This is a genomic window from Nitrospirota bacterium, assembly GCA_040752355.1.
Taxonomy (GTDB): Bacteria; Nitrospirota; Thermodesulfovibrionia; order Thermodesulfovibrionales; family Dissulfurispiraceae; genus JBFMCP01.
The window spans coordinates 1-54,891 of the sequence record JBFMHE010000020.1; the positions used below are offsets into that span (position 1 = coordinate 1).

At 57.9% G+C, this 54,891-nt stretch carries 59 protein-coding genes and 2 pseudogenes; 29 read left to right on the plus strand and 32 right to left on the minus strand.

Annotated features, from left to right (window positions below):
• The 6 genes from AB1805_13435 to gyrA all read right to left on the minus strand — a co-directional run.
• Positions 1-1,153 (minus strand): Hpt domain-containing protein (locus AB1805_13435; protein MEW5746428.1); only part of this gene is annotated, 1,153 nt, incomplete at its 3' end.
• 152 nt (positions 1,154-1,305) lie between these two features.
• Positions 1,306-2,697, minus strand: a complete 1,392-nt coding sequence (locus AB1805_13440; GenBank protein ID MEW5746429.1) for a sigma-54 dependent transcriptional regulator — start codon at positions 2,695-2,697, stop codon at positions 1,306-1,308.
• 111 nt (positions 2,698-2,808) lie between these two features.
• A complete protein-coding gene (locus AB1805_13445) occupies positions 2,809-4,158 on the minus strand; it encodes a sigma-54 dependent transcriptional regulator (protein MEW5746430.1) in 1,350 nt (449 codons plus the stop codon).
• 1 nt (position 4,159) lies between these two features.
• Complete coding sequence (locus tag AB1805_13450) at positions 4,160-7,111, minus strand: ATP-binding protein (protein ID MEW5746431.1); 2,952 nt, start codon at positions 7,109-7,111, stop codon at positions 4,160-4,162.
• 36 nt (positions 7,112-7,147) lie between these two features.
• Positions 7,148-7,405 (minus strand): hypothetical protein, encoded by a 258-nt coding sequence (locus AB1805_13455; protein ID MEW5746432.1) that lies wholly within the window; start codon positions 7,403-7,405, stop codon positions 7,148-7,150.
• Positions 7,402-9,828, minus strand: coding sequence for a DNA gyrase subunit A (gyrA, locus tag AB1805_13460; protein ID MEW5746433.1), 2,427 nt, complete (start codon positions 9,826-9,828; stop codon positions 7,402-7,404). The genes AB1805_13455 and gyrA overlap by 4 nt, the downstream gene beginning before the upstream one ends.
• Positions 9,829-10,031: 203 nt before the next feature.
• Between gyrA and AB1805_13465 the strand changes: the two genes are divergently transcribed.
• Both AB1805_13465 and AB1805_13470 read left to right on the plus strand, forming a co-directional pair.
• A complete protein-coding gene (locus tag AB1805_13465) occupies positions 10,032-10,784 on the plus strand; it encodes an ABC transporter ATP-binding protein (GenBank protein MEW5746434.1) in 753 nt (250 codons plus the stop codon).
• Complete coding sequence (locus tag AB1805_13470; protein MEW5746435.1) at positions 10,781-11,536, plus strand: ABC transporter permease; 756 nt, start codon at positions 10,781-10,783, stop codon at positions 11,534-11,536. Before AB1805_13465 ends, AB1805_13470 begins: the two co-directional genes overlap by 4 nt.
• Before the next feature lie 112 nt (positions 11,537-11,648).
• Here the strand turns inward: AB1805_13470 and AB1805_13475 are convergent, their stop codons facing one another.
• Entirely contained in the window at positions 11,649-12,182 is a 534-nt protein-coding gene (locus tag AB1805_13475) for a hypothetical protein (protein ID MEW5746436.1), read from the minus strand.
• An 85-nt stretch (positions 12,183-12,267) separates the two neighbouring features.
• Here AB1805_13475 and AB1805_13480 point away from each other — a divergent pair, with 85 nt between their 5' ends.
• Together AB1805_13480 and AB1805_13485 are read left to right on the plus strand one after the other, a co-directional pair.
• Positions 12,268-12,837, plus strand: coding sequence for a Slp family lipoprotein (locus tag AB1805_13480; protein MEW5746437.1), 570 nt, complete (start codon positions 12,268-12,270; stop codon positions 12,835-12,837).
• Positions 12,838-12,897: 60 nt separating this feature from the next.
• On the plus strand, positions 12,898-15,204 hold the full coding sequence (locus AB1805_13485) for a fused MFS/spermidine synthase (GenBank protein MEW5746438.1): 2,307 nt from the start codon (positions 12,898-12,900) through the stop codon (positions 15,202-15,204).
• 259 nt (positions 15,205-15,463) lie between these two features.
• Here AB1805_13485 and AB1805_13490 read toward each other — a convergent pair whose 3' ends face one another.
• A complete protein-coding gene (locus AB1805_13490; protein MEW5746439.1) occupies positions 15,464-15,820 on the minus strand; it encodes a hypothetical protein in 357 nt (118 codons plus the stop codon).
• Between the two features lie 145 nt (positions 15,821-15,965).
• On the opposite strand from AB1805_13490, the gene AB1805_13495 reads away from it, so the two are divergent.
• Complete coding sequence (locus AB1805_13495; protein MEW5746440.1) at positions 15,966-16,877, plus strand: RluA family pseudouridine synthase; 912 nt, start codon at positions 15,966-15,968, stop codon at positions 16,875-16,877.
• Here the strand turns inward: AB1805_13495 and AB1805_13500 are convergent.
• Positions 16,869-17,162, minus strand: a complete 294-nt coding sequence (locus tag AB1805_13500) for a hypothetical protein (protein MEW5746441.1) — start codon at positions 17,160-17,162, stop codon at positions 16,869-16,871. The two genes, AB1805_13495 and AB1805_13500, sit on opposite strands and share 9 nt — an antisense overlap.
• Before the next feature lie 178 nt (positions 17,163-17,340).
• On the opposite strand from AB1805_13500, the gene AB1805_13505 reads away from it, so the two are divergent.
• The 5 genes from AB1805_13505 (at position 17,341) to AB1805_13525 (ending at position 20,141) form a co-directional block, all read left to right on the plus strand.
• Positions 17,341-17,724 carry a cereblon family protein gene (locus AB1805_13505; protein MEW5746442.1) on the plus strand — a complete coding sequence of 128 codons (384 nt, stop codon included), beginning with the start codon at positions 17,341-17,343 and terminating at the stop codon, positions 17,722-17,724.
• A gap of 301 nt (positions 17,725-18,025) precedes the next feature.
• Positions 18,026-18,478 carry a hypothetical protein gene (locus tag AB1805_13510; GenBank protein ID MEW5746443.1) on the plus strand — a complete coding sequence of 151 codons (453 nt, stop codon included), beginning with the start codon at positions 18,026-18,028 and terminating at the stop codon, positions 18,476-18,478.
• 112 nt (positions 18,479-18,590) lie between these two features.
• Entirely contained in the window at positions 18,591-18,923 is a 333-nt protein-coding gene (locus AB1805_13515) for a YkgJ family cysteine cluster protein (GenBank protein MEW5746444.1), read from the plus strand.
• Between the two features lie 78 nt (positions 18,924-19,001).
• Positions 19,002-19,502: an NAD(P)H-dependent oxidoreductase gene (locus AB1805_13520; GenBank protein MEW5746445.1), complete on the plus strand. Its 501-nt coding sequence runs from the start codon at positions 19,002-19,004 to the stop codon at positions 19,500-19,502.
• 297 nt (positions 19,503-19,799) lie between these two features.
• Entirely contained in the window at positions 19,800-20,141 is a 342-nt protein-coding gene (locus AB1805_13525; protein ID MEW5746446.1) for a hypothetical protein, read from the plus strand.
• A gap of 162 nt (positions 20,142-20,303) precedes the next feature.
• On the opposite strand, the gene AB1805_13530 is transcribed toward AB1805_13525, so the two are convergent.
• The 3 genes from AB1805_13530 to AB1805_13540 all read right to left on the minus strand — a co-directional run bounded on the left by AB1805_13530 (position 20,304) and on the right by AB1805_13540 (position 23,948).
• Positions 20,304-20,507 (minus strand): cold-shock protein, encoded by a 204-nt coding sequence (locus tag AB1805_13530; protein MEW5746447.1) that lies wholly within the window; start codon positions 20,505-20,507, stop codon positions 20,304-20,306.
• 92 nt (positions 20,508-20,599) lie between these two features.
• On the minus strand, positions 20,600-23,284 hold the full coding sequence (locus tag AB1805_13535) for a UPF0182 family protein (protein ID MEW5746448.1): 2,685 nt from the start codon (positions 23,282-23,284) through the stop codon (positions 20,600-20,602).
• 325 nt (positions 23,285-23,609) lie between these two features.
• On the minus strand, positions 23,610-23,948 hold the full coding sequence (locus AB1805_13540) for a hypothetical protein (GenBank protein ID MEW5746449.1): 339 nt from the start codon (positions 23,946-23,948) through the stop codon (positions 23,610-23,612).
• A 171-nt stretch (positions 23,949-24,119) separates the two neighbouring features.
• Here AB1805_13540 and AB1805_13545 point away from each other — a divergent pair, with 171 nt between their 5' ends.
• Positions 24,120-24,527 (plus strand): DUF2267 domain-containing protein, encoded by a 408-nt coding sequence (locus AB1805_13545; protein ID MEW5746450.1) that lies wholly within the window; start codon positions 24,120-24,122, stop codon positions 24,525-24,527.
• A gap of 33 nt (positions 24,528-24,560) precedes the next feature.
• A complete protein-coding gene (locus tag AB1805_13550; protein MEW5746451.1) occupies positions 24,561-25,088 on the plus strand; it encodes a hypothetical protein in 528 nt (175 codons plus the stop codon).
• A 41-nt stretch (positions 25,089-25,129) separates the two neighbouring features.
• Here AB1805_13550 and AB1805_13555 read toward each other — a convergent pair whose 3' ends face one another.
• Positions 25,130-25,468 (minus strand): MTH938/NDUFAF3 family protein, encoded by a 339-nt coding sequence (locus AB1805_13555; GenBank protein MEW5746452.1) that lies wholly within the window; start codon positions 25,466-25,468, stop codon positions 25,130-25,132.
• Between the two features lie 391 nt (positions 25,469-25,859).
• Here AB1805_13555 and AB1805_13560 point away from each other — a divergent pair, with 391 nt between their 5' ends.
• The gene (locus AB1805_13560; GenBank protein ID MEW5746453.1) at positions 25,860-26,306 is read left to right on the plus strand and encodes a DUF488 domain-containing protein; all 447 of its coding nucleotides are present in this window, start codon (positions 25,860-25,862) and stop codon (positions 26,304-26,306) included.
• A 21-nt stretch (positions 26,307-26,327) separates the two neighbouring features.
• The gene (locus AB1805_13565; protein ID MEW5746454.1) at positions 26,328-27,110 is read left to right on the plus strand and encodes a hypothetical protein; all 783 of its coding nucleotides are present in this window, start codon (positions 26,328-26,330) and stop codon (positions 27,108-27,110) included.
• A gap of 252 nt (positions 27,111-27,362) precedes the next feature.
• On the opposite strand, the gene AB1805_13570 is transcribed toward AB1805_13565, so the two are convergent.
• From AB1805_13570 to AB1805_13585, 4 genes are all read right to left on the minus strand, one after another.
• A complete protein-coding gene (locus tag AB1805_13570) occupies positions 27,363-27,752 on the minus strand; it encodes a HEPN domain-containing protein (protein ID MEW5746455.1) in 390 nt (129 codons plus the stop codon).
• Complete coding sequence (locus AB1805_13575; protein ID MEW5746456.1) at positions 27,749-28,066, minus strand: nucleotidyltransferase domain-containing protein; 318 nt, start codon at positions 28,064-28,066, stop codon at positions 27,749-27,751. The genes AB1805_13570 and AB1805_13575 overlap by 4 nt, the downstream gene beginning before the upstream one ends.
• 142 nt (positions 28,067-28,208) lie before the next feature.
• Positions 28,209-29,033 (minus strand): metallophosphoesterase, encoded by an 825-nt coding sequence (locus AB1805_13580; protein ID MEW5746457.1) that lies wholly within the window; start codon positions 29,031-29,033, stop codon positions 28,209-28,211.
• Positions 29,034-29,036: 3 nt separating this feature from the next.
• Positions 29,037-29,942, minus strand: a complete 906-nt coding sequence (locus AB1805_13585; protein MEW5746458.1) for a diacylglycerol kinase family protein — start codon at positions 29,940-29,942, stop codon at positions 29,037-29,039.
• Positions 29,943-30,137: 195 nt separating this feature from the next.
• Here AB1805_13585 and AB1805_13590 point away from each other — a divergent pair, with 195 nt between their 5' ends.
• Entirely contained in the window at positions 30,138-30,467 is a 330-nt protein-coding gene (locus AB1805_13590; GenBank protein MEW5746459.1) for a nitrous oxide-stimulated promoter family protein, read from the plus strand.
• 69 nt (positions 30,468-30,536) lie between these two features.
• Here the strand turns inward: AB1805_13590 and mug are convergent, their stop codons facing one another.
• The 5 genes and pseudogenes from mug to AB1805_13615 form a co-directional block, all read right to left on the minus strand.
• Complete coding sequence (gene mug / locus AB1805_13595) at positions 30,537-31,103, minus strand: G/U mismatch-specific DNA glycosylase (protein MEW5746460.1); 567 nt, start codon at positions 31,101-31,103, stop codon at positions 30,537-30,539.
• Positions 31,104-31,147: 44 nt separating this feature from the next.
• Entirely contained in the window at positions 31,148-31,351 is a 204-nt protein-coding gene (locus AB1805_13600) for a DUF6765 family protein (protein ID MEW5746461.1), read from the minus strand.
• 108 nt (positions 31,352-31,459) lie between these two features.
• Positions 31,460-31,879: pseudogene (locus AB1805_13605) on the minus strand (type I restriction enzyme endonuclease domain-containing protein).
• Between the two features lie 139 nt (positions 31,880-32,018).
• Positions 32,019-33,041, minus strand: a complete 1,023-nt coding sequence (locus AB1805_13610; GenBank protein ID MEW5746462.1) for a PDDEXK nuclease domain-containing protein — start codon at positions 33,039-33,041, stop codon at positions 32,019-32,021.
• Entirely contained in the window at positions 33,038-35,110 is a 2,073-nt protein-coding gene (locus AB1805_13615) for a class I SAM-dependent DNA methyltransferase (GenBank protein MEW5746463.1), read from the minus strand. The genes AB1805_13610 and AB1805_13615 overlap by 4 nt, the downstream gene beginning before the upstream one ends.
• A gap of 487 nt (positions 35,111-35,597) precedes the next feature.
• Here AB1805_13615 and AB1805_13620 point away from each other — a divergent pair, with 487 nt between their 5' ends.
• Positions 35,598-36,332, plus strand: coding sequence for a class I SAM-dependent methyltransferase (locus tag AB1805_13620; GenBank protein ID MEW5746464.1), 735 nt, complete (start codon positions 35,598-35,600; stop codon positions 36,330-36,332).
• Between the two features lie 31 nt (positions 36,333-36,363).
• Here the strand turns inward: AB1805_13620 and AB1805_13625 are convergent, their stop codons facing one another.
• On the minus strand, positions 36,364-36,663 hold the full coding sequence (locus tag AB1805_13625; GenBank protein ID MEW5746465.1) for a hypothetical protein: 300 nt from the start codon (positions 36,661-36,663) through the stop codon (positions 36,364-36,366).
• A gap of 226 nt (positions 36,664-36,889) precedes the next feature.
• On the opposite strand from AB1805_13625, the gene AB1805_13630 reads away from it, so the two are divergent.
• From AB1805_13630 to AB1805_13650, 5 genes are all read left to right on the plus strand, one after another.
• Entirely contained in the window at positions 36,890-37,222 is a 333-nt protein-coding gene (locus AB1805_13630) for a hypothetical protein (protein MEW5746466.1), read from the plus strand.
• A gap of 34 nt (positions 37,223-37,256) precedes the next feature.
• The gene (locus AB1805_13635) at positions 37,257-38,009 is read left to right on the plus strand and encodes a UPF0149 family protein (protein MEW5746467.1); all 753 of its coding nucleotides are present in this window, start codon (positions 37,257-37,259) and stop codon (positions 38,007-38,009) included.
• Positions 38,010-38,043: 34 nt separating this feature from the next.
• Positions 38,044-38,394: a translation initiation factor gene (locus AB1805_13640; GenBank protein ID MEW5746468.1), complete on the plus strand. Its 351-nt coding sequence runs from the start codon at positions 38,044-38,046 to the stop codon at positions 38,392-38,394.
• A 164-nt stretch (positions 38,395-38,558) separates the two neighbouring features.
• A complete protein-coding gene (locus tag AB1805_13645; GenBank protein ID MEW5746469.1) occupies positions 38,559-38,876 on the plus strand; it encodes a hypothetical protein in 318 nt (105 codons plus the stop codon).
• 73 nt (positions 38,877-38,949) lie between these two features.
• Complete coding sequence (locus tag AB1805_13650) at positions 38,950-39,282, plus strand: hypothetical protein (GenBank protein ID MEW5746470.1); 333 nt, start codon at positions 38,950-38,952, stop codon at positions 39,280-39,282.
• A 71-nt stretch (positions 39,283-39,353) separates the two neighbouring features.
• Here AB1805_13650 and AB1805_13655 read toward each other — a convergent pair whose 3' ends face one another.
• A complete protein-coding gene (locus AB1805_13655) occupies positions 39,354-39,701 on the minus strand; it encodes a GSU3473 family protein (protein MEW5746471.1) in 348 nt (115 codons plus the stop codon).
• A gap of 89 nt (positions 39,702-39,790) precedes the next feature.
• The gene (locus AB1805_13660) at positions 39,791-40,312 is read right to left on the minus strand and encodes a hypothetical protein (GenBank protein MEW5746472.1); all 522 of its coding nucleotides are present in this window, start codon (positions 40,310-40,312) and stop codon (positions 39,791-39,793) included.
• Between the two features lie 235 nt (positions 40,313-40,547).
• Here AB1805_13660 and AB1805_13665 point away from each other — a divergent pair, with 235 nt between their 5' ends.
• Positions 40,548-40,859, plus strand: a complete 312-nt coding sequence (locus AB1805_13665; protein ID MEW5746473.1) for a hypothetical protein — start codon at positions 40,548-40,550, stop codon at positions 40,857-40,859.
• A 185-nt stretch (positions 40,860-41,044) separates the two neighbouring features.
• A complete protein-coding gene (locus AB1805_13670) occupies positions 41,045-42,388 on the plus strand; it encodes a citrate synthase (protein ID MEW5746474.1) in 1,344 nt (447 codons plus the stop codon).
• An 89-nt stretch (positions 42,389-42,477) separates the two neighbouring features.
• Here the strand turns inward: AB1805_13670 and AB1805_13675 are convergent, their stop codons facing one another.
• Positions 42,478-42,855, minus strand: coding sequence for a CBS domain-containing protein (locus tag AB1805_13675; protein ID MEW5746475.1), 378 nt, complete (start codon positions 42,853-42,855; stop codon positions 42,478-42,480).
• A gap of 350 nt (positions 42,856-43,205) precedes the next feature.
• On the opposite strand from AB1805_13675, the gene AB1805_13680 reads away from it, so the two are divergent.
• On the plus strand, positions 43,206-43,391 hold the full coding sequence (locus AB1805_13680; protein ID MEW5746476.1) for a hypothetical protein: 186 nt from the start codon (positions 43,206-43,208) through the stop codon (positions 43,389-43,391).
• 8 nt (positions 43,392-43,399) lie between these two features.
• On the opposite strand, the gene AB1805_13685 is transcribed toward AB1805_13680, so the two are convergent.
• Positions 43,400-44,578: an HDOD domain-containing protein gene (locus tag AB1805_13685; protein ID MEW5746477.1), complete on the minus strand. Its 1,179-nt coding sequence runs from the start codon at positions 44,576-44,578 to the stop codon at positions 43,400-43,402.
• Between the two features lie 94 nt (positions 44,579-44,672).
• Between AB1805_13685 and AB1805_13690 the strand changes: the two genes are divergently transcribed.
• Both AB1805_13690 and AB1805_13695 read left to right on the plus strand, forming a co-directional pair.
• Positions 44,673-45,914, plus strand: a complete 1,242-nt coding sequence (locus AB1805_13690; GenBank protein MEW5746478.1) for an HD domain-containing phosphohydrolase — start codon at positions 44,673-44,675, stop codon at positions 45,912-45,914.
• A gap of 246 nt (positions 45,915-46,160) precedes the next feature.
• A complete protein-coding gene (locus AB1805_13695; GenBank protein MEW5746479.1) occupies positions 46,161-46,685 on the plus strand; it encodes a PRC-barrel domain-containing protein in 525 nt (174 codons plus the stop codon).
• Positions 46,686-46,845: 160 nt separating this feature from the next.
• Here the strand turns inward: AB1805_13695 and AB1805_13700 are convergent, their stop codons facing one another.
• The gene (locus tag AB1805_13700; GenBank protein MEW5746480.1) at positions 46,846-47,391 is read right to left on the minus strand and encodes a hypothetical protein; all 546 of its coding nucleotides are present in this window, start codon (positions 47,389-47,391) and stop codon (positions 46,846-46,848) included.
• Between the two features lie 146 nt (positions 47,392-47,537).
• Here AB1805_13700 and AB1805_13705 point away from each other — a divergent pair, with 146 nt between their 5' ends.
• The 3 genes from AB1805_13705 to AB1805_13715 all read left to right on the plus strand — a co-directional run bounded on the left by AB1805_13705 (position 47,538) and on the right by AB1805_13715 (position 51,220).
• Positions 47,538-48,080 carry a hypothetical protein gene (locus AB1805_13705; GenBank protein ID MEW5746481.1) on the plus strand — a complete coding sequence of 181 codons (543 nt, stop codon included), beginning with the start codon at positions 47,538-47,540 and terminating at the stop codon, positions 48,078-48,080.
• Between the two features lie 485 nt (positions 48,081-48,565).
• Positions 48,566-49,723, plus strand: coding sequence for a cytochrome c3 family protein (locus AB1805_13710; GenBank protein ID MEW5746482.1), 1,158 nt, complete (start codon positions 48,566-48,568; stop codon positions 49,721-49,723).
• A gap of 108 nt (positions 49,724-49,831) precedes the next feature.
• A complete protein-coding gene (locus AB1805_13715; protein ID MEW5746483.1) occupies positions 49,832-51,220 on the plus strand; it encodes an HD domain-containing phosphohydrolase in 1,389 nt (462 codons plus the stop codon).
• A 24-nt stretch (positions 51,221-51,244) separates the two neighbouring features.
• Here AB1805_13715 and AB1805_13720 read toward each other — a convergent pair whose 3' ends face one another.
• The 4 genes and pseudogenes from AB1805_13720 to AB1805_13735 all read right to left on the minus strand — a co-directional run bounded on the left by AB1805_13720 (position 51,245) and on the right by AB1805_13735 (position 54,444).
• Positions 51,245-52,102 (minus strand): M48 family metalloprotease, encoded by an 858-nt coding sequence (locus AB1805_13720; protein ID MEW5746484.1) that lies wholly within the window; start codon positions 52,100-52,102, stop codon positions 51,245-51,247.
• Positions 52,099-52,944 carry a transposase gene (locus AB1805_13725; protein MEW5746485.1) on the minus strand — a complete coding sequence of 282 codons (846 nt, stop codon included), beginning with the start codon at positions 52,942-52,944 and terminating at the stop codon, positions 52,099-52,101. Before AB1805_13725 ends, AB1805_13720 begins: the two co-directional genes overlap by 4 nt.
• A 69-nt stretch (positions 52,945-53,013) precedes the next feature.
• Positions 53,014-53,286: pseudogene (locus AB1805_13730) on the minus strand (hypothetical protein).
• 855 nt (positions 53,287-54,141) lie between these two features.
• Positions 54,142-54,444, minus strand: coding sequence for a DNA adenine methylase (locus AB1805_13735; GenBank protein MEW5746486.1), 303 nt, complete (start codon positions 54,442-54,444; stop codon positions 54,142-54,144).
• Positions 54,445-54,891: the final 447 nt, after the last annotated feature.

Here is a 54,891-nt window from a genome sequence, read left to right on the forward strand (position 1 = left end):
TGTCGAGCTCGGTCTCTGCCCCCTCGGTCGTCAGCTCTATCTCCTTGCCCAGCTCCTTCGAAAGATCCCGCACCAGACGCTTGAACTTCGTGAACGTGCTGCCGATCGGCAGCATCCGGATGTTCATCACCTTGTCCCGCAGGCTGGTGCTTATCCGCTCCACCTCCTCGGCGATGACCTGCAGGGCAGGCTCTCTCCGCATGCCCGAGAATTGGCTGAGGCGGGCCTGCACGGTGACGAGCTCGCCGACGAGGTCGACAAGGCTGTCGAGCTTTTCGGACGGGACCCGCATGCTCGCCGAAGACTCCCCTTTCTGGCCGCTCTCATTTTTCCGGGAGTCCTCCCTCTGGGCCCTGGCGTGATGCTGCTCCAGGAACGCTGATTCGATGCTGCCACCGTCAGCGGACACGCCGGCGGGAGTCCGGACGACCTCGATATCCAGCTTGCTGTCATCCGCGATGAATATGAAGACATCCTTAACGGCGTTTATACCCTTATCAGTGGTCAGAAGCACTTCCCAGGCAGTCCGGCACTGCTCGGGATCGAATTCCTCGAGCATCGGTATGGTCTCGGTATGCGCGACGATATTGCAGCCGCCGAGCGAGCGGAGCTCGTTGAGCAGCAGCAGGGGATTGACGCCTCTCGCGAATATGTCGGGAGCAGGGCTAAAATAAATGCGATAGGTTACCAATCCCCCGGTCCCCTCGGCAGCCCCGGAATCCTCTTTACGAGACGCCGGCAAGGGTCTTCCAGGAGATGCCGCTGATCCGGGGACCAGTCTCTTCAGGCCGGTAACGATCTCGCCGGACCTCTCGACCGCTGCATCACCATCCCCGTTCGAGACGTCGATCATGGCGCGTATGAGGTCGCGCGAGGAGAGGGTCAGGTCGATCAACTCCCGGGAGACCGCGACAGAACCGTTGCGTACGAGATCGAAGACCGTCTCCACCTCGTGCGTAAAGGCGGCGACCTCGCCGAACCCGCACATGGCGCCCGACCCCTTGATCGTATGCATGGCGCGGAAGACCCGCCCTATAAGGTCCGGATCATCCGGCCGCTCTTCGAGATCGAGGAGCGCGGTTTCGAGCTCGCCGAGAAGCTCGTACGCCTCCTCTTTGAATGCCTGCCGGTGCGTATCGCTCCACCCTGCCATTATAACCCCTCCCTTGCCCTGAATTACCGGACTGAAAAAGTCTTATTCAAAAGCGATGCCAGGAAAGAAACGACTGATAACTAGACTTTCTCGGGAAAAAAGGAGAGGAGGCAGCCTATCCCGCCCTGCCCTGAAAGGGTGGGATGGTATACCTAAATGCCATAGGTTTTGATCTTTCTGAGGAGCGTCTTGTAGTCGATCTGGAGAATGGCGGCAGCCTTCGTCTTATTGCCGCCGGTAGACTCGAGCGCCCGCTTTATGGCGTTCTTTTCGGCGTCCTGGAGGCTGGCGGGAGGAGGATCCGTCTCCGGAGCCGGCTGCGTTGCCGCCATCGAAGGGGAAGCAGCCTCTGCCGCGCCTTCGGCGCTCTTTATCAGGAACTCTATGTGCTCGGGCTTGACCGCGCTGTCGTCCGCGATGAGGACCGCTCTCCGCATCACGTTCTTCAGCTCCCTGATGTTCCCGGGCCACGCATACTGCTTCAGGAGCGCGGCAGCGCCGTCGTCTATCTCCCGCACCTGCTTGCTCAGCTCTTCGACCGCCTCGCTGAAGAACTTCTGCGCCAGGAAGGGGATATCGTCGCCCCGTTCCCTGAGCGGCGGTATGGTGATCATGAACTCGCTCAGCCGGTAGAAGAGGTCCTCCCTGAACGTGCGGTCCTTCACCGCCTGCCGGATATCGGTATTCGTGGCGCTGATGATGCGGACATCGATAGCAACCGGCTGGGTGCTGCCGAGGGGATAGATCCTCTTCTCCTCGACCGCCCTGAGGAGCTTGCTCTGCACGTAGGCGGACATGTTCTGGAGCTCGTCGATGAGAAGGGTGCCCCCCTGCGCCAGCTCGAAGAACCCCTTCTTCTTCTTTTCGGCTCCGGTAAAAGCCCCTTTCTCGTACCCGAAGAGCTCGCTCTCGACGAGGGTTTCGGGTATCGACCCCATATCAACGGCGATGAACGGCCGGTCCGCCCGCTTGCTCAGGTTGTGCAGGGCCCGTGCGATGAAGGACTTGCCCGTACCCGTCTCGCCCTGGATGATGAGCGAGAAGTCGCTCCGGGCGACCTGGGAGATCTGTTTGATGATCGGTTTTATGGCAGGGCTCTTGCCGAGCAGCCACTCGAGCGAGGTGTCGACAACGGCATGCATGTTCTTCAGCTTCTTCTCGAGTTCGTACTTGTCGATCGCCCGTCTCAGGGTGAGGGAGAGCCGTTCGAAGTCAGGGGGTTTGGTGATGAAGTCGTACGCGCCGAGCTTGATCGCCTCCACGGCGATGGGGATGTCCCCGTGGGCGGTTACCATGATGACCGGCACATCGGGATCGAGCTTCTTGAGCTCCTGGAGGACCTCGATGCCGTTCGCTCCCGGCATCTTGTAGTCGAGGAGCACGGTGTCGGGCCGCTCTTTCCCGAAGATGTCGAGCGCCTCGCTGCCGTCGGCAGCCTCGAGCGTGGCAAAGCCGCTGCTCTTCAGATTTTCGCTGAAGGCGAGCCGCACTCTCTTTTCATCATCGACGATCAGTATCTTGCGCATCGGCAGCGATTCCGGCAAGGGCTCGAAGCACTGCTCCCTCTCAATGGTTATCAGCGATTCCAGGGAAATCTTTAGCAGCGCCGCTGCAGGGATGTCCGGGGTGTCCCGGGCGCCCGGCTACGAGCTCCCTTACGAGCTTTTATTCAGGCCCCAGCGCTTCCGCTTCTCCCAGAGGGATTTCCTTGTAATGCCGAGCATATCGGCGAGCTGCTGCTCGGTAAAGGCAGACTGGTACTTCTGGATGAAGGCCTTGGTATAGTCCTCGATCGAGAGCTTCCCGTCGAGGACCTCGTCGGTAAAGGAGCCGCCTGCGCGTACTCCCTCGGGGAGGTGTTCGGGGAGAATAGCGCCGTCCTCGGCGATCAGGATCGCCCGCTCGATGATATTCTGGAGCTCGCGGACATTGCCGGGCCATTGATAGCCGGTCAGGAGCTCCATGGACTGGGGATCGATCTCTTTCGCCCCTTTCCCCAGCTCAATGGAGTATTTCCTGGTGAGATAATCGACGAGCAGCCTGATGTCGTCCCGCCGCTCCCTGAGGGGCGGGAGCCTGAGGGTGATGACATTGATGCGGTAGAAGAGGTCCTCCCTGAACCGGCCCTCCTTCACCGCCTGCTCGAGGTTCCTGTTGGTGGCGCAGATGAAGCGGAGGTCGATCTTCACGCTCTGTGTTCCCCCGACCGGCCTGATCTGGTGATCCTCGAGCACGCGGAGGAGCTTGGCCTGGAGCCCGATGCCGAGGTCGCCGATCTCGTCGAGGAAGACGGTGCCGCCATCGGCCTCTTCGAAGAGCCCTTTCTTGAACATCACCGCGCCGGTGAACGCGCCCTTCACATGACCGAAGAGCTCGGATTCGAGGAGGTTTTCGGGGATGGCGCTGCAGTTGATCGGGACAAAGGGCCGGCCGGCCCTGATGCTGTTGAAGTGGATCGCCCGCGCGATCAGCTCCTTCCCGGTCCCGGTCTCGCCGAGAAGCAGGACATTGCTCCGGGCGTTGGCGATCTTCTTCACCTCGTCGATCACCTTCCTTATGGCAGGGCTGTCGCCGACGATATTGCTGAAATCGTACTCTTTTTCGATCTCCCGCTTGAGCAGGACGTTCTGGCGCTGCAGGGCGTTCTGGTTGAGGGCGTTGCGGACGATCTGCTTTATCTCTTCGTGTATAACCGGCTTGACCACGTAGTCGTAGGCGCCCGCCCTGAGCGCTTCGACAGCGGTCTCGAGCGATGCATAGGCGGTCATGACGATGACCGCCTGCCCCGGGACCCTGTCTCTCACTTTCCTGAGGAGCTCTATACCGTTGATGCCGGGGAGAATGATATCGGTGATGACCAGGTCGTAGCGCCCCTCGTCGAACAGCTTGAGCGCGACCTCCGCACTGCCTGCGGTGTCGACCGCGTATCCCTCGCGGGTAAAGACCCTCTTCAACGAGGCGCCGAGCGCCTCTTCATCTTCGACGATAAGAATTCTTTCAGACATGTCACTCCACGGGGAGCTTGATCACGAACGTCGTGCCCTCTCCCTTCCTGCTCCTGACCGTTATGCTGCCGTTGTGCTCCTTGATTATACCATAGCATATGCTCAGTCCTAGTCCGGTTCCCTTGCCGAGCGGCTTGGTGGTGAAGAAAGGATCGAAGATCCGGCCCATCACCGCATCGTCGATACCGGCGCCGGTGTCGCTGACGGCGATCTCCGCATAATTTCCCGCATTCTTCATGGAGACGGTAAGCGCGCCGCCCGCGGGCATGGCATCGAGCGCGTTCAGCAGGAGGTTCAGCAGCACCTGCTGTATCTGGTCGGGATTGACGGTAAGGGGGGGGAGCGGATCGCCGATCTCCGTCGAGAAGCGTACTGCTTTGAACCGTTTGTCGTACTTGACCAGGTTGACCGTACGATCGAGGATATCGGCGACGGCTGAGGGCACCTTCTCGGTCGAGGAGACGCGGGCAAAGTCCCCCAGGCTCCTGACGATATTCGCTATGCGCTCGATGTTGCTGTTGATCGTCCTGAGCGAATCGCCGGTAAACCGGAGGTCCTCCTGCGTCTTCATATCGATGCTCCGGAGCTCCTGGACGAGCGAGGAGATGGAGGCGAGCGGGTTGCCGATCTCGTGGGATATGCCTGCCGTGAGCTTGCCGATGCTCGCCAGCTTCGATGCCTGGAGGAGCTGCTCTTCCATCTTCCTCTTCTCGGTAATGTCCTCCAGGACCACGACGTATCCGCCCGAGGGGTCTTTGAAAGGGCTGAGGTTCACCTTCAGGGTCTTGTGGCCGGGCGTCTGGAAGACCGCCTCGCTCTGGTCGCTCTGCAGGAGGACGCTCCCCGGCATCCACGGCAGCAGGAGGACGATAGACCTGTTGAATGCCTCGCTCTTGTCGATGCCGGTTATCGCCTCCATTTCGCGGTTCCAGTAATTGACCTTCAGGAGCGCGTCGACCGTGGCGATGCCGATGGGCGCGCTCTCGATGATGTTCTCGCTGAACTCCTTGAGGTGCGAGAGCTCCCGGTTCGCCTCGGTCAGCTCCCGGCGGGAGAAGCGGAGGTTTTCGGTAATCGTCTTGATCGACTCCGAGAGCTCGCTCCGCTCCTGCTCGGTGAGGACCAGCTTGTTCTCGAAGATGAGCGCTGCCATCGATGAGCCGATGGCGCCGCCGAGGACCTTCTCCGCCTCGTTCCGCAGCTCGAGGATATCCCGGCGGTTCAGCTCGTCCCGCTTCTTGCGCTTCCGGGCGAGAAACCGCTCGATCGCCTCCCGCGCCTCGCTCCTTCCGAGGCACTGGATCAGCACCTGCTCGATGTCCCTGACCGAATAGGAGCTGCCGCGGCCGAGGTCCCGCACCTGCTCGTAGGACTCGACGAAGATCAGCGCCTGTATCTCTTCCTCTTTGGACTGCTTGGTAAAGACCGAGAAGCCGACGAAGAGAAGGACGTTGATGAGCATGCTCCAGAAGAGCGCATTGCCCCACTTGCCGAGGCTGGTGATGCCGAGCAGGCTGTGGGGATTGAACCACTCCGAGCCGGTCAGCCGCGCCACCAGGCCGATATTCTTGATGATATCCGCCTCGATGAGCGTCGGCACGATGAGCGTGTAGAACCAGACGGCAAACCCCGCGAGGAGCCCTGCAATCGCCCCTTTCTTGTTCCCCCTCTTCCAGTAGAGCCCCAGGAAGAAGGAGGGCGCGAAGAGGGTAATCGCCTCGAACGAGCGGAGCCCCATATCGACGAGGCTGTAGTACTCGCCCACCGAAGAGGTAAAGGAGTATCCCAGGAACACGATGCCGAGGATAACGAGCCGCTTGATGTTCAGGATGACCTTGGGGAATCGGGGCGCCTCGTGGAAATTGATCAGGGCGGGCGTGATGATGCTGTTCATCACCATGGTGCTCAGGGCGATCGCCTCGACGATCACCATCCCGGTCGCCGCCGAAAAACCTCCGATGAAGGCGAGGAGCGAGAGATACTTCGCCCCGTTGTCCAGGGGAACGGTAAGCACGAAGTAGTCCGCGCCCTTCGGGCCGCCGCCCAGCAGGAGGCCGCCGAAGGCGATGGGCAGCACGAAGATATTGATCAGGAAGAGGTAGAGCGGGAAGAGCCAGGCTGCCTTGGCGAGGTGGGATTCGTCGTAGTTCTCGACGACCGCCATCTGGAACTGCCGGGGCAGAAAGACGATCGCCATCATCGAGAGGATGAGGAGCGCGAGCCACTCCGCGTACTCGGTCCCGGTGCCGGTGCCGAGGAAGAGGAGCACCGAATGCTCCGAGTCCTTGACCCTGGCCATGATATCGCCGAACCCGTCGAAGAGGCCGTAGGTGACGAAGATGCCGACCATGAGGAAGGCGACGAGCTTTACCAGCGACTCGAAGGCAATGGCGAAGACGAGCCCGCCGTGGCGCTCGGTCGAATCGAGCCGCCGTGCGCCGAATATGATGGCGAAGACCCCGAGAATGAAGGTGATGACGACCCCTGCCGTCATGCTGCCGGCCCCCTCCCCCGAGATGATCGAGAAGGTGCCGATGATCGCCTTCATCTGGAGGCCCAGGTAAGGGGCTATGCCGACGACGATGATGACCGTGACGAGCGCCGAGAGCGAGAGCGACTTGCCGTACCGGGCGCCGATGAAGTCCGCGATCGTCGTCAGCCGGTTGGCCCGCGCGATCCTCACGACCTTCTTCAGCACCACGAGCCAAAGCGCGGCCATGAGCGTGGGGCCCAGGTACGTAGTGAGAAAGGAGAGACCCGAGGTAGCCGCTTTGCCGACGCTGCCGTAGAAGGTCCAGGACGTACAATAAACGGCGAGGGAAAGAGAGTAGATGTAGGGGTTATTGACAATGCTCTTACCCGACCGCTCCTTGCGCTCCGCATAGTAGGCGAGCGCAAAGAGGAGCACCAGGTACAGGAGAACGATAATGAAAAGGTTATGTGGCGCAAACACGCCGACCACCGCCGAATGCTGATGTATATGCCTGGGCTAGGGAGCCCGGAAATCCGCGGAGGAGGAAGGCCCTCCCCCTTCGCCTGTCAGCGGTTTCCGCGCCCCGCTCTCCCCGGTCTGCTGATCCTTGCTGTTGTTATACTTGTACGCTGCGCCCGCCGTAAGGACGATGAGGAGAAACCAGAAGAGGAAGAGATAGAGGGCCACCTCGGTATAAAAGACCTCGAGGAGAGGCCAGTTGAGACCGAGGAGGCCTACCATGAAGATGAATATCCAGACCTCGGCGTTCCTCACTCTTCGATAACCCTGTCCTCGACGACCCTGCCGATGCTGACGATCCGGTCGCCGTTTTCGAGGTCCATGAGCTTCACTCCCTGGGTATTTCTGCCCAGGACGGATATGTTGTGCGCCATGATCCGTATCAGCTTTCCGCTGTTCGTGATCAGGACCACCTCGTCCTCGTCCTTCACCTGAATGAGGCCGACCGCGCTGCCGCCCCTGCCGACCACCTTGATCGAGATGACGCCCTTGCCGCCGCGGCCGTGGACCGGGTACTCCTCGATCTTCGTCCGCTTCCCGAGACCCTTCTCGGTAACGGTCAGGAGCGTCGTGCTCTCCTCGATGACATTGGCCGAGACCACCTCGTCGCCCTTCGAGAGCCGTATGCCGATGACGCCCCGGGCGGTCCTGCCGACCGACCTGACATCCTCCTCGTTGAACCGCGCGGCGAGGCCGCTCCGGGTGCCGATGACGATGTCGTTCTTGCCGGTGGTCCGCTTGACCGCGATCAGCTCGTCGCCTTCGTCGAGGGTCACGGCGATGATGCCCTTGGCGCGGGGATTGCTGTACTCCTCGAGGGCGGTCTTCTTCACGATGCCCGCCTTGGTGAACATCACGAGATAGCCCTCCTTGAAGTCCTTCACGTTGAGGGCGGTGGTGATGCGCTCGCCTTCGGAGAGCGGCAGGAGATTGACCATCGCCTTGCCCTTCGCCGCACGGCCCGCCTCGGGGATCTGGTATATCTTCTGCCAGTAGAGGCGCCCCCTGTTGCTGAAAAAGAGCATGTAGTCGTGGGTCGAGCCGATGAAGAGCTGCTCCACGAAGTCCTCTTCCCTCGTCTCCATCCCGGTCAGTCCCTTGCCGCCGCGGCGCTGGCTCCGGTAGAGCGAGAGCGGGTTCCGCTTGATGTAGCCGTTGTGCGATACGGTGATCACCATATCCTCCTGGCTGATGAGGTCCTCGATGGTGAGGTCAGCCGTCCCGGCCACGATCTCGGTCCGCCGCTCGTCGGCGTACTTGTCTCTGACCTCGGTGAGCTCTTTCTTGATGATCTTCGAGACGAGGGCCTCGCTGCCGAGGATCGCCTTCAACCGCTCGATCTCTTTCAGCGTCTCCTCGTACTCCTTGATGATCTTGTCCCGCTCGAGGCCGGTCAGCCTCTGGAGTCTCATGTCCAGGATCGCCTGGGCCTGGAGCGCGGAGAGCGGGTAGGTTGCCATCAGGCCGTTCTTCGCCTCTTCGGGCGTCTTCGAATTCCGGATGAGCGAAATGATCGCATCGAGGTGGTCGAGGGCGATCTTCAGTCCTTCCAGGATATGGGCCCGTTCTTCCGCCTTCCGCAGCTCGAACCTCGTCCGCCTCAGGATCACATCCCGGCGGTGCTGGAGGAAATAGCTCAGCATCCTCTTGAGATTGAGGATGTGCGGCTGGCCTCCCACCAGGGCGAGCATGATCACGCCGAAGGTGGATTCCATGGCGGTGTGCTTGTAGAGATTGTTCAGGATGACCTGGCCGACTTCGCCGCGCTTCACCTCGAGCACCACCCTGATGCCGTCCCGGTCCGACTCGTCGCGGATATCGGATACGCCCTCTATCTTCTTTTCGCGCACCAGCTCGGCGATCTTCTCGATGAGCCGCGCCTTGTTCACCTGGTAGGGGACCTCGGTGATGATGATGCTCTCGTGCCCCTTCGCGTCCCTGTCGATGCGGGCCTTCGCCCTGACCTTGATCAGCCCCCTGCCATGGGTATAGGCGTTGACGATGCCCTCGGTGCCGTGGATGATCGCGCCCGTGGGGAAGTCGGGGCCTTTGATAACCGTCATCAGCTCGTTGATCGTCACCTCGGGGTTGTCGAGGAGCATCACGAGGCCGTCCACCACTTCTCCCAGGTTATGGGGCGGGATATTGGTCGCCATGCCGACCGCGATGCCGGCGGAGCCGTTGATGAGGAGGTTGGGGATCCTGGTGGGGAGCACCGTCGGCTCCTCGGTCGTCTCGTCGAAGTTCGGGGTGAAATCGACCGTCTCTTTGTCGATATCGGCCAGCAGCTCCTCGGCGATCTTCGCGAGCCGCGCCTCGGTATACCGGTACGCTGCCGCAGGGTCGCCGTCGATCGAGCCGAAGTTGCCCTGCCCGTCGACGAGCATGTAGCGCATATTGAAGTCCTGCGCCAGCCGCACCATTGCGTCATAGACCGCCGAGTCGCCATGGGGATGGTACTTCTTCAGCACCTCGCCGACCACACCGGCGCTCTTGGAATACTTTTTATTGGGAAGGAGCCCTTCCCTGAACATAGCGTAGAGAATCCTCCGCTGCACCGGCTTGAGCCCGTCCCGCACTTCGGGCAGCGCCCTGCCGATGATCACGCTCATCGCGTAATCGAGGTAGCTCACCTTCATCTCTTCTTCTATGCTGATCGATGCCTTCGTGGGAGTCATTCATTAACCTCTCTTGCTTAAAAGTGTACTTGTTATTATAACATATTGAATCTCCAGAAAAAAACAGCCCAAGACCGTCCCAAAACCGCGCTGGTAACTCTCTGTTTCGGCACGCTTTTAAAAAGGAGAGATTGCCGCTGTGATCCGGTTGCCCGGGAGTATGGCTCCTGGCTTCTTATGCCGTACTTGTTATAATTAGCATTATGGACATAGTTACTGCGCGCAGCCTCGTGAAGGAGTACGGCTCCTTCCGGGCAGTCGATGGTATAGATTTTTCGATCGTGAAGGGCGAGTGCTTCGGGTTCCTGGGGCCGAACGGGGCGGGGAAAACGACGGTCATGCGCATCATCCACTGCTTTCTGCCGCCCACGTCGGGAGAGGTGCGGGTCTTCGGCAGGGAGGTGACCGAAGAGCCGAGCGCGATCAAGGCCTGCATCGGCGTGATGCCGCAGGACAACAACCTCGACCCCGATCTGACGGTCTTCGAGAACCTGATCGTCTATGCGCGGTATTTCGATATCCCGAAGCGGGATTCGGTACCCCTCGCCGGGGAGCTCCTCGACTTTGTCGAGCTGCGGGAAAAGGCGAAGGCGAAGATCGAGAGCCTTTCGGGCGGCATGAAGCACCGCCTCCTGCTGGCGCGGGCGCTCATCAATACGCCGGAGCTCCTCATCCTCGACGAGCCGACGACCGGGCTCGACCCCCACAGCCGCCATGCCGTATGGAACAAGCTGAACCAGCTGAAGGAGAAGGGGACCACCCTGATTCTCACGACCCACTACATGGAAGAGGCGGAGCAGATCTGCGACCGCGTGGCGATCATGGACCTGGGGAAGATCGTCACGATCGATTCGCCGGCCCGGCTCATGGAGACGCACGGCGGCAATCTCGAAGACGTCTACCTGAAGCTCACCGGGAAGCGCCTCGCCACCGATATCTACCGGGGCGCCTCATGAACATCAAACGCGCCTTCCGGGTCTGGCAGCGGCATCTCACGGTCTATACCAAGCTCTACAAGTCGAGCTTCGCCCTGAATTTCATAGAGCCGATTCTCTACCTTGCGGCCATGGGGCTCGGGCTCGGCGCCTTCGTCACCGAGGTGAAGGGCATGCCGTACATCAATTTCATCGCACCCGGGATCATCGCCTCGTCGGCGATGTTCGCAGCGATCTACGAATGCACCTACGGCACCTACGTGCGCATGATGTTCCAGAAGACCTTCGATGCGATCCTCGCCACGCCGGTGAATATCGACGACCTCACTGCGGGCGAGATGATGTGGGGGGCGACGAAGAGCGTCTTCTACGGGACCACGATCATCATCGTGATCGCCCTTTTCGGGCTGGTAGCCTCTCCCCTCGTCGTGCTGGTCATACCGCTGCTCTTCGTCAGCGGCATCATCTTTGCCGAGATCTCCCTTGTTTTTGTGGCGAAGGTGCCGGGCATCGATTCGTTCAACTACTTTTACACGCTCTTCATGACGCCGATGTTCCTTTTCTCGGGCATATTCTTCCCGCTCGATACCATGCCCCCTGTCGTCACCCAGATCGCTTTCTTCACGCCGCTCTACCACCTGGTCAACATATGCCGTGCCTTTGCCCTGGGGAATCCCGGCGCGGCATTGTGGGATGTGGTATGGATACTCGCAGTGGCGGCGATCATCGCGCCTTATCCCTTCCGTCTCATGCGCAAGAGAATACTGAAATAAATCCGAAACCCTAAGTACGAAATCCTAAACAAATCAGAACACCCCTCAATAAAACCGTTTTACATTTCGAGAAACTGTTTAGAGCTTCGAATTTAGGATTTCGGATTTGCCTTCAGTCGCCGATATCGATGAAGAGCCCGCCGCCCTCGCGTATGCGTTCGACCGAGGGGATGAGCCTGACGCTGATATTGACCGTGCTGCCCCGCGTCCAGTAATCGATATCGAGAATATCGGTGTGTCCGAAGGTGAACGGCATGTAGAGGGGCCTCATCTCGTAGCCGATGACCGCCCCTGTCCTGTCGACGATCCTGCTCAGCTGCGCGCGGGAGAAATCACTGTGCCAGCTCACGAAGCGCTGCGCCCTGGCGAGCGCCTCCTGCGCCGGAACGCCCCGCCTGACGGTATACTCGAATTCAGGCGTATACGGCTGCAGGGTATACTGGTCTCCCTCCCGGTCGAGGAACGCGACCGTCTTGATATCCTCGATATGCTGCGCTCCATGCAATATCAGGGTATAGGTCCCGGTCACCTCCTCGGGCCTCACGCTCTGCGTCCGTATGCCCGACTGCCGGAATCCGGCACACCCGGAGAGAAAGAGCACCAGCACTGCCAGCACGCCGCACATTCTGAGCAATTCCCGCTTCATAGTTCGATTATACCATCTTTTCAGCAGCTGCTCATGATCGGATGCTTACCTTGACAAGCACTGAGGGATGCTGTACAAGTTAAGTATGAGACGACTTCTTCCGCTCTCTCTGCTATTCGCCGTGCTCCTCTCCTGCGCCCCGGTATTGAGGCAGGACCTCCTCGACCGCGCCGCTATCAATCCCCCGCTCCAGGATATGCAGGCGAACCCCTCTGCCTACAAGGGGCGGCTCTTCGTCCTCGGCGGGATGATCGTACAGACGAAGTTCGTTCCCAGGGGCGCTCAGATCGAGGCAGTGTATATCCCTGTCGATGAGGACGGCGACCTGAAGAGTACGCGGTATGCCGGCGGGAGATACCTCGCCCTCTATCCGCGGGATATCGGCTTCCTCGAGCCGGAAATCTACAAAAAGGACAGGAGGATCACCATCGCGGGCGAATTCATCGGTATCCAGACCGGCAAGCTCGACGAGGTCGAGTACCCCTACCCTGTCTTCGAGATAAGGGACATTCACCTCTGGGAGGAGGAGCGGCCGTATTACTATCCTCCCTACTACGGCCCTCACTGGCGCTATCCCTACAGCTATCCGTACCGCTATCCCTTCTGGTGGGACGATCCCTTCTGGATGTCCCGTCCCTATCCTTACTGGTGGTAATCCCCTCCGCGCTGCTGCTACCGCATGGAAATAATCCCCTGAGTCCGGTATGATGTCCTGTTGCTACTCGCTCACAGGGAGGATTCGCTGACCGTGCTCCGCCGCTTTCTTGTTCCGGGCCTCTTCACGCTCACCCTTTTCACCAGCGCCGGTCTCCTCTTCATGGTCCAGCCTATGGTCGCAAAGATGATCTTGCCCCTGCTCGGCGGCACACCGGCGGTATGGAACACCTGCATGATGTTCTTTCAGGCCCTGCTCCTCGCCGGATATCTCTATGCTCATTTCTCGGCGAGCCGGCTCTCGGCCCTGCAGCAGGTCGTACTGCACACCGCCATCCTCGGCCTGGCCCTGCTGGTCCTGCCGGTCGCCATATCGCGGGAGTGGCTCCTCACCGGCGAGAGCCATCCCATACTCGTCGTCCTCGTTCTCCTCATCACCTCGGTGGGGCTGCCGTTCTTCATCCTCTCCGCAAGCGCGCCGCTCCTCCAGAAGTGGTTCGCCGGGGTCGATCACCCCGCAGCGAAAAATCCCTACTTCCTCTATAGCGCGAGCAATGCCGGCAGCATGCTCGCCCTGATAGGTTATCCGGGGCTCATCGAGCCGGGCCTCACCCTTAAAGAGCAGGGCTCCCTCTGGACTCTCGGCTACGGCGCGCTCCTTGCGCTCACTATCGGCTGCGCCGTTGCGGTATGGCGCGCCTCCTCGAAGGTGCAGCAGAAGGGGATGGCTGCACCCGATCTGATCTCACTCGCCCTCGGCAGCGCCCCGGCAGAGCCGATCAGTCCGGGCCAACGCCTCCGCTGGGTCGCCCTTTCCTTCGTGCCCTCGAGCCTGATGCTGGGGGTCACCAGCTATCTCGGCACCGACATAGCGGCAATCCCTCTCTTATGGGTAATTCCTCTTTCGCTCTATCTCCTCTCGTTCATCCTCGTCTTCGCGGAGCTTCCGGAGCGCCTCCACCGCGTCATGCTCCGCCTCTTTCCGGCGGCGACAGTCCTGCTGCTGGCCATGAACTTCTCCGACGAGAAGCCCGCGCTCTGGATCGTATTCCTGGTGAACCTGGCTGTCTTCTTCATCATCGCCATGGTCTGCCACGGCGAGCTCGCCCGGTCCCGCCCCTCCGCGCACCGCCTCACCGAGTTCTATCTCCTCATGTCCCTGGGAGGAGTGCTCGGCGGCGTCTTCAATGCCGTGATCGCTCCCCTCGTCTTCGATTCCGTTATCGAGTATCCGTTCGTACTGGCCCTTTCGCCGCTGCTGCTGCCGCTCGGCAAGGATGCGATACTGTCCGGCAGCCGGCTGCACCGGGGCCTCGATGTCGGGATTCCCGCTGTCCTGGGAGCGGCGAGCTTTCTCTTTATCCTGAAGGCGCCTGCGTCGAAGCTGGACATGACCGCGCTCAGCGCCTTCAGCGGCATCGGCAAAGATACCCTCGCCGCGCTCCTTACCTACGGTCCGCCGGCGCTGCTCTGCTATGCGCTGGTAACCATGAAGAGAATGCTACGATTCAGCCTCGGGGTCGTCGCCTTCGCCGCTGCGCTGGTCATTGCCGATGACTGGAACAGGGATATCGTTCATCAGGAGCGGAGCTTCTTCGGGGTGATACGGGTCATCACTGCCGCTGATGCGAAATCACGGTATCTCGTCCACGGCGGCATCCAGCACGGCAAACAGAGCCTCGACCCCGCGCTCTGCGACCTGCCGATCACCTATTACCATCCCGACGGCCCGGTGGGACAGATCTTCGACCGGTTCCGCCGCTCTCCGCACGGCACCCGTTTCGCCGTGATCGGCCTCGGCATAGGAACGCTCGCAGGGTACGGAGAGCCCGGAGAGAAGGTGACCTTCTACGAGATAGATCCCGCCGTGCGGCGCGTCGCCACCGACCCGGCGCTCTTCACCTACCTGAAGAAATGCAGGGCGGAATGGGATATCGTGATCGGCGATGCGCGCCTCAGGCTCGAAGAGGCGCCTCCCGGCAGCTACGGCCTCATGCTCATCGACGCCTTCAGCTCGGATTCGATCCCGGTCCACCTCCTCACCCGTGAGGCGCTCGCGCTCTACTTCTCGAGGCTCGCGGACAGGGGGCTCCTGGCTGTCCATATCTCGAATAAATACCTCGATCTCGAGCCGGTGCTCGGACGTCTGGCCCGCGATGCGGGGCTGGCAGGCCGTATCCGGGATGACGACGAGGAAGACAGCACGGTCGAGAAGTACCGCTCCACCTGGGTGGCTCTCGCGCGGCAGGAGAGCGACCTCGGCGCAATAGCCGGTGACGGCCGCTGGAGGAGATTGAAAGACGGCGGAAAGGGAGCGGTATGGACCGACGACTTCTCGAATATCCTGGGCATCTTCAAGTGGAACTGATGCCCGCCTGCTTCCGCTCATTCCAGGGAGGGGGAGAGGATACAGTGCTCGACTCATTCTCAGAAAGCATCCTGCCCTCAACCCGAAATGTCTTCGCCATTTCGGGGCCCCTCTGTTCTATGGGGTCCCCAAAAAGACAGAGTCTTTTTGGGGCAGGTGTGGAGGCTCGCTTGCCCGGACATCCTTGTCCTCCTGCAAGCTCACCATACCGCTCGCACAGCATCCTCTCCCCCTCCCTGGAACAGCTTTCAGATTACGATTACTTCTCCACCGAATAGGTGTAGGTAATCTGCGCCTCTTCCTTCTGGGGGTTCGTCCACATCAGGCAGTAGTACTGGTCCTTTTCAGCGCGATACGTGCCACTGCTTTCGCGTACGTTCTCCTTCTCGATAGCATACGTTATGTGGCTGTCGTCGTGGTAGTGGAGATTGAAGCTGAGCAGCTGCGACGCCTGGAAAGAATAGACGAGCCGTTCGCCCTTCTTTATCTCCATGCAGTCCTCGTGAACGCGGGAAGGGGCGATCGCGATCTCCTGCTGCGCTCTCACCGGCATCGAGCCGCAGCCGGCGGCGGGAAAAAGCAAGATGGCACAGAGTAACACTGCTGCGATTTTCATAACGAACTCCTTTCGTCTCTTTATGCTCCTTTACCAGTATACGGCATGGACGGCGCTTTTCCTAATCGGCCCCGGCCTCTCCGGTTTCGCCAGCAGAGGACAACCGGCTTGCCGCTCCACCGCGAATGCCGTACAATAGTTGATTATGGTACACACCCCGGCCCCCCTCATCACGGTCACGATCAAAGAAGAGACGACGCTCGCCGCCTATCTCTCGCGGCGGGGCTACCGGAGCAACAGGATCAGGCAGCTCCTCAAGTTCAGGGCGATAGCGGTCAACGGCGCGACGGTGACCCGTTACGACCATCCGCTCGTGCCGGGCGACGAGCTCGTCATCTCCCCTACCGAGCAGGGAAGGGTCGAGGATATCCTCAGGAAGTCCCATATCGCTCTTCTCTACGAGGACGACGCGCTCATCGTCATCGACAAGCCTCCGGGGCTCCTCTCCATCGGGACTGAACGGGAGAGGACGCGCACCGCCTACTACCAGCTCAACGAATACCTGAAGGAGCGCGCACCCGAAAGACAGGAGCGCATCTTTATCGTGCACCGCACAGACCGCGAGACCTCGGGGCTCCTCGTCTTTGCGAAGAGCGAGCGGGTAAAACGGGCGCTCCAGCAGCACTGGAATAACGTCGACAAGCGTTACCTGGCGGTGATAGAGGGCGTGCCGCGCAGGAAGGAAGACACCATCGCCCTGCCGCTGCGAGAGAGCAAGGCCCTCAAGGTGCATGCTGCTCGAGACGATGATGAGGCGCGCAGTGCGGTGACCCGCTACCGGACGCTCAGGGCGGGCCACGACTACGCGCTGCTCGAACTGGCGCTCGACACCGGGAGAAAGAACCAGATCCGCGTGCACCTCGCGCAGATCGGCCACCCCGTGGCAGGCGACAAGAAGTACGGCGCGCGCACCGATCCCTTCGGGCGGCTCGCCCTCCACGCGCACCAGCTCGCCTTCAAACACCCGGTGACCGGAAAACCGCTCCGCTTCAGGAGCGAGCTGCCCTGGAGCTTCGAAAAGGTCGTGAAGACGATGAAAAAGGCGCCCTTACCATAGGCGGCTGCCGCAGCAGCGGCAGTCCTGGCGGAAGAGGTCCGGTCCCAGGTACCTTTTGCACGAGGGGCAGCGCCAGTTAAGGCGGCTGAACCAGATAAAGAGGGCTACAAGGACGAGCTGCCCTGCCATGATCGCCCCTTTCGATATCCCCTCCCCGAAGAGGTCCGGCCGACGGTAGACGAGCACGAGGAAGACGAGACCGAGCAGCGTTACGGCAATGGCGAGGAACTGGCGGCTCTGCCGCCGTCTGAATTCCCGCCTGATCCCTTCTCTGTCGTTGCTCACCGTGCAGCGCTCCTCGACTCTCGGAATAGAGATTTATTATACCCCTCGGCCCTGCTCCTTTTCAAAAGCGGAGGGAAAATCAGGAGGCGTTCGGGAGCGCTTTTCTGGTACAATGTGAAGAGTACGATGCTCTACACGAAAAAGGGAGCGGGCCCGTTTGCTGCAGTATTGCAAGTCAATGGAAATCAAATACATTGAAGCGATCGATCTGCACGAAGATGATGCCTTCGACCATCAGGAGAAAGAGCACGATATCCTCTGCAGGACCTGCGGCCACCGTATCACGACGATAGATCACATCATCGCTGTCAATGGGCAGCACCGCCACACCTTCACCAATCCCGCCGGGCATACCTTCGACTTAGGCTGCTACAGTCATGCCGACGGCTGCTACATCTATGGGGTCCCTACGGTCGAGTACACCTGGTTCCAGGGTTTCGGCTGGTGCTACGCCTTCTGCGCCCACTGCGCCACCCATCTCGGCTGGCTCTACCAATCGGACCAAGAGAGCTTCTACGGATTGATAGTAAAACGCCTGATCGAGAACATCAGGACCCACTGAGGCGTTCCTCCCCGTAGACGAGAGATATCCACCGAAATTTTCCTGCATATCCTGAGCGCCCCGGGCCGTGAAGAGACCCTCGCCCTGCTCGCCGGGCGGGGGTATACCGAAGAGGTGCGGAGAAGGGGCGGTCAAACGGTCTGCCGGCCGCCGGAGGGGCTTGATGAAAGGACGGCGAAGCGCCGTCGATCCCTCGATTTGACAGCCCCTCCCATTGGCTCTACACTTTAAAAAGAAAATGCTTGGATAAGGACCGCTCATCGTTAACCACCCCTCGCACCACTTATGAAAGGAGGGCCCCATGGCACGTCTCAGCAGAACCTCTTCAAGGAGCTCGGGAAGGGCATCGAGCAGCAGCGTTTCAGGAGGGACAGGAGGGAGGTCGCCGAAGATGTCGAGCTCGGGCGGCTCGGCCCCGAAGACGGTATCGAAGGTGACCACGGATCACGAGGAAATAAAGCAGTGGGTCGAGTCGCGCGGCGGCCACCCGGCCTCGGTGAAGCGGACGATGGCGGGCGGACCCGACATTATCCGGATCGACTTCCCGGGGTATTCGGGCAGGGAGTCGCTCGAGCCGATCTCGTGGGACGACTTCTTCCATCAGTTCGACGAACGGCACCTGGCGTTCCTCTACCAGGACAAGACCGCATCGGGAAGGCCGAGCCGTTTCAACAAGATCATCTCGGAAGATACCGCAGAAGAGGCTGCCGGGAAGCGGCGGCCCTCTCTCAAGAGATCGGGCTCGAAAAAATAGTCTCGCGGCTGTTCCTGCGGGGTCGTTTGCCCGTGCGGTACGCAGGCATGTGCACATACCTGCGTACCGCATATTTGCGCGGAGCAGCGGCAATCGGTATAATCATAAGGTTATGCCGTCGCCAAAGGTTTCCGAAAAACAGAAGCTCTGCATCTCCTGCCGCAAGTGCTGCGAAGCGGTCGGCATCTATATCGATCCGGAGAACTATATAGAGACGAAAAGAGAGCTCGCCCGCTTCTACCGCGCCCGCGGCTTCCATGTCACGACCGAGGACGGCCTCCTGTATCTCACCATCGATTTCCCCTGCCCGAACCTGACCAAGCGCGGCTGCGCGATCTACGAGAGGCGGCCGCGCATCTGCAAGACCTACTCGGGGCTCGACGACTTCAGAGAGCACTGCCTCTGGTCCAAGCTCCCGGAGCACCGGAACAAGAAAAATAAGTAAGCCCCGCCTCCCTCCATCCCTGGCATTCTCCCCGTGATATGCTATGATTACTTACAAGAACGCTTTCGGAGGTCCGGCATGCAGGTGCTCGTTCTCTACTACACGAAGGGCGGCTCTACCAGGAAGCTCGCCGAGGCAGTGGCAAAGGGCGTCGAGGCGGCGGGAGTTAAAGCCGTGCTGAAATCGACGCAGGAGGTCTCGAAGGAAGATTTTCTCGCCTCCGCAGGGGTCATCGCAGGCTCGCCCGTCTATTTCGGCGTCATGGCAGCGGACCTCAAGCGGGTCTTCGACGAATTCATCGGCACGCGGCGCCAGATGGAGAACAAGGTCGGCGCCGCCTTCGCCACCGGCGGTCACCACACCGGCGGCAAGGAGACGACGCTCCTGTCGATCATCCAGTGCATGCTGATCTACGGCATGATCATCGCCGGCGACCCCATGAGCGCCTCGGGACACTACGGCGTCGCCTGCGTGGGCGCTCCCACCGAAGAGGCGAAGGACGACGGCCACAAGCTCGGATACCGTGTCGCCGAAGTCTGCAAGGCTGTCGAGGGCAGACTGAAGCTGACGAAGCCGTAGTTGCGCACCGCCTTCCGTTTACGGTATACGGTCGGGGCGCTCTGGGCGCCCCTTCCCCTTGCTTCTTGCATAATCTCCCCGAAGTGGTATGGTTTAGGTAGTACCGGGAGCCCCGGGCTTCTCCATTACCGGAACCATTCTTTCCCTCTCTGTTCACGCCGGCCTGCCAGGCCGAGCTATCAGGATAAATGCCCTCCGCAGTATCCCGATAGTCTCATTCAGTGGTGCAGGCCGTGGTGCAGGCCGTGATGCGGGCCGTGGCGCAGGGAAAACGGGAAGACGACAAAGGAGCGTGTCATGACCATGATAAAGCGTATAGCGCTCAAAGCAACAGCGATCACCGCCGTACTCTTAACGGTGCTGCTCGCAGGACTGCCCGTCGCGGCAGATGCCGAAGAAGTGACTATAGAAGAGGTGAACGAGATGCGTGCCGGCGCCGGTCTCGAGCCGCTCGCGGGCGAGCTCTCGACCGACATCCCGCTGCTGCTTTCGGAGTGCGAAAAGGGCATCGAGGCGTCCTGCGTGCTGCTGCAGGCGCTTATCGACACCTATGCCCCCGATCATCCCCCGGTCACTCCCGGACCGGACGGAGAGGCGCCGGCAACCCGGGGCGGCTCAGAGAATGAAGTAACGCTCTGAGATACGTCTTGCAGCGTCCGAGGGAAACCGGGGCACAAGAATAGCTGCGCAAAAGCCCGGCTGCTGTTACCGGGATGCGGAAGTGAGAGAGGCTACGCTTGCCGGGCCGGAATAATGCGGTGATCCACGGCTGGCCGGGGAGAGCTCGCTGCCCCGTCCCGACTACTTCAGTTTCGTCACCCTGACTGCCTTGGGGCCTTTGGGCCCTTTCTCGACATCGAAGGAGACCTTATCGCCCTCGGCAAGAGATTTGAACCCATTACCCTGGATTTCAGAATGGTGCACGAAGACATCCTGCCCGTCCTCGCTGGTAATGAAGCCGAAGCCCTTCGAATCATTGAACCACTTCACTGTTCCTTTCGGCATCTGCGTCGTCTCCTTAATGATTGGTATACCTAAATTTTAGCAGGCCCCTGCGGGTTGTCAACCGGAGTTTCCCCGTTCTTTTCACAGTCTCGTCACTTCGCCATTCTTCTGAGCACCTGCCCCAGCTGCCGCAGGCTCTCGCCGTACCCGGCCCAGTCGCCCTGCCGCATGAGCTCCTGCGCCCTCTCGTACAGCCGCATCGCCTCCTTGGCGAGCTCGGCAGCGGAGCCGACGGCGCTCTCGGCCGTCTTCTCCTTTGCCCGGGGAGCCCTCACTCCGCTGAAAAGCCGCTGGAGGCCGAGCTCGAGGTTCTCCTCCATGACCACGTTGTTCTCATAGGCGAGGATGACCCGCCGCAGTTCGGGTAATCCCTTGTCCGCGGCAGCCAGGTAGAGCGGCTGCACATAGAGAAGCGATCCCTCGACGGGGATGACGAGGAGGCTTCCGCGGATGACCTGGGAGCCGCGCTGGCCCCATAGGGTCAACTGCTGCGAAATATACGAGTCCTGGTCGATACGGGCATCGATCTGCTTCGGTCCGAAGACGAGCCGATCTCTCGGGAACGTATAGACGATCAGCTTCCCGTAGTCGGGTCCGTCGCAGCGCGCTGCGAGCCAGGCGGCGAGATTGTCTCTCTTGGAGGGAGTATAGGGGAGCAGGAGTATATACTCCTCCCTCTTCTCCCCGGGGAGCTTCATTATGGTGTAGTAGGGATCTATGGAGACATCGCCGTAGGCAGGCAGCTCCCAGAGGTCTTCCTTGTTGTAGAAGACCTTCGGGTCGGTCATGTGGTAGGCCGAGTACATCTGCGCCTGCACCTGGAGAAAGCCTTTCGGGTACCGTATATGCCTGCGCAGGTCGTCCGGCATCTGCTCGAGCGGTTTGAAAAGCCCGGGGAAGGCGGCGCGGTAGACCTTGAGCACTACATCCTCCGGGTCGCTTATGTAAAAATCGACGGAGCCGTTATAGGCGTCCACAACGACCTTGACCGAATTCCTGATGTAATTGTACTGGGCGTTCTTACCCAGCGGTCTCGAATAGGGGACCCTGTTCGAATAGGTGTAGGCATCGATAATCCAGAACAGCCTGCCGTCGTCGGCAACAACGATGTAGGGGTCCTTGTCGTACAAAAGGAACGGCGCGGCGGTGCGTATCCTCTCCGCGATATTCCTGTTATACAGTATCTTGCTTTCAGGAGTAATGTCGGAAGAGAGGACGAGCTTCGCCGTCTGAAATTTTATTGCGAACAACGCCTTTCTGAAAAACGAGGACAGGCCGACCCCACCCTTGCCCTCATACGATGTCGAGACGTTGCCTTCCGAGGTAGGATAGTTGAATTCCGGCACCTTTGTCTTTACCAGGACGTAGTCGCTCGAAAGCTCGCCGTAGTAGATTTCCGGCCGTGTCACCTTCAGGTCCGCCGAAGAGACCGGGGGGATGTCCTTGACGAGGAACTCGGGAAGCCCCTCTCTCGATATTCTGCTGACAGGGCCCATGGCGATACCGAAGCCGTGGGTGAAGACCATCTTCTCGTTGATCCACGATCTGCTCGGCAGGTCCTCATAGGAGAGCTCGCGCGGGGAGAGCATCACCTGCATATATTCGCCGTTGATGGTATAACGATCATTATCCACATCGGTAAACTTATAGTACGTGCGTATCTGCTGGAGCTGGCTGTAGGTCCTGAGAAGGGGAGCGTCGTCCCACAGCCTGATATTCCTGATGGTCGCGTTGTTTCGCTCGATATCGCCGGAGGTGAGATTGTAGGAGACATCGAAGGGCCTGACCTCTATCCCCTCGAGGCCATAGCCGAACCGGGTGAACTTTATATGGCGCTCTATGAACTCTCGTTCGAGCGCAAGCTCGTTCGGAGTGACCTTCAGATTCTGGAGCAGCGCGGGGTAGGCCACCAGCCCGGCCAGATACGCCACGCCGGTAAGGAGCAGCGGGAACACCGCTGCCTTCCATGATCCCCTGACGACCCCGGCGGCAAACAGGATGCCGCTGAGCGCGGCAAGCACGACGAGCACCCGCAGGGCAAGGAGCTTGGCATTCACATCCGTATACCCTGCGCCGGTAATGACCTGGTGCGATGAGAACAGGAGATTGAACTGGTCGATATAAAAGCCGGCGGCTATCGCAAGAATAAGCATCCCCGCAAGGATACCGAGATGCTTTCTCGCTCCCGGGTTGATCGTGATCCCCGCCTGCTTCGGCAGTATGCCGCCCCTGATGAAGTAACCGGCCGCTGTGAGGAGCAGTGCGACAAACAGGAGAAAACCGGTAAACCCTCTCACTGCCTCGAGCAGCGGAAGCTCGAAGAGATAGAACCCGATGTCCCTGCCGAAGACAGGGTCGGCTGCTCCCACCGCCACACGGTTCTGAAAGGCCAGGACCTCGTCCCAGAGGGAAACGCCCCAGGAGGCGCCGATGAACGCGGCGGCGGCGCCCGAGAGCACGGTCAGGGGCTTGCGCCACCTGCTCATGCGCTCTATATCGAGGGTGGTCCCCGTGTGATCGAGGACGAGCAGCTGGAGCGGGGATATCCGCATTCTGTTCGCGATGACGATATTCCCCAGAACAACGGCGAGCGCGAAGGCAGCGCCTGCAAGGCCGAGGGCCGCTTTGGTCGAGAGGATCGTGGTGAAGACGCCGGCATAGTTGAGCTCGGTGAAGAAGAGCCACTCGGCATAGAGGTCGATTATAGCCACGTTTCCCGTTATCGCGAGGAAGACCGCGAGCACGAGCAGCCAGACAACTATTCTGTTCTTTTGCATCTCCTGCTGTCTCCTTAGTACGTCAGTACGTCGTTACCTTATTCTCGTCGAAATGCCGGGTATGTCCGAACGTGATCGTCAGCCACGGCGCGCGTACACTGCCGGACTCTCCTGTTATCCACAGGCTATCTTACCACAACAAACCTGCGGGCTTCCCGCTCAGATGCGGAGAGGAACAGGAAGCGCGCTCCCCGGCACGGCGGGCGATTCATTGGTGGAAGAGGTCATGAGAAGAGAGGCGGGGATATATGAGAGAGGTGCGTCTTGGCGAAGGCGCATTCGGACAAGAGCGGCCGGCGGCGGCCGCTCCTTTGCCGTGCAGCGGTCAGTTCAGGCTCTCGTCGAAGAGCTCTGCGCGGATATGCTCCGCCTCCTCGCGCGCCAGGACAGCGGCTTCAGTGAAGGGCAGCCCTCTCTTGATATGTTCGGCCAGCAGATCGAACTCGAGCTCGCCGCTCAAGATGCCGTCATCCATGATATCGACATGCTCTTCGATATCCCTGATCTCGGCCCTGGTGAGCTCGCGGCCACGCTCTTCCGTTACGGTCTCGACCGCAGCGGCAACCGCCTCAAGATAGAGCTCCCGGTTCTCGGGGTCCTGCAGCTGCTCGAGACGCCGGTATCTATTATAGGTGTCGATTGAGCAATCGGTTATATTCTTCATTCTTTTCTCCATACCTTATTATACCATTTGAGCAATGTTCCCTTTCGGGCCGCATGATACGGGCTGTTACGATCGGAGGGAGGATCATGCGGCCCCCCTCCCTGGTAGACCTGCCGCTGAAAGTGGGCTACGATTTAGAGAGAGGCGAACGCGGCCACAAGGAGGGACAGCATGGAATACCGAGAGTTTGTTCAGCAGGTGCAGAGCCGGGCCGGCATCACCACCTTCGAACAGGCGGAGTATGCGGTCATCACGTCGCTCGAGATGCTCGGCAAAAGGATGGGAAGGGACGCGGCAGCGCATATCGCGCAGCAGCTCCCGCCGGAGCTCGCCAGTTATATCATAAGCACTGAGGAGCCCGATCTGGATATCCATGATCTCAATGAGCTGCTCGCGCGCGTGGGCAAAAAGGAGCGCGCGGGCTACGAGGCGGTGGAGTCGCATGTCCGGGCAGTCATCCCGGTGCTCGTGGACGCGGTAACGCCGGCTGCGATGCAGAGGGCGATCGCGGGACTGCCGCGGGAGATGCGCATCCCCTTCGAAAAGGAGCTCGCCGCAGAGGCGCAGATCCCCCTTTGACGATCAGGAGCCCCCAACACGACAGGAGGAACTATGAAGGTATCGGTCTGCAGTGCTGCACTCTGGGTAGCGCTGTTCATAGCGGTTGCGTCGCCGGCCCGGGGCCAGGAAAGCGAAACATACACGATTATCCCCCAGCCGGGAGGAATGCGGGTCTGCGTCGGCGCCTGGATACCCCCGACCGATATCGCGCAGACCGGCGTCTGCGAAGGACAGCTCCTGGACCTCTCTCAATTCGCCGAGATCTCCGCGCGCCAGACGGTCGAACAGCTCGATCAGGTTGCCGCCATCCTCACCGCGATCGATCAGAAGCTCGCGGCGAACAATGAACTGATGAACCGGCTCATCAAAACGACCGCTGCCGCCCAGGCCCCTCCCGGACAGCAGACCAGGGGGGGCGATGAAGCGCTGAACGAGGCGATAGACAGGAGGTTTGCAGCCCTCCCCGAGGAGCTCTTGAACAACGAGCGGTTCAGGGAAGAGCTCGCACGGATGAAAAAAGATATCCTCGAGGAGGTCGAGAAGCGACTCTCCCCCAAAAAAGAGCCCGCGAGGAAATGATCCGGAAGTGAGTAAACGCTGTTGCGGGCGCGGGGCCGCAGCTAGCAGGTGAGGTGGAGCGCGGCTGCCTTCTTTGCGACATTCAGGATATTGTATATCCCCACCGCTTCGGGCGTATTCTTCACGACGACCCGGATGCCCTCTATGGCGAGCTCCTGGACAAGATCGTCCGGTGCTTCCATGACACCGGAAAAGCCTCTGCCGATCACGAGGACCTCGGGCTTCTCCTTGAGAACCTCTCCGAGGTCCTCCATCCTGAGGAGATGCCCCTCTCTCCTCCACCAGGGCGAAAAGACCCGTTCGGGGAAGATGATCACGTCCTTCGTATACGTATTCCCCCCGATGACGATCTTTCCGAATGAGTAGTGGTCGATGCGCATTTGTCTACAGATTAGAGAAACCGGGAAGAGATGTCAAGGGGAGGTTGCGCTGATACGCCGTCTGTGACAGAATAGAGGCGCGACGATGGAACTGCATATCTTCACCGCACAGATCGGGAAGTATAAGGGGCCTGATGCCGTAGACGTCACGGTCAAGACCGGCGACCGCACCTTCTCCCCTTTGGGCTAAGATTTGTTTTTCTAACTAGCAGACCACATTCCTTACTGGGTAAGTTTTGACGCGAAGTTTACTTTTTGACACACTTGCATTAGGAGCACCTATATATATCAGCGACATACGGGCTCATCATAGTTGGCACACAAAATGCTTTTCAGTCTCCTGAAAAGTTGTAATAATTAAGCTATATTGGTATTTGCAGAGGAGGGCGGCATGACTCGACAATCTATTTTTACCATTGGATATGAAGGTAAAAACGTCGATGATTTCATCAACAGGCTAAAAAGGTACAATATTACAACGTTAATCGACGTAAGAGAAATTCCCTCAAGCAGAAAGCCGGGATTCTCAAAAGGCAGGCTCTCTGAAAACCTTAAATCAGCAAATATAAGTTATATTCATATGAAAGAGCTAGGGAGTCCCAGAGAATTAAGAGAAAAGCTGCATGAGGATAACGACTATAGCTCCTTCTTTGAGGGATATGGAAAATATTTAGATACGCAGCTTGGAAGTGTAAAATACCTTCATGATGAAGTTTTATCAAACGGGGTCAGTTGCATTATGTGCATGGAAAGGGATCCTCTTCATTGTCATAGAAAGATTGTTGCAGAAAAAATTAAAGAGGTCAATGGCAATGGACTTACTATCACACATATCTGATCCTAATAGTAATAAGGCTTAGTGGAAATCAAGCGCGTTTTAGTAACGGTCAAAGCTTATCCCAACCCGAGTAAGAAGTATTCAGAAACTGTCTGCATAGCAGGGATAGACCTTCACGACAAAAAGTGGATTAGGCTCTATCCAGTCCCTTTCAGAGATCTTGAGGACAGCCAAAAGTTTAAGAAGTACAGTATCATAGAGGTAAGAGCCTCGAAAGCTAGAGCTGATAGTAGGCCCGAAAGCTACAAGATAGATTCTGATAGCATTGCTGTAGTCGAGCAGTTAGATACGAAAAATAACTGGGAGAGGAGAAAGCAAATTCTTCTACCATCTCTCTCAAAGTCCCTTTGCGAGATATACAGAGATAATGAGCGCTCTGGAAAGTCCTTAGGAATGTTTAAGCCTCACAAGATTAGTTTTACCACACAAAAAATAAAGATAGAAGACTCCTCAAAAAGAGAAGAATGTTACAACCAGCGAAGCCTATTTAGGAAAGATAAATGTGTTATAGAAGCAGTTCCTTTCGAGTTCCGATATCAATTTTCTTGTTTTGCTGAGCCAGATTGTCCGGGTCATGATCTCCTAATAATCGATTGGGAAATAAATCAAGCTTTCCGCTCTTGGAGATACAAGTACAAACAGGAAACTGTTCTGCTACAGAAAATAGAGGAAAGATGGTTGAATGATTTATGCTCAGACAAAAAGGATACTTATTTTATAGTTGGGAATATGGCGCGATTCAGAAAGAACTTTATGCTTCTCGGAGTTTTCTATCCTGGGCTAAGTTCACGAAATAAATATTGACGCTGCAGGCCTCCTACAACTCCAGAGAAAAAGAAGGGATTACGGTTATCATCGAGGGGGAGCGGCAGAGCTGAGGCTCTGCGCGTATCCCCTCGCTCGGCAATGCGACGCGAACCCTGAGCGAGCAGCGGCGCTGTCTTATTTACAGTTCTATTAGAGAGCAGGCCGTTTGGCAACCCCGAAGGTGCTCGAACCGTGTCGCGGAATGAGGGGGGGGATCCTCGAGGCATGGATGGAATGCAAGGGGAGAGTTCAGGCTGCTCTTTTGACCATATCCAGGAATTCTCTAGCATTTCCAAGCGCACTGCCCGCATCGGCAATCGTTACCTCGGCAAACTCTCTATAATCACCCTCCTGCCGGGCATCAAAGGTATCGTGCAGCATTCTTGAATAACGCTTGTCTATCCTTCCGGCCCTCACGAGCTCCTTATCGAATAACGAAATCATACCACTATGCTTAGAGGTTTTCGTGTCTATGCCGGCTTTCAGGAAAAGCGCCAATAACGCATAGAACATCGAATAATATGCCCGGTTGACAACAGTCCTGGCGCTGAAGCCGCCCTCTATCATCCTCTCGGCTTCCTGTAAGGTCTCTTCCGCCTGTCTCAGGCGGTACTGAAAGAGCGCCTCTCTTTCCGTCATACGCGAACTCCCTCCCCTGTAATGCTCTTGACAAGAGGAGATGCCCGTAAGGGAGAGCTTTCTATTTCGTCCCGCGTAAAGATAAGCGGCGAGATATAGATGGCATTCTCGAAGCCTACCTCCCAGACGATATCCCGGATCTTCTGCTTCAGTTCTCTATCGATGCTCTCCACTTCGATAAACACGTCCATATCGGAATATTCGTCCGCATCGCCGCGCGACCGCGATCCGAATACCCTGAAGTCGATCAAGCCGACGACTTCGGATAAACGATCTTTCAGACTCCTTGCTATTTCATAATCCTGCGCATTCATGCGCGGTCCCCTCTCCATTATAGTCTGTCCCGGCCTTCCTTATCAGAACATCCGAAGCAAGACTGAACAGAAGTACTTTACCGGGAGGGCCGGTCAAGATTCAAGGCCCGCGCCCTTATAAACGGAAGGCGTCTTCCCTCCTTTACGAAACCCGGGATATCTCTGCGGGTTCCCACTCCTCTGCTCCGCGCAGGAAGCGTTCGGTCCGTGCCAGGACAAAGGTGAGAGTCTCTCTATCGAGCTCGTAGCGCTCTACGCTGAGGCGGGGGTAGTCGACGACGATGATATTGAAGGAGTTCGGTTCGATGCGGAGGCGGGTCGAGAGGGGGGTCCCGGCCTGGACGATCAGCGGCTTCCGGTACCGGAGCCGGTACGCGGTGTTCCTGTACTCGGCAAGGGTGCTGTGCAGGTGGCCCGAGAGGAGCAGGTCCACGCCGGCCTTCCCGAACCACTCGAGGGCTGTGCGGGCGCGGCCGATGTAGTGTCCCCGGTATCCCTCGGGGAGATTGAAGGGGTGGTGCGCGACGACTATCTTCACGACATGCTGCGGCACGGTCGAGAAGAAGTCGCGGATCGCCTCGAGCTGCCGCACATTGATTCGCCCCTCCTTCCACTTCAGCCGGCGCACGGAGTTGACTCCCATGACCGCAAGCTCGTCATCCCTGTAGTGCGGATTGAGCTCTTCCGAAATATGCCGCCGGTACCTCCCGAACGGGTTCAGGAGGCGGGTCCAGAAGGCATACAGGGGGATATCGTGGTTGCCGGGAATGACGAGGACCGGATGAGGCAGGAGAGAGAAGAGCTCTTTCGCCTGCCTGAACTGGGAGGTCTTCGCCCGCTGGGTCAGGTCGCCCGAGACCACGATCAGATGAGGCATGCGCGCCTGTATTATTTCGACGAGGGGGTCGATCAAGGAGGGCTGGCTCCTGCCGAAATGCAGATCGGAAAGATGGACGATGGTGCGCATGCGTTATCTCTTCACGATGACCTTCAGCGCGCGCGGCTGGGCCCTGAAATGGAGCGGGGTCTCGAGGCTGACCAGCTCTCCGTCCAGTGCCGTCTCGAGGCGCTTTCTGTCGCTATCGATCCAGAATTCCTGCGCGCGGTACGCATCGAAATCCGGTTCTCCCGCCCCTCTTCTCAAATTGCCCAGAAGCGCACGGAAGAGCAGACCGACCAGTCCGCGCCTCGTCGTCCGGCGCGAGAGATAGAGGCTGAGGACGCCCTGATCCACCCTCTTCCTGATCCCGATCCGGAGGCCGGAGATTTCATACTCGTTGTTGCCGACGAAGATGATGTTGGTCGTCATCTCGATATCTTTTCCTTCCACGCTCAGGCGTACGCGCAGCCGGGCAGGCGCTTTGACCATCACGGCAAGAGCAGCGGGGATAAGCGCCATCCATTTGGAGAGCCCTTTTTTCTGCATCCGCTCGCGAAACGTGATGAGCTGCGGATAGACGCCGATGCTCGCATTGTTTATGAAGCCCTTGTCGTTTACTCTGCCTGCATCCACGGCAACCGTATGCCCTTCCGTTATGGTCGCCGCGGCTTCTCCGATATCGAGGGGGAGGTTGAGGTCTTTGGCGAAATGGTTGAGCGTGCCGGTGGGCAGAATGCCGAGCGCCGCTTCCGAGCCGGCCAGGGTATCGGCGACCTTGCTGACGGTGCCGTCTCCTCCTGCAGCGACAATGACCGGAAAGCCCAATCCTATCGCCTCTTTGGCCGCCTGCTTGAGATCTGCTCCGGACCGGGCCGGCCAGATCTTCGGCTCGACGCCGAGAGCGGCGAAGGCCTCTTCGATCTCCCGGAGTTGGGGACCGGCATCCGCTTTTCCGGCAGCAACATTGACTAAAACCGCGACCTTCCTGGTGTCCATCGGGGCTGTCCTGAACAGAATTGGGAACGGAGGCTTCCGATGAACAAGTGTAGCAGTATTTGGGGGTGAATACTACCGCTTTTTAAGCCCTGCTGCCCCGAAAAACAGGCGGTTTGACATAGGTCAATGTCTTTCTCCGGCTGTTCAGAGTACACTATGTTCATGAAAAGCCACAGCCCGGGCCACAATCGAAGAATGACGAGAGAGCGCAAGACCGTAAGCGCCATGATCGGCATCTACTGCCGGGACATCCACGCCGGGAGCGGAAACGCGTTATGTCCCCACTGCAGCGAGCTGTGGATATATGCGAAGGAGCGGCTCGACCGCTGCCCGTTCCAGGGGAGCAAGACAACGTGCGCAAACTGCGCCGTGCACTGCTACAGACCCAGCATGCGCGAAAAGATCAGGGAGGTAATGCGCTATGCCGGCCCCCGCATGACCTATCGCCACCCCCTCCTCGCCCTGTTCCACTTCATCGACGGCTTCCGGAAGAGCGCAAGCCGGCCCCGTTCGCCTGCTTCGTAACGCGGGACAACTCTGAGAGCCCTAAACAAAATGACGCAGCTTGGAGTCGTCCGCTCCATCGCTCTTCCCTCACGCCTGTTCGTCCTTTTCAGCAGCGACCCGGAGCTCCCGGAACATCCGTGCGAGCGCAGCAGGCGTGAAATGGGCATTGATGCCGCTCGGATTCGGCAGCACCCATACCACTGCCCCGCCGAACCGCTCGCGCTGCCTGCCCGGCGCCGCCTTCGGCTGCCTGAACGCCTTGCGGTAGGCATCGATCCCCAAAACAGCGACGAACTTTGGTTTATATTTTTCGACCTTCTTCTTCAGCCGCGCCGCGCCTTCGATCAGCTCTTCTTTCGACACTTCATCAGCCCTCGCCGTGGCCCGGTCCACGAGGTTCGTAATCCCGCAGCCGCGCTGCAGCAGCTCCCGCTCTTCATAGGGCGAAAGCAGCCGGTCGGTAAACCCCGCCGCGAACAGCGCAGGCCAGAACCGGTTGCCGGGCCGTCCGAAGTGGTGCCCTATCGCCGCCGTATACAATCCCGGATTGATACCGACGAGCAGCACCTTCAGCCCGGGCGCGATCACATCGGGCACCGTCTTGCCGGCAGCCGCAAGGATCTCCTCTTTGGTCGGTTTGCGATAGGACTTCATTCGATGGACCTGACAGCGATCTCTGACTATAGTATAGCCCGTTCTCAATCACCACGTATCCAGCTTCGCGACTTCCATCCTGCTGAAGATGGGATCGAGGAGCTCGCGCGCCCAGCATCGATCGCATACGAGGTGTCGTTATCATCCGTATACTGGCTTGCATAGGCGATTTTGTATGCCTCATCCCTCTTGAAACCGGCCCTTAGAGCAATAAGGAACGTGATGTAATAGTGGTACTCGATGTCCATCTCTTCCCCCCACGTGCAAAGATTAAAACAATTACGGTTTTCCCCTCATAAAATGCTTTGCTGGAATATGAGGTCACGATTCAAGCCGTCTGACCCCGTTCCTTCTTTTTATGCCGCCCACTTCTGCCCTTTGGTTGCATAATCGAGCATTACATCGAAAACCCTGTCACACGTTTGTTTGAACAATGCCCGATCATAGCTTTCAGGGAGCTTTTCATTTAAAACTTCCTCGACTGCTGAACGGACAGTTATTTTCGTCTGAGAGTCCTTATACCAATCCTGCACCAGCACCTTCGGCTGCTCCTCCAGCAGGCGATGCAATAATGCTTTTGCAGCGAGTTTGACTCTCTGGGTTTCTTCCTGTGTCATTTTCTCTTTCTTGATCAGATCGAAGAGTTCCAGCTCATCCTCGGTCAAGCCTTCCCGTATATGCCGTTCCTCTTCCGCCTGCATATCTTTCGTGAACTTGACTAGCTCTTCAAAGTAATTCTCTGTCGATGAGCCGCCTGCGTTATAGGTATCGATGAGAGGTCCAGACTGAAAGGCCTTATATTTAGCGACCGTAAAAATGTGACACCTTCCTCGCGATACTGTTCGGCCATAGGGCCAACGTATCCAACAGTTACCCTGTCACATACATCCTTAAGCTTGACAGTTTGCCACTCGCTCATTCAATCCCCGCCTTCCCCTCCCTCTGCTCCATAAACAACCGCCGTTCCCGCTCGATCTCCGCCCGCAGTTCATCCTCAGTCGGCAGCACGAGCCGGTATTTCGAGGCGAACAACTGCCTGCTCTCTTCCAGTACGCTGTACTTTACGATGGTCTCGTCCTTCTCGGTGCAGAGAATGATGCCGATGGTGGGATTGTCGTCTGCCCCCTTGATGCGGTCCTCGAACAGACGCACGTACATGTCCATCTGGCCGATGTCCTGGTGGGTGAGGTCGTCTATTTTCAGGTCGATCAGCACGAAGCATTTGAGAATGAAGTTATAAAAGACGAGGTCGATGAAGAAATGCTTTGTTTCGGTGCTGATCCGGTATTGCCTGCCGACAAAGGAAAAGCCCTTTCCCAATTCCAGCAGGAAGTGTTGGAGATTATCGATGATAGCTGATTCTATCTGCTGCTCCGAGGTGGAGGGATGCTCAGGCAACTGGAGGAACTCAAGGACATACGGGTCTTTGATAAAGTCTCGCGGCATCTGCTTCTCAAAAGCGCTTTCCCGGGCAATTGCCGCCCTCTTGTCCGGCGAGGATAAAAGCCGCTCATACCAAAGAGTGTTTATATTCCGCTCCAACTGGCGGACGCTCCAGTTCTGCTGCGACGCCTCGGTGATGTAGTAGTCTCTTGCTTTCTCGTTGTCTACCCGCATGATGAGGCGCAGATGGGACCATGATAATTGGCTACACGCTGTGTAGCTTTTTTCAAAATCGGGGAACGATAGATAAAACTGCCTGAAATTCTTGAGGTTAGCTACTGAAAAGCCTTTGCCGAATTCCTTTGAAAGCTGCTTCGATAGGTCCAGGATCAGGCCTTTACCGTATTCAGCCCGCAATGCGCCATGTTGTTCTTCCTTTACAATCCTTTTCCCGATAAGCCAGTATGCTTCCACCATGGCGAAGTTGACCGATGCGTAGGCCTTCTGCCGGGCTTTGCGTATAATGTCGAAGATATCTTTGGTGATGGTGTTCATGCATCCCCTGCGATCTGCCGGATATTGTGGGCGATCACTTTTTCCAGCGTCCGCGCTTCGTCATTCAACCGCGTGAGTTCGTCATTCATGGCAAGCAGCTCCTCGATGAACTCCTCCTCCGTCTTTCCATCCTCCTCGATCACTACGCCGACATAACGACCCGGATTGAGCGAGTAATCCTGCTCTTTGACGTCTTCCGGCGTCGCCAGCTTGCAAAGGCCGGTTACGTCTTCGTATTCGGCCTTCGGGAAGCGCTCGTGCAGCCAGTGAATATGCTTGTAGCAGCTCTCGGCATTTTTCACCTCGGTATGCAGCGTTTCGAGCGCGGTCTTCAGGGCTTTGGTCTTTCTGTCGATTGCCGCACGCTTGCCATTGGATTTCGCCTCTTCGGCCTGCGCCTTTTCATGGCTCCGGATAATTTTGTCGAGCCGCTTCAGGCCTTCATGCAGCGCAACGAAAAAGGGATCAAAAGCCTCGCGCAATTGATGCTGGGCTTTGTTTTTCTTTTCAATAGCTGCCTCTTTACCGTATTTCCCCCAATACTGGGTATACCTGGTCTGCAATGTTTTCAGGCCGGACCACTGCTTTACCAGCTCGGCTACCGCTTGTTTGCCTTCCTTATCATCCAGCACTTCCAACAGTTGCTCGGAAACAGGCTCCACCTGAGCCTTGTTTTCAATCAGCCGCTCCATTCCCTGCTGAAAATAGCGGTCGATCAGCTGCACGAACTTTGGCCGGTTTCCTTTACGCAGATGGCTGATAACGGCAATGTTCTGGATCTGCTCTTCGGAAAATTCGCGGTGGGCGCGGTCGATCTGGGTGAAGATATTGCGGGCGTCGATAAACAGGATGTTTTTATCCTTTTTGCCTTTGTCGAAAAACCAGAGAGTAGCCGGTAACGTGACCGTATAGAACATATTGGACGGCAGCGTCAGCATGCCGTAGATAAGATTTTCCTCAATAAGCTTTTTTCTGATATCGGCCTCTGAGTGGCGCGCATCCGATGCGGAGTTGGCCATAACCAATGCCGCACGACCTTTTGGCTTTAATGAGGTAGCAAACAGGTTGATCCAGAGATAATTGGCATTGGGCACGGTTTCTTTTCCCTGCTCGCTTTTCTTCACCTTGCTCTTGTTGCGCGGGATACCGTAAGTGTTAAAGCGTTTGTCCTTCTCGACCGTGCTGAGGCTCACATCATCCACGTTGAACGGCGGATTAGCCAGGACATAATCAAATTTGCCGAAGCTGCCGTAGGGGTCTTCGTAGTAAGTATTCGCCTGCCGGATATCGCCGCGCAAACCGTTGACGGCGAGGTTCATCTTCGCCAGCTTTACCGTCTCAAGGGTCTTCTCCTGGCCGTAGACATAGATATCTCCTTTATTCCCGTTGGACAACTCATGACGATGCTGCTCTATGAAATGTGCGGATTGCACGAACATGCCGCCTGAGCCGCAAGCAGGATCGTACACCATACCGCGGTGGGGTTCGATAATCTCCACCATTAATCGCACGACCGAGCGCGGCGTAAAAAACTCGCCGCCGCCCTGACCCTCAGCCATAGCAAAGTTGCCGAGAAAATATTCATAGATCTGTCCGAACATATCACCCGTCGCATCTTCGGGGATATCGGCAAAGTTTTTAAGAAGTTGTTTTGGAATGGTTTTGTCGGTGCGGGTGAGTCTGAAGTATTCATCCTGAGGGAGAACACCCCGAAGTTCCGGTTTGTCTTTCTCTATCGCCTTCATGGCATCTTTAATTTCTTTGGCGATATCCCTTTCCTCGGGAAGTTTGAGCAGGTAGTCATAGCGTGCATTGTCCGGCAAATAGAATCCGCACTTTTCGATAGCGATGTCGGACAGGGATCTTTCCCGGCGTGTTCCTTTAAGCTTTAAATATTCAGCAAGAATAGCTTTTTCATGCTGTCGATATTTATTGTCGGCGAACTTAAGGAAGATCAGCCCCATAACTGGCGTGGAATATTCGCTGGATTTCAGATCAGAGTTGGCGCGGAGCGTGTCGGCGCTGCGCCAGAGGTCGTCTTCCAGTTGTTTCAGTTTTTCATGGGGCATGCTTCACTCGTGGCAAATTAATAAATGATTGACACAAAGGGCACATATCCCTTGATCTCTCTGTGACTCGAATGTATGCAAGATGCCCCTCACCAATGCAAGTGACTTAAGCCAGTCTATTATGCACAAAGCGGGGGTAAATTTTACAGTAGTTACAGAGGGAATCGGCCTGTAACAGCTTTAAAATCTAATTTTGCTGACACTGTCCGCAATTGTCCAGACAGCGTCTGGAATATCTGTAAGGAAGACCATAGACTCGAGGCCATACCATCTCATGTACCTTCTTCTCGCTTATAAGAAAGCCCCCTTGCAGCGGTGAAGGGCGCCTCCTCTTGACTCTCTTCCAAAAGTATTTACACTTGTAGGTAAGCAACGGCAGAGGGCCGTCCGGCTCTGCTGCGCCTTCCTCGTTAACGACACACGCCGCACAACGGGAGATACCGCTATCCATAAGCCCCTCTCGCCTCCCCATGCCCCTTTTGTACCGATGCCGCACAGGATCGTCGGCGGGCTGCTCGATGCCGCGGGCGTACACGAAGACGATCTGCTCTACGATCTCGGCTGCGGCGACGGCCGCGTGGTGATCAGGGCAGCGCAGGAGCGCGGCTGCCGCGCTGTCGGCATCGACAGTAACCCCGAGCGGATCAAGGAGTGCAATGAAAATGCACAAAAGGCAGGAGTGAGCAGCCGCGTGCGCTTCATTCGGGGAGACCTCTTCGAGGCGGAGATCGGCGAGGCGACGGTGGTGGTGCTCTACCTGCTCTCGCTGATCAATGTGAAGCTGCGGCCCCGGCTGTTCGAGACCCTGAGGCCCGGGACCAGGGTCATCTCGTACGAGTTCGATATGGGAGGCTGGCAGCCCGACCAGGAGCACGAGGTAGAAGGCTACCCCGTGTATGTCTGGTCGATTCCCGCCGGGGTGGCAGGGGCGTGGGAATGCTCGGTCGGCGTGGGCTGCATGCAGGAGCGCTCTACGCTGAAGCTCGAGCAGCAGTTCCAGCATGTATTCGGCGCGCTCCATTCGGGATCGACAGCAGCGCCGCTGACCGGCACTGTCGTCGAGGGGACGCTCCTTCAGCTCACGGCGCACGACCAGCGAGCGCTCCTCACCGGTCCGATCCGCTTCAGCGGCAGGGTTGAGGGCGACGCGATCCGGGGCGCCATGGCTCCCGAGCGGGCGCTGAACAAGGCGGTCCCGTGGTCGGCGAAGCGCCTGCGCTGACCCTTCTCATGCCGGAACGAACGGGCACCGGTTACGCTGCGGGGATGTTCGCTACGTCCGTGACGATCCAGGTCCTGCCGCGCAGCTCCTCCCGCTCCCGTATACGCACTGCAGCCCCGGTGAAGGTCTTCTCGTCCGCGACTCCCCTCGTCCGTGCATCGGCGAGGGTGATGGACTTCACCTCGATAGTGTACGTCGGGGACCCGCCGAAGACGCGATCGCTCACCGGGATGCGCTGGATATTTCCCAGCTCGAGAGCGACCACATCATAGCCGAGCTGATCGTAGTAGCTGATGATCGTCTCCCGCGCCTCGCGCGCCGTGGGGCTCACCGTGCTCCGGAGATGGCCGAGAGGGCGATCGCAGCGGCAAGGAGCGCTGCAGCCAGGGCGAGCGGTCCGGCACGCGCCGTTCTTATGGCGGTCATCTTCCTCATACTAAAAGTATAGTGGAAGGGTACATAGCACGCTACCGCTGCCGGTGAGCGCTCCAGGAGCCTTGAAAGTGAAAAGCCCCGTTGCGTAATATACGAAAAAGCACGTTGCAAAGGAGCCGGTCATGTCGGAGTTGATCAACAGGATACGCTATGTTCATTATATGGCCCGTATGCTCGAAGGCCAGCAGGACGATCCGCTCTGCGGAAAATGCAAGGCCCTGGTGAACACGGTCATACGGGTAGAAGAGGGTCTTGCGGAGCTCGAGAGCAGCCGCGCCGGGGAGATCAAGGCTCTGCCCGGGGACCTGCGCCACCTCCTCGCCGAGGCGCGGAGCAGGATAGCGGTAATGAAACGCCCTGAAAACGCAGTGGGCCAGAAGAAGGCGGGCAACTGCGCCATGCCCGAAGGCGTCTGCTTCATAAAGATATCGAAGGCAGTAGTCGATAAGATATAAAAGCACCAAATCTATCGGCGATCAAGGAATACGAATGCCCGCTCATACACTGCCGTCCGGTCCCGATGACCAGGAGCTCGAGAGGCTCCTCAAACGGTCGGGAGCTAAAATCAGCCTCGCCGCAATCTACGGACTCTTCTACGGCTGTCTCGCCGCACCCCGCCCGGTGGCGCCCTCGATGTACCTGCCGGTCATCTTCGGTAAGGAGCCGGTTCCCTCTGAACCGTCCGGCGCAGGAGGAGCTCCCGGGTCGAAGAGCCCGGGGAACAGCGGCGCCACGGTAATGGAAGGGCTCAGCAGCCTCTGGAACCGCCTTGCGCGGTGGAAGCCCTCGTCCGCGCCGATCATCCTCCCTGAATCGCACTATTCCGACGATACGGCAGGGCTGCTCCAGCGGGCGGCGGATGCAGCGGCGCTCATCGAGTACTTCATGGAAGGGATCGCCCTCGGCGGCACGCGGGATGAGGACCTCTCGGAGGTCCCGCTCGAGGCCCTCGACATACTCGGCCGGGTGAGGACGCACCTGGAGGAATACCGCGATGCCCTCAAGCGCGGCAATGAAGAGCTGGGGATGTCGCCGCAAGAGACCCGGGGGCTCCTCGAACAGGTCGAGGCAGCCATCGCCGACTCTATCGCGTGCGTCTCCCTGGGACTGCTCGAAGCGCGGCGGCAGGGGATGCAGACTTTTACCGCGCTCGCGCGGGCCTGTCGGAGGGGAGGCCACGCCGACTTCTGCGACTGCGGCAGCGGCAGGAAGTACAACCGCTGCTGCGGCCTGACACATTAGTCCCCGTCCCTTCTGTCTGTGCTAGAATTGAGCTATGTCCGGTAACCGATCACGCCTCGTCTATTCCACCGAAAAGCCCGTGCCCCGCAAGGCCCGCGCCGCTGAGCCCGCGGCAAAGCCGCCGCACGAAGCGCTGCCACCGTCTCACCAGAAGATCACGGTCCGTCTCGAGCGCAAGGGCCGCGGCGGCAAGGCGGTGAGCATTATCGAAGGGCTCAGTCTCTCTTCGAGAGACCGCGAGGCCTTCCTGAAGCAGCTCAAGGCAAAGCTCGGCGCCGGCGGCACTCTCAAAGAGGAGGCGATCGAGATCCAGGGAGACCACCGCGACGCCCTCATAGCCCACCTCGACGCCCTGGGCTACCGGCCGAAACGCTCCGGCGGCTGAGGAGCTCCTCATCTCTCTCCTCTTTCACTGCTTTGCAATGCGCGGGGGCCTTTTTCGCAGAATTGCAAACACATTTAAAATATTATCCTTTATTTCCAGTCTGTTCTGTTCTGGCACGGCTTATGCATTTCTATAAGCAAGAACGGCGGAAGGAGGAAGGGACCATGAAGACAAGGACAGCAAAAAGAGGAATTTATATCGGAGCGGCAGCAGGGCTGCTCGCATTTGCGCTCGGCGGGCTTCTGCACGGCGCCTTCATAGGCGGTGTTTTAGGATTGAATATCGCGGGGAGCCTCTTCGGACTCCCGCTCACCTCAGCCATCATGCCCCGCCTCATCGTCGGCGCCATGATGGTGCTCGGCATCGTGATTTCAGGCGTCCTTCTGGTGACCGGCGGGTCGCTGCTGGGATGCGTAGCCGGTGCGGCCCTCGAGAGCCTGCTCCACCGGGGGCCCGCGGAAACGGCAACGCAGGCGAAGTAACCATCCAGGGTATGATGAACGGATAAGCACTAATCCATTACACTATATATCGATACGGTAAAGGAGGAATACCATGAAAGCAAGAAAAGAGATAGTGAGAAGGGGAACCAAGATCGGCGCAGCCATCGGCGGCATCATCTTCGTGATCTTCGGGCTGCTTCCGGGCGTATACTTCGGCAGCTACGGCTCGCTGATGGTCATCAAGCACCTGACCGGCAGCGTCGAGCCCTCGGCCATCGTGAGGATCGTGACCGCGGTAGGCATCCTGCTCGGCGTCTTCTGCATCGGAGCGGTCAGTGTGGTGGTCGGCTCTATTCTGGGTACGGTGAGCGGCTATCTCTACGAGGCGGTCGCAGGGCCCAAAGAGGCGAAAGAGGGCGCCGAGGCAAAGGCCAAGGCCCACTGATTCGCTGTTACCATAACTCCCGCTGAAAGGGCCGCTTCTTCCGGAAGCGGCCTTTTTAGCGAGGCTTGCCTTTAGAGGATTCCCCGCCGTTCCAGGCCCTCGTAGCTGCTGCGCCGGACACGGAGCGGCGAGCACCCGATGACCGCCCATCCGTCAGTGCGGTAGAACATCTTGATCTGCGCCTGCCATATAAGCTCATCCAGTCGCTGCTTGTCCACGAGACCGGAAGTATCGTCATGATAGACCACCCGTATCTTCCGGGCGCCTTTTACACTATGCAGCGGGCAGGAGCGGTACTTTCCGGTGAGGCAGTAGTCTAGGCGCTCCACAATGCTCGGCACATGTGCCTCGTGCGCAGCGCAGATTCCGTATGGTTCATAGCAGAACAGCGGACAGCCCTTGTCCTCGATTCTTTGCATTGCCTTCCCCTTCATCTCTGCCCCCTCTGCGACACGTTGATATATCTGTTTTCGAAGGAAAAAGCAAAAACTTTACCTCGGCGGAGACGCTACAGCCTCCGGTAGGTCATGGTGTGGTTGCTGTGGAGCTCCCTGAGCACCAGGACAACGCCGTCCTCGAGCACGCCCCGCTCGGGCGCTGCCATGATAGTGTCGAAGAGCATGCTGCTCTCGATAACCTTGACGCCGAGGATAGGTTTATCGACCGCCACCTCTGCCTGCTCGAAGACCACGACCGGGGTGATGGGGGTATCGAGGCCGATCCTCTCCCGCAGCGTGCTCTTGAGCCAGAAGGTATCTTTCAACGTTTTCTTGATCGATTCGGAACGGGGCTTCCTGTTGATGCAGAGATGGGCGCCGTCGTACGTGGCGGTCCCCCGTTCGGAGGAGACATTGATGAGGAACAGGCCCTGGCTCCTGCTGAAGACGATATGGCTGACCTCGCTGTCGTTGTAGAGGACCGTGCTGAAGAGCAGATAGTCGCCGGGCAGCCTGCTCAACTGGTGGGAGGCCGTCTCCCTCGGCTCCCTGCTCTTCCCGAAGACATCGAGAACTTTTTTAACCAGTCCCATCCGGTCTCCTCTCCTCTTTTCTCCTCTCTTATTATCGGGATGACGGGAGCGCACCTTTATTCTACCGTATGCAGGGGAAAACTGTAGTACTCTATACACTCCGGTCGGTTTTGTCAAATACCGAGGCCCTCGAAAGCACCGGCATCAAAAAGCGGTTCCCGTGATTGCGGTCACAGCGGCCACCGGCCTGCCGGGAGTATCATGGAGCCAATTCGGAAGAAAAGAGGGGGAATTCATGGAGACAATGAAGACTCACCGGGGAATGCTGTATGCAGTGCTGTCGATAAGCATGCTTTTTACGGGGCTCCTCTGCCTGGTGCAGCCTGTCGGGACCGCTCCCCTCGACGGGCTCCTGTTTTCGGGCTATCCGCTCTGCCTGAGCGGCCAGATCAATCTCATGTGGAGCGTAGTGGCCCGCTCGGTCGGCACGGTCGAGCCGCTCGGCACGCTCGTAAAGAGCGTGAAGTTCTGGAACATGCCCTCCCCGCCGCAGCCGGGCAGGTATAACACCTACGATGCGCGGCTCCTGGAGTCCGCTGCAGGGTAGACGACATCCGCGAGGGCTGCTGCCGCGCTATCCGGCATCAGCCCTCTCTTTTACCCCCCTGCCGGGGCGTTCACCCGGCGGATAACCCATTCCTCGAAAATCCCAGTAGTCTAACGCATGCCTTATCCTTTATAATTATTGGTCTTGAGAATCGCGTCTAAAAAATACGGCAGGGGTAAACGTCTATGGACAATGTGCTGAAGAAGGTCGAGACCCTGGCATTGCAGCATGACCGGCTCGACCCTAAAATGGTCAAGGAGAAGAACATCAAGCTGGGCCTGAGAAACGAAGACGGCACCGGCGTGTTCGTGGGGATAACCAGCAAAGGGCAGGTGATCGGCTATGAAAAGATCATCAGCGCCGACGGCACCGAACGGGTCAACCCCATCCCGGGCAAGCTGTACTATTGCGGCTACGATGTCGAGGATCTGGTAGCAGGCAAAGAGGCGGAGGGGCGGCTGGGCTTCGAAGAGACCGTTTACCTTCTCCTGACCGGCGAGCTTCCTGCAGAGGGCGACCTGAAGAGCTTCTCGCGGGAGCTCGGAAAACGCCGGGCGCTGCCGAAAGAGGTAAAGGACATGATCCTCAGCCGGCCGCAGCACGAAGACCAGATGGGCTCGCTCCACACTATCGTGTCGGCAATGCACCTCTTCGATAGAAATCCGAACTCGACGGATATAAAAGACGTCACCCGTCAGTGCATCGACCTGATCGCGAAGTTTCCGACCATCATCGCGTACAACTACCAGAGAAACCTGATGAAGAAGAAGGATATGAAACGGCTGATCGAGCCCGACCCGGATCTCGGCATCGCCGAGAACTTCCTCTATATGCTCTCCGGCAAGACGCCCGACCGGGTCACCGCAGAGCTCTTCGACACGATGCTGATCTTCCATGCCGAGCACGGCGGCGGCAACAACTCGACCTTCTCGACCCGCTGCGTCTCTTCTTCAGGCGCGAACACCTACATGGCGATCTGCGCGGGCATCGGCTCGCTCTCGGGCCACCTCCACGGCGGCGCCAACGAAGCGGTCGTCAAGATGATGAGCGAGATCAAGAAGCAGGTCAAGGACTGCGAAAAAGAGGGCGAGGTCTGCTCCTGTCTCGAAGCGATCCTCGACAAGAGGGCAGGAGACGGCTCCGGAAAGATTTTCGGCCTGGGCCATGCGGTCTACACTGTTTCGGACCCCCGGGCCGTGTACCTCGAGAAGAAGGCCGAAGAGCTCGCGAAGATGGCCGGAAGAGAGCGGGAGTTCGCGCTCTACAAAAAGATCGCCCATCTGGCGCCGAAGCTCGTGAAGGAGAGGAAAGGCAAGGTGGTCTGCACCAACGTCGACTTCTATTCCGGCTTCGTCTACCAGTGCATGGGCATCCCCAAGGCGCTCTTCACCCCGATCTTCGCCATGGCGCGAGTCGCCGGCTGGTCGGCGCACCGCATCGAAGAGATCATTCAGGGGAGGATTATCAGACCGTCGTATGTGTCGTCCCTGAAAAACAGACCCAAGTACGTGCCGATGGCGAGGCGATAGGGTTTCTCGGTGCTCAACAAAAGGGGGCCGCGATCGAGACGCGGCCCCCTTTTGTGCTCTCCATTCCCTGCTCCTGGGGCAGCAGCAGGCTACAGCCCGATGACATCGCGGATCGAGAGCATGCCCAGGACATTGCCGTTCTCCATGACCGGCATGTGCCTGATGTTGTTCCGGACCATCAGGCCCATCACGTCTCCCACATTGTCCTCGCGGCCTGCGGAGATCAGGGTGGCGGTCATGACGTCCCTCAGCGGGATATCCTTGAACTTCTTTCCGTCCTTCGAAATGTAGGACCTGACCACATCCCGCTCCGTGAAGATCCCGACGGTTTTGCCGCTCTCGGTCACCAGGACCCCGCTGATCTTCTCTTCGTGCATCAGCCGGATCGCATCCTCCACGGACTTGCCGCCGTCGATCGTGATGATCCTCTTGTTCTTCTTCGTCTCCAAAAGGCTCCCTACTTTCATGACGCGCTTCCTCCCTTTTCGTCTGCCGGAACGGTATCCCTCGTTACGGTTCCGGGCTTGAGGATTCCCTCCTCGGGAGAGAGGTCCCCTCTCTCCGCCGCTGCAGCTCTCCCACTGCCCACGGGCCGAAAAAGCATCCTGCTTTCTCCCTTACTATCATGAAAATTACCACAGAACAAGAGGCAGATCAAATTAATTAATCAAATCTTTCCATAGGTGGCGTTTATATACACTGTCTCCCGCCGTCCGCCGCTCCTTATGGTACAGTATAGATATACGAACAGTCCGGGTGCTGCGGCCGGTTAGGCTGGTTATCGGTAAGGAGGTCGGCGATAAGGAACCCTTACGGCATGAGCAAGAGCGAGATCGAGGAGTTTATCGGCGCGGTGGATTCGGTCCTTTCGTGCAGAGGAAAGGCGTGCCTGCTGGATGCGGTCAGGGAGTATGCGGAAAAGAACGGCTATCCCTCGGATGAAAGGGGAAGCTATCAGCTCAAGGAAATATACGAAAACCACAAAGCCCTGCATCGGCAGTAGCACGGTGACTACTGCCTCAAGGCAGCAAGGGTGCACTCCAGCCGCATGCATTCCGCACGGATACGCTCTGTCTGCTTCCACGGTCCCGCCAGCCTGTCCAGGCGCTCTCGCAGCCCTTCTGCAAACTCCAGGATCGTCGCCATCCCTGCGGCCAGCTCTTCCGCCACCATCTCGAGCTTCTGTTTGGTGGTATAGCTCCCCTCTCCGGGTGACGCTCTCTCTCTGCCGCGCACCGCCTTTCCGGCAGCGTAGTGCTGCCAGCATTCCGCTGCCTTATGAAGCGCTGCCAAGGCGTGCCGCGCCTTATCGAGGACCGCGGCGAGGTCCTTCTCCCTGCTCGCAACCACTTTGAGGGTCATGGACACGTCTTCCACCTCATCGAAGGCGACCGAGAGGATCTTCGCCAGCACGTCGCTCTCGATGCCGTAGAGACTCTTTGCTGCATAGAACGGGACATGCCAGCTTACAGCCTTGTCGTTTATAATGCTCGAAAAGCTCCGCGCCACATCGCAGACCAGGGCGAGCGGGGGGACCTCGGACTCCCGGATGTTTACATGATAGGAGCGCTGGCATGCCACGATGTGCTCGGGAAAGCGCCAGTACCGGAGCGCCGCTTCTCCTATCTCCCGGTGGTCGATGCCGAACTCCTTCCGCTCCCAGGCGATGAGGTCTTCGAGGGGGCAGGGTTTGATGCCCCGGATGCCGCTCCTTCCCTTGATGAAGAGGTCGATGAATACCAGGAACCCTATCTCGAGCGTCAATGCCGAGATAAAGGCCTCGTCGGGATTGCAGGTGTGGAGCCGGGCTGCGAGCGACTTCGCGATGACCGCCCGGTAGAGCGCCCCCCGCCAGAACTCCTCGTAATCGACGGGCCCGGCCTTGGCCAGGGGGAAGGTCTCCCGCAGCGAGAGCGAGAGCGCCATGATCCTGAGCTGGTTGACCCCGATCCGCTGGATCGCCTGGGCTATCGTGCTCACCTGCACGCCGTTCCTCATGAAGGCCGAGTTCGCGAGCTGAACCACGCGCACTGCCAGCGAGGGGTCTTCCTCTATCAGGACGGACAGCTCCCCTACCGAGCAGGCCTCGCTCGTCGCGAGCTCCATAAGCCGGACGACGACCGGGGAGAGCGCGGGCAGTGCGTAGCCGTTCCGTATCTTCAGAAGGAGTTCTTCTTTTGGCAGTTGCAACACAGCAAAGACGTTATCGGCGGGCGCCCGGAAAGCTTGAGCCCGTCTCAAGCCGGAGCAGGGAATCTCCGATAGATGAGGGGAGGAGCGGTATATGGTAAAGATATACCATATAGACGATGAGGCCGAACGTTATATCCCCATAACGCTCGACGAGCTCGTGCCGGGCACGCAGATTTCCTTCGAGATATTCTGCCATGACGGCACCATGATCAAGTCCCTCCTCGACAAGGGCGCGACCTACAGCCTCTTTGCCCAAAAGATGATCGAAAAGCAGGCGGTGGGCCGGTTCTTTATCCGGCAGGGCAGCGCCCTCAACCTGAACGAGTACATGCACAACGCCGCCAAGCTGAAACGGATGCTCCTCGATCCGCACTTCTTCGAGTCGCGGTATCGCGAGTTCAGGGATAAGTGGTTCGTTGTGGACAAGCAGGTGCTCAACTCCGGGATACCCTTCGATATCCGGCTCGGCGGCCTGCGCTTCCCGGTATTCGGCGAGATACCGTTCAGTGTCGACAACAATGCCACCTACCGCCACCTGCTCGACCTGAACTCGGATATCGCCGTCCGCAAACAGGACGTGGACGCCTACTACACTTACCTGGACACCATCCTGGATGCGGAATGGATCGAGGACCCGCTGCTGAAGCTCAGGGCGCGGCGTGAAAAGCTCAACGTATGGTGCTACCGGGTGCTCGAGGAGGCCTCCGGTGACGGCATCAGGCAGGATACACTGCTGAAGCTCTATAAACATATCAGCATCGTTCTGAAGCTGCTGATCAATGACTTCAGCTATGCGGGCAATTTCCTCTTCTTCGACGTGTCCGACGTCTTCCTCCCTCTTCATTCGGTGAATGTCTGCCTCCTCTCGATGATCGTCGGGCATATGATGAACAGGGAGGAGAGCGCCCTCTTCAACCTGGGGATAGCGGCGGTGCTCCATGATGTGGGCCGCGTGGCGATCAACGATGAGGGAGGCGAGGATGCCCCGAGCGGAGCAGCACGGGAGCTCTTCAAATCCCACGTCGTCAAAGGCCACGAGATCCTCGCGCCGTGCAGCGACGTGCCCAGGGCGGCGAAAGTCGTTGCGCTCACCCACCATGAGCACGTGGACGGCAGCGGCTATGTCTATGGGCTCACGGGGGAGAGGATACACCCGTTCTCGAAGATCGTGGGTGTAGTCGACACCTTCGAAAACCGCCTTGTAACCGACTTCAGGCATGCCTCCCTGAAGCGCGCGGAAATCATAGAAATGATGGCGAGGAACGGAGGGAGATTCGACCCCGATGTCCTCGCTGCCTTCATCCGCTTCATGGCCGGGGTTGCGCTGCTGTAACGCCCCGCCGCAGCCCTCCCTGCGCCCACGCTCTCCTGCTCGTGATTGCAAATGAGCCCGTTTGCTGCTACTCTTTAAAGAGAAAGATCGTACGGCCTTCGCGCTCACGCTAACCCTTAATCAATCACCATGCATTCAATGGCAGCTCGCGTGTTCCCGTTTCGCATGTCGCACTTCGGAAGTGGCCCGATGCATACCGCATCGGCGTACGATTACCGCCGTGGGTGGGCTCGAAAAAGGGGGATTATGATGAAGAGAAGCATCCTCGTCGTTTTGTTTGCAGTATGTTTGGTAGCCTCTTCAACAGCGTTTGCCACCGGCCAGAGCGGAATGGCGGACCAGTCGGGTAGCGCAGGCGCTACGAGAGGCGCAGAAGACCAATCGGCAGGCGCCGATGCCACGAGAGGCGCGCAGGCCGGCAAGGCCGGCAAGGTCGTCAAGGCGGACGACCTGGCGGGCAAGAAGGTCCAGGACAGAAACCGCGCCGAAATCGGAGAGATCAAGAGCGTCGCCATCGACACCTCGACCGGCACCGCCTATGCGCTGATCTCGATGAACGACAAGCTGCACCCTGTTCCGGTAAGCGCCCTGACAAGAGTGCAGGACAACTACTCGTTGAACATCGACAAAAACAGGCTCGCGCAAGCGCCGACGGTCACTGAAGACAACATGCAGCAGCAGCTCGCCCAGAGCAGCTTCAGCATGCAGGTGCATCAGTTCTTCGGCATCGCTCCCCCCACGGGCGGCGGCAGCCAGAGACAGCAGCGATAGCTGTCGGCGTGCAGACCGGGAGCAGCGAGCGGCATTGAGGAGCGGGCAGAGTCTGCTCTGCTCGAACTTAAGAACAACGCGAGAGCCCACCCACCGGTAATCACTGTCTTCTAGTAACAGGCGCAGGAGGGGGCAGGCCGCGCCCCCATACGAGAATACGCTACACCTCTTTCGGCTGGTCGAGATGGGCCTCCCGGATCACGCGGAATCTTCCGGTAGCGAGGTCCACGTCGTAGATATTGAAGTTCGTCCGCATGTCGATCCCTTCGTGGTGCACCGCGAAGTTGATCGCCACCGAGCCCTCGGCAAAGCTCCGGACTCTATGAAAGACCGCGCGGGGCCAGCAGAGCATCGCCGCGCCCTCGTAAGCGACCGTGCCGCCTTTCCTGATGAATTCCGGGCCGACCTCGAAGCTCTCGATCTTCCCGTGCCTCTTGGTAAAGAGCTCGACATGCCGCACTCCGTGGGTCACGAGCAGATTGTCTTCCTGGTGGGTATGCATGTACCAGGGCCGCTCCACCTCGCCGACCGCTCCCGGCGACGTCGCATTGCTCACATGGACCACGCGGTCGATCGCATCGATGCTCCTGAACGCCCTGGTGGGCACATTGTCGAAGAAGACGCCCGGCGTGCGCCGGAAGACGTTGAGCGGAATGATTTTATAGAGCCCGGGGACCTCTTCGATAATCCTGGCATCGTTCAGCACAGCGATAACCTCCGGCAGAATAGGATCTCAATTGCATTATATCACCTGTGCGTCCGTCCCCGCAGAGATGAGCGTACTCTGGAAACGCGCTATAGTTAAAATGTGTCTGTGAAATACGGACCGGATCAAAAACAAGGGAGTCTTCCATGGTAAAGAACATGACAGCAGGGGAGCTCTTCTCCTCGAACCAGGGCGCCGTCAGGCTCGTCGGCGCGGAAATAGCGAAGAGCTATCGCGGCGATCTGTACGCGATGAACGATACGGCAGTGATCGAGATATGCAGTGCGGAGGGATGTATTCTCGAGAGCCACCCGGTCGTCAGGGGATCAAAGCTCTTCATCGATCACGACCTCAGCGTCGATAAAGGACAGAGGCTGGCGCAGTGGTACCCCTTCATCCCCGTCTTTTCCGAAGCCCGGGGGAGGGTCGCCTACGGCGATATCATCGACGGCGAGACGGTCGTGGTGGACAGGGATAAACTCCCCGAGGTCGAGCACCGGATGGTAATCTCGGTCCGGAATGCCCGGCCACGGATAGAAATAAGAGATGCCCGTGGAGAGACCGTAACGCTCGCGGAGAGCCGCCCCGCACGATACCCCCTCCCCGTCGGCGCCTTTCTCATCGCCGAAAACGGAGAGCACGTCCGGCCCGGCGACCTGCTGGCGCTCCTCCCGCGTTCCGCGGGATAATTGCCGGGGGGCTTTACGAAGGGGCGGATGCTTCGCCCATGGATAGTCTCGCCGCATCACTCTCCATTCTCTCCTCGATCATCACTCCGGCGGTGCTGCTATCGGCCTGCGCGCTCCTGCGGTACCGCTTATCCGGGCGCCTGTTGAAAAGAGTTTTTCGACGTGTTTTCACTCACCGCTGAGTACTTTCACGCACTGTTCTCCGCTCTTCAAGTCATCCTTCCACAAAATATTCAAGCAAGCGATCATTTTCACGATAATTCGTATACAGCACATTTTCCCCTCGGTATTACAAGAGCTTGTATTCTGGCAACGCTTTTTGGAGAGCTCTCTGCCCCTCGGACGGCTGCCGCAGCGCACACAATCGGGTGCAGCCGGCTGTTGGTATGATTATTGATTTATATAGGTATATATGGTGCAATAAGGAACAACTTTCCGTATAATAAAAAGGCCTTTCAAACCCTTTCAGAAGAAAGGAGTGTGTAATGAGAAGACAATCTCGGAGACTCGGAACCGCTCTGCTCGGTATTTTTCCGTCGGCGCTCTTCGTCCTCCTGCTTCTCAACGTACCGCTCTCGACCTCGGCAAAGGTGACCGGCCCCTGCTCCAACTGCCACACCATGCACAACAGTCAGGGCGGAAGCCCGATGGCCACCTACGGCGCTGACGGCAAGCCGTGGAAGGCGACGAATCCCGCCACTGCATTCCCCGCCTTGACACGAGGAACCTGCCTGGGGTGTCACGGCATAGGCACGTCCATGATCGTCACCATCGGCGGCAGCGAGATTCCCCAGGTGTACCACACCGACGCCTCCGGAGACCTCGCCGGCGGCAACTTCGCTTACCTGCTCGGGACCAAGGGAGGCGGCGCTTCCGACACCAAAGGGCACAACGTCGTCGACCTCGGAAGCGCCTACAAGGAAGATCTGCTCACGACGCCTCCCGGAATGTACCATGATCACGGCGTCAGGAATACCAATCTCACCTGCAGCGGCGACAATGGCTGCCATGGATGGCGCGGGAGCTGGTCCAGCATCAGCAGTATCAAAGGCGCCCACCATGCAAACGTGAACGGCAAGCTCGACGTTGCCGACCAGGTACACAACAGCTACCGCTTTCTGATGAATGTCAAAGGCTTCGAAAACAACGGCACGTACAAATGGCAGAACAAGGACGCAACCAACCATAACGAATACTTCGGCGCCTCGACCCCTCTGAACCCTGCAAACGGCTGCGGCATGTGCCACGGCAGCTACTGGAACGGATACGTATCCATCACCTACACCCGTCCGCAGAATTTCACCATCAGCGGCTTCTGCGCCACCTGCCACGGAAATTTCCACACGCTCGATCAGATCGGCGGGGACAACGTCTCGCCGTTTACGCGCCATCCGACCGATGTGCTCATGTCGGCTGCCGACGAGTATGCCGCCTACAACACGTATAACGTGCAGACGCCGGTAGCGCGGGCAACAGTCCCCGCTGCCATAAGCAGCACCGTCCCTGCGGGGGAGAGGGTCGTCATGTGCCTCTCCTGCCATGCAGCCCATGCTACCGATTATCCGGATATGCTCAGATGGAACTGGAGTACAATGGTAAGCACCAGGAGCGGCGGCTGCTATAACTGCCACACGGAGAAGTGAGGTCCCGGTGTCCCGCCGCCGGGCACTGATAAAGAACGATCTCCGCGTGCCGATAACGAATGAGCGGGTGTTTCGCGCCGGCTCATAACGAAGGGCTGCTGGAACGAGATGGGGCTTCTCAGGAATACTATCGTCCATTATACCGTCATCACTTTTGTCGTGATGCTTTTCTCGTCCGTCAGCCTCGGCGTCGTCCTCTCACGCCAGGTTACCGATTACCTCATACAGACCCATATCGACATTTTTCCCCATGTAATCAGATCATTAGCCGATGAGCATCCGGAGGTAATTTCCTTCCTGAATGCTCCTCCGGGCTCAGCGGTTCCCGAGAGCGTCAAAATCTTTTTCGATGAGATCCTCTCTTTCGGAGCAGTATTCAGGATAAAGGTCTGGGGGAAGGACGGCACGATTCTGTGGTCCGATAAGGCGGAGGTCATCGGCAAGAACTTCAAGGACAACCCCCACTTCATAGAGGCAATGCAGGGTAAAACCAACTATTCCAAGGCAATGCCCGAAAAAGCGGAGAACGTGACGGAGAGGGGACACGGTATGGTGCTCGAAATCTACACTCCCCTGAAAGGCGCAGGATCATTCGAGGGCGTCGTGGAGCTTTATGAATCGGACAGCAGGCTCTACGAACAGATCAGCACGAACATCCGCTTTGTATGGCTTACCGTTTCGGGCGCTGTAACCTCTCTCTACGTGCTCCTCTTTCTGGTCTTTTACCGCTCCCATGCCGCCCAGCAGAAGATCGCCAGGCAGCTCATGCAGACGCAGGACGTCACGATCCTCGCTCTCGCTTACCAGGCCGAGCTCCGCGACATGGAAACCGGCAACCACATCGAGCGGACATCCCACTATGTCGAAATACTCGCGAGGGAATTGAGGAAAGACTCCCCTTACCGCGCCCCCCTGAGCGAAGAGTACATAAAAGACCTTGTCAGGTCAGCACCCCTCCACGATATCGGCAAGGTCGGAGTGCCCGACGCCGTACTCTGCAAGCCCGGCAGGCTCGATCCCGGGGAGTTCGAAACGGTCAAGCGGCACTGCGCATACGGCGTCATGATCCTCGAAAAGGCCGAACAGCGGCTTACCTTCCAATCGTTCCTCAAAGTCGCTCTTCAGCTCGTCATGCACCATCATGAGAAATGGAACGGACAGGGCTATCCGCACGGCCTCAAGGGAGACGAAATACCGCTTGCAGCCCGCATCATGACCCTCTCGGACGTTTATGACGCCCTGAGGTCGAAGCGGTGCTACAAGGAGGCCCTCTCGCATGAGCAGGCCGTCGAGATTATCCGCAAAGAGAGGGGGGCGCACTTCGATCCCGTTATCGTCGATGCCTTTCTCAAAAGAGAGCGTGACTTCCTCGCCGTTTCCGAGCAGTTCGCCGATACGCCTGAGCACCGGCCTGACCCCCTCATCAAAGACGCCGCGTGCAACTGCCCGGAAGACGCCCAAACAACAGGTGCTGGTTTGGTTACCGGCAAGATCTGACCCCGCCGGTACTGATCCTCCTTGTCACAACCAGATATCCAGCTTTTCCTTTATGAACTGCAGTGTATCGCGAAGAAAGGTTTTGGTCCTGCTGATGAGGCTCTGCTTATTCTCCTCGATGGATCGGGCCCTGCCTTCCAGTTGGGCCTGGAGCCGTTCGGCCCTCGCACCGGGGTCCGGGTGGCTCGAGAGGAAGGAGTGACCGCTGCCCAGGCCCGCAAGTTTCTTCAACGCCGACACCGCGTCCCCGGGCCTGTACTTTTCGCGCCGGAGAAAGGCCAGCCCGTAGTCATCCGCCTCTTTCTCTTCGAGCTGGGAGAACTGGGCGTTCATCAGGTCTTCGGCGAGCCCGCCGAGCACCGACTGCGCGATATCGCCCGCAGCATTGTTCTGGGATGCGATACCCTTGCGCACTGCGCTCGCGGCATAGGCGAGCTGCACCTTTTTCCGGATATGCTTCTTCATCACATGCCCCATCTCGTGGCCGATAACGAAGCGCACTTCTCCGTCATTCAGCATATCCATGAGACCGCTATGGATGCGGATCGTCCCGTCCGCCATCGCAAACGCGTTCGCCTCGGGGGATATATAGACAGCATAATTGAATTTCTGGTCACCGTCCTGGTAGTGCCGCCCCACCAGCCGCCGGAGCCGCTTCGCATACTCGCTGTCGGCCGGGGCGAGCCTCTGCTTTGCATCCGCATACCGCGCCGACGCTGCCGCGATCTCCACCACCTCCTTGTCGGAAAGCGTCACCGCCCTCACCGCATCGATCCCCGCGTCGGTAGCGACAGTGATATCCGTATTTTCGCAGCCGGCAAAAAGGATAAGACAAAGCAGCAACAGCGGGGTCAGGTCTTGAATCTTGAATTCGGCGATCATCTCTTTAAGACTTTGCTCACGGTCGAGTAATGCACGCTCAGATAATCAGCAATCTCTTTCTGGCTGTAACCGAATCTTTCTACTGCCTCAGCGATCTTTCTATTGCGCGCATCCTTGTTTCTTGCTGTCCGCTCTTTGAATAGTTGATCGAGATCGGGCCTATTGGGGTACCTCTGTTTTTTGGGAATCTCACATACATCGCGGTGTCCTTTCAGGCGGTCGCCGAGCCCCTTGGAGAATTCCTCGTCGCCGAGCAGCACTTGCCCGGTGAGCTGTTTCCAAACTGTCTCGTTTCCGATCCCTTCACTGACAAAGTCTCCATACTTCCGCCCGGCAGTTCTCCTGGTCTTGGCAAACTGGCCGAGTATCCATTCCGTCGTGAGCGCCGCATGGGGCTGTTCCATTCCTGCAGTTGCCCGGTAGCTGCTCCACGGCCACCGCTCCGGGCTCTTCACCGCTCCGGCCCGCACCGGATTCAATACCACATAGCGGCTCACTTCAAGAAGGTGGCTCTCTTTCTGAATGATTACCGCTTTATACCTGCCCTGAAATATATGGCCGCACCGATCGCGGCGTTTGTTGAAGGCTTGAGTATAAACTCCATTCAGCTGCCGCATTCCCTTTGAGAGGTTTCCTTCGGGGGTCTCGATGACGAGGTGATAGTGGTTGTCCATGAGGCAATAGGCATGGCAGAGCCAGTGAAAGCGTTCGTTTACTTTCTGGAGAAGGTTGAGGAAGAGGTGGCGGTCCTCTTTATCGAGGAAAACCGGCTTGCGTTCGTTGCCGCGGGTGGTGACGTGATACACTGCGCCCTCATATTCGATTCTCAAGGGTCTCGCCATGGGATTTTATACCATAAGGATTGGCGTGAATTCAAGATTCAAGACCTGACCCCATTCGTCGCTCTCATTTACTCCTACTACCGCATCGAGCCTGAGCAGCGCAATCGTTGTTGCGGGGTCATCGAGATCGACCTGTCCTCCCCGTAACTGATCAATGAGGTCCTGCGGGAGCGCGTCTGCATCGACCTTCAGGCCAATCCCTAATGCAGCATTCGGGGTCAATCCGCCACCCACACCGCCGAGATCGCGCCCTGCAATTGCCTGGTGCAGCCTCAGAGTCCCTCCCCAGAAGTCCTCATCTCCGAACGTATTGAATCGGAAGGTCTCTCTGCCTTCATCGATAAGGTCCTGGGCTCGACTCTGATTAGCCCTGTCGACAGCAGTGAGCCGTACCGTATCCGACGAACTGTTCTCTTCATCAGCAGCTATGCTTCCTGCAAAGAGTGGTAACAGCACCGCAATGATGACTATAAAGAAAAGAGTTACTGCGGAGGGGATCTTTTTCCCACTTTTCTTGCCCGCCACCCTGCAGCTGATGCCCTGCTGCTGCTTCCCATTCCCCGCTTCATCCAGATCGACTCGGATCCTCGTCATAATCAGCCTCCTTATGGTATAAATTTACGCCAAAGGCGTAGTGGTAAGCAGCTGCACTCGGCCCGGTCACAATCAGAAGAAAATGGCTGTTCGATCTCGCTTGGTGATAAAGCGTCTTTGGTGTTTAGAGCAGAATGCCGTGGTCACCTATAGGGGATACGAAGGGAGGAGAGGAAGAGATACAGGCCATACGGATCATCTACGCGGTTCACCTCCTTGAATGCCTCGAGAGAGGCCTCGACGGCGTGAAAGCACATTCGCCTATGTACTCGTTTTACTTACTTAGTATCACAAATCGTACATTCGGGCAAGTTGTTCGACTCCACGGTGAGGCCACCACCGCAGTGGGGTCACACCGCAGTGGGGTCAGGTCTTGAATCTTGAATTCGTCGACCAGCTCCCCATAATCCTACTCACTGTAGAGCGCTTCCGCGCTCTTTTTCAGGCTATTGCTATGGCTCTACAAGTCATTCAACACGATGGAGTTCCGCCCCGGCGGGTGGTGTCGCGATACACTGCCCCCTCATATTCGATTCTCAAGGGACGGGATTCTTTTATGCCCTAAGTAATAGCGAGAATTCAGGATTCAAGACCTGACCCCATTCACCATCCCCTAATCGTGTAATAGAAGTCCTCAGTGTTCTTATATGCTCGCAGGATTTTAATAAGGCCCTCAGGGTCGGTCTGCAAACTGATGTAAGTACAGATCAATTCTCTGTTTAAGTCTGAGAGAAATGCTTTTGTTGGCTTAATTGATAGGAAAATTGAGCCGCCGCCCAGAAAAGGTTCATGATAGTTTTTGAATCCATCCATAGGCAGAAACTTAGTAATATGACCTACAAGCCAGTTTTTACCACCAGCCCATCTCAAAAAAGGTTTCACTGTGCCTGTTGCTCTTATAGCCACTGTTCTCTTCGTGATACAGAACGAAATATTCCAATAAAAAAGGGCTGACCTCAAAGAGGACAGCCCCTTGCTCACCCTATGTGCAATACAGCCTTTGTATCGGTTTGCACAATTAATGAAAATTCCCCTTACGGCATTTCAATGACTTACAAGAATTTTTTGCATAAATAATGAAAAGGTTTTTGCACATAAAGTGAAAAAAAACCGAAGAATTTGCATATAAAATGAAAATTTCCGGAAGTTTTAGTTCTCCACGCAATTGTTAGCCAGGATGTCTATGATATATATGCTAATTTATATGATGCTTATTAAAGAATAGCTCGATCTTAAAAGTGATGGTTCTTATTGATGCAGCTTCCGATGTAGTTCCGTTAAAAGTGTTTCTCTTATTTTGAGTCAGTGACTAGCGCTGGGAATTGGAAGGGGAACTTTTTTTGTGGCTTTGCT

Excerpts from the sequence above, each read along its gene's own strand:
- AB1805_13445 (MEW5746430.1), bottom strand. The coding sequence starts at position 4,158 with ATGTCTGAAAGAATTCTTATCGTCGAAGATGAAGAGGCGCTCGGCGCC.
- gyrA (MEW5746433.1), bottom strand. The coding sequence starts at position 9,828 with ATGACTCCCACGAAGGCATCGATCAGCATAGAAGAAGAGATGAAGGTG.
- AB1805_13465 (MEW5746434.1), top strand. The coding sequence starts at position 10,032 with ATGGACATAGTTACTGCGCGCAGCCTCGTGAAGGAGTACGGCTCCTTC.
- AB1805_13470 (MEW5746435.1), top strand. The coding sequence starts at position 10,781 with ATGAACATCAAACGCGCCTTCCGGGTCTGGCAGCGGCATCTCACGGTC.
- AB1805_13475 (MEW5746436.1), bottom strand. The coding sequence starts at position 12,182 with ATGAAGCGGGAATTGCTCAGAATGTGCGGCGTGCTGGCAGTGCTGGTG.
- AB1805_13480 (MEW5746437.1), top strand. The coding sequence starts at position 12,268 with ATGAGACGACTTCTTCCGCTCTCTCTGCTATTCGCCGTGCTCCTCTCC.
- AB1805_13490 (MEW5746439.1), bottom strand. The coding sequence starts at position 15,820 with ATGAAAATCGCAGCAGTGTTACTCTGTGCCATCTTGCTTTTTCCCGCC.
- AB1805_13495 (MEW5746440.1), top strand. The coding sequence starts at position 15,966 with ATGGTACACACCCCGGCCCCCCTCATCACGGTCACGATCAAAGAAGAG.
- AB1805_13505 (MEW5746442.1), top strand. The coding sequence starts at position 17,341 with ATGGAAATCAAATACATTGAAGCGATCGATCTGCACGAAGATGATGCC.
- AB1805_13510 (MEW5746443.1), top strand. The coding sequence starts at position 18,026 with ATGGCACGTCTCAGCAGAACCTCTTCAAGGAGCTCGGGAAGGGCATCG.
- AB1805_13515 (MEW5746444.1), top strand. The coding sequence starts at position 18,591 with ATGCCGTCGCCAAAGGTTTCCGAAAAACAGAAGCTCTGCATCTCCTGC.
- AB1805_13520 (MEW5746445.1), top strand. The coding sequence starts at position 19,002 with ATGCAGGTGCTCGTTCTCTACTACACGAAGGGCGGCTCTACCAGGAAG.
- AB1805_13525 (MEW5746446.1), top strand. The coding sequence starts at position 19,800 with ATGACCATGATAAAGCGTATAGCGCTCAAAGCAACAGCGATCACCGCC.
- AB1805_13530 (MEW5746447.1), bottom strand. The coding sequence starts at position 20,507 with ATGCCGAAAGGAACAGTGAAGTGGTTCAATGATTCGAAGGGCTTCGGC.
- AB1805_13535 (MEW5746448.1), bottom strand. The coding sequence starts at position 23,284 with ATGCAAAAGAACAGAATAGTTGTCTGGCTGCTCGTGCTCGCGGTCTTC.
- AB1805_13540 (MEW5746449.1), bottom strand. The coding sequence starts at position 23,948 with ATGAAGAATATAACCGATTGCTCAATCGACACCTATAATAGATACCGG.
- AB1805_13545 (MEW5746450.1), top strand. The coding sequence starts at position 24,120 with ATGGAATACCGAGAGTTTGTTCAGCAGGTGCAGAGCCGGGCCGGCATC.
- AB1805_13550 (MEW5746451.1), top strand. The coding sequence starts at position 24,561 with ATGAAGGTATCGGTCTGCAGTGCTGCACTCTGGGTAGCGCTGTTCATA.
- AB1805_13555 (MEW5746452.1), bottom strand. The coding sequence starts at position 25,468 with ATGCGCATCGACCACTACTCATTCGGAAAGATCGTCATCGGGGGGAAT.
- AB1805_13560 (MEW5746453.1), top strand. The coding sequence starts at position 25,860 with ATGACTCGACAATCTATTTTTACCATTGGATATGAAGGTAAAAACGTC.
- AB1805_13570 (MEW5746455.1), bottom strand. The coding sequence starts at position 27,752 with ATGACGGAAAGAGAGGCGCTCTTTCAGTACCGCCTGAGACAGGCGGAA.
- AB1805_13575 (MEW5746456.1), bottom strand. The coding sequence starts at position 28,066 with ATGAATGCGCAGGATTATGAAATAGCAAGGAGTCTGAAAGATCGTTTA.
- AB1805_13580 (MEW5746457.1), bottom strand. The coding sequence starts at position 29,033 with ATGCGCACCATCGTCCATCTTTCCGATCTGCATTTCGGCAGGAGCCAG.
- AB1805_13585 (MEW5746458.1), bottom strand. The coding sequence starts at position 29,942 with ATGGACACCAGGAAGGTCGCGGTTTTAGTCAATGTTGCTGCCGGAAAA.
- AB1805_13590 (MEW5746459.1), top strand. The coding sequence starts at position 30,138 with ATGACGAGAGAGCGCAAGACCGTAAGCGCCATGATCGGCATCTACTGC.
- mug (MEW5746460.1), bottom strand. The coding sequence starts at position 31,103 with ATGAAGTCCTATCGCAAACCGACCAAAGAGGAGATCCTTGCGGCTGCC.
- AB1805_13600 (MEW5746461.1), bottom strand. The coding sequence starts at position 31,351 with ATGGACATCGAGTACCACTATTACATCACGTTCCTTATTGCTCTAAGG.
- AB1805_13610 (MEW5746462.1), bottom strand. The coding sequence starts at position 33,041 with ATGAACACCATCACCAAAGATATCTTCGACATTATACGCAAAGCCCGG.
- AB1805_13615 (MEW5746463.1), bottom strand. The coding sequence starts at position 35,110 with ATGCCCCATGAAAAACTGAAACAACTGGAAGACGACCTCTGGCGCAGC.
- AB1805_13620 (MEW5746464.1), top strand. The coding sequence starts at position 35,598 with ATGCCGCACAGGATCGTCGGCGGGCTGCTCGATGCCGCGGGCGTACAC.
- AB1805_13630 (MEW5746466.1), top strand. The coding sequence starts at position 36,890 with ATGTCGGAGTTGATCAACAGGATACGCTATGTTCATTATATGGCCCGT.
- AB1805_13635 (MEW5746467.1), top strand. The coding sequence starts at position 37,257 with ATGCCCGCTCATACACTGCCGTCCGGTCCCGATGACCAGGAGCTCGAG.
- AB1805_13640 (MEW5746468.1), top strand. The coding sequence starts at position 38,044 with ATGTCCGGTAACCGATCACGCCTCGTCTATTCCACCGAAAAGCCCGTG.
- AB1805_13645 (MEW5746469.1), top strand. The coding sequence starts at position 38,559 with ATGAAGACAAGGACAGCAAAAAGAGGAATTTATATCGGAGCGGCAGCA.
- AB1805_13650 (MEW5746470.1), top strand. The coding sequence starts at position 38,950 with ATGAAAGCAAGAAAAGAGATAGTGAGAAGGGGAACCAAGATCGGCGCA.
- AB1805_13655 (MEW5746471.1), bottom strand. The coding sequence starts at position 39,701 with ATGCAAAGAATCGAGGACAAGGGCTGTCCGCTGTTCTGCTATGAACCA.
- AB1805_13660 (MEW5746472.1), bottom strand. The coding sequence starts at position 40,312 with ATGGGACTGGTTAAAAAAGTTCTCGATGTCTTCGGGAAGAGCAGGGAG.
- AB1805_13665 (MEW5746473.1), top strand. The coding sequence starts at position 40,548 with ATGGAGACAATGAAGACTCACCGGGGAATGCTGTATGCAGTGCTGTCG.
- AB1805_13670 (MEW5746474.1), top strand. The coding sequence starts at position 41,045 with ATGGACAATGTGCTGAAGAAGGTCGAGACCCTGGCATTGCAGCATGAC.
- AB1805_13675 (MEW5746475.1), bottom strand. The coding sequence starts at position 42,855 with ATGAAAGTAGGGAGCCTTTTGGAGACGAAGAAGAACAAGAGGATCATC.
- AB1805_13680 (MEW5746476.1), top strand. The coding sequence starts at position 43,206 with ATGAGCAAGAGCGAGATCGAGGAGTTTATCGGCGCGGTGGATTCGGTC.
- AB1805_13690 (MEW5746478.1), top strand. The coding sequence starts at position 44,673 with ATGGTAAAGATATACCATATAGACGATGAGGCCGAACGTTATATCCCC.
- AB1805_13695 (MEW5746479.1), top strand. The coding sequence starts at position 46,161 with ATGATGAAGAGAAGCATCCTCGTCGTTTTGTTTGCAGTATGTTTGGTA.
- AB1805_13705 (MEW5746481.1), top strand. The coding sequence starts at position 47,538 with ATGGTAAAGAACATGACAGCAGGGGAGCTCTTCTCCTCGAACCAGGGC.
- AB1805_13710 (MEW5746482.1), top strand. The coding sequence starts at position 48,566 with ATGAGAAGACAATCTCGGAGACTCGGAACCGCTCTGCTCGGTATTTTT.
- AB1805_13715 (MEW5746483.1), top strand. The coding sequence starts at position 49,832 with ATGGGGCTTCTCAGGAATACTATCGTCCATTATACCGTCATCACTTTT.
- AB1805_13720 (MEW5746484.1), bottom strand. The coding sequence starts at position 52,102 with ATGATCGCCGAATTCAAGATTCAAGACCTGACCCCGCTGTTGCTGCTT.
- AB1805_13725 (MEW5746485.1), bottom strand. The coding sequence starts at position 52,944 with ATGGCGAGACCCTTGAGAATCGAATATGAGGGCGCAGTGTATCACGTC.